The organism is Pseudomonas sp. BB438 (genome assembly GCF_057180225.1).
In genome coordinates this window covers 4,431,167-4,486,665 of record NZ_CM170001.1, presented here as the reverse complement: position 1 = coordinate 4,486,665, position 55,499 = coordinate 4,431,167, and the positions used below count along the sequence as shown (strand labels likewise).

The following is a 55,499-nucleotide window of genomic DNA, read 5'->3' as shown; positions in this document are numbered from 1 at the left end:
CGCATCATCGGCTGCGACAACGCGGTCGAGTGGATTGCCTCGGGCAAGGAAAACAAGGCTGAAGACGCACTGAAGGTCGGTGCCGTCGATGCGGTCGTGGCTCCGGAGAAACTCCAGGACGCCGCTCTGGACCTGGTCAAGCGCGCCATCGCCGGCGAGCTGGATCACAAGGCCCGCCGTCAGCCGAAGCTGGAAAAGCTCAAGCTGAACGCCATCGAGCAGATGATGGCCTTCGAAACCGCCAAGGGCTTCGTTGCTGGCCAGGCAGGTCCGAACTACCCGGCTCCGGTCGAAGCCATCAAGTCGATCCAGAAAGCCGCCAACTTCGGCCGTGACAAGGCGCTGGAAATCGAAGCCCAGGGCTTCGTGAAACTGGCCAAGACCTCGGTTGCGCAGAGCCTGATCGGCCTGTTCCTGAACGATCAGGACCTGAAGAAGAAGGCCAAGCAGTACGACGAGATCGCCAAGGACGTGAAGCTGGCCGCTGTACTGGGCGCCGGCATCATGGGTGGCGGCATCGCCTACCAGTCCGCTTCCAAGGGCACTCCGATCCTGATGAAGGATATCCGTGAAGAGGGTATCCAGATGGGGCTGAACGAAGCCTCTAAGCTGCTGGGCAAGCGCGTCGAAAAAGGCCGCATGACCCCGGCCAAGATGGCCGAGGCCCTGAACGCCATTCGCCCGACCATGTCCTACGGCGACTTCGGCAACGTCGACATCGTCGTCGAAGCCGTGGTCGAGAATCCGAAGGTCAAGCAGATCGTGCTGGCTGAGGTTGAAGGCGTAGTGAAGGAAGATGCGGTCCTCGCGTCGAACACCTCCACCATCTCCATCAACCTGCTGGCCAAGGCGCTCAAGCGTCCGGAAAACTTCGTCGGCATGCACTTCTTCAACCCGGTGCACATGATGCCGCTGGTCGAAGTCATCCGTGGCGAGAAGTCCAGCGACGTCGCCGTTGCCACCACCGTGGCCTACGCCAAGAAGATGGGCAAGAACCCCATCGTGGTGAATGACTGCCCCGGCTTCCTGGTCAACCGCGTGCTGTTCCCATACTTCGGCGGCTTCTCCAAGCTGCTGGGCTTCGGCGTGGACTTCGTGCGCATCGACAAGATCATGGAGAAGTTCGGCTGGCCCATGGGCCCGGCCTACCTGTCCGACGTGGTCGGCATCGATACCGGCCACCACGGCCGCGATGTGATGGCCGAAGGCTTCCCGGACCGCATGGCCGTGGAAGGCAAGACCGCCGTCGACGTAATGTACGACGCCAATCGCCTGGGTCAGAAGAACGGCAAGGGCTTCTACGCCTACGAGACCGACAAGCGCGGCAAGCCGAAGAAGGTCACCGATCCGCAGGCTTATGAGCTGCTGAAGTCCATCGTTACCGAGCAGCGCGAGCTGACCGACGAGGACATCATCAACTACATGATGATCCCGCTGTGCCTGGAAACCGTGCGCTGCCTGGAAGACGGCATCGTCGAGACCGCTGCCGAGGCCGACATGGGCCTGATCTACGGCATCGGCTTCCCTCCCTTCCGTGGCGGTGCCCTGCGTTACATCGACTCCATCGGTGTGGCCGAATTCGTCGCACTGGCCGACCAGTACGCCGACCTGGGTGCGCTGTACCACCCGACCGCGAAGCTGCGTGAAATGGCCAAGAACGGCCAGAAGTTCTTCGGTTGAGTGCGCAACGAATAGAGCGAGAGTGAATTTATGAGCCTGAATCCGAGAGACGCCGTCATTGTCGACTTCGGCCGCACCCCGATGGGCCGTTCGAAGGGTGGCATGCACCGCAACACCCGCGCGGAGAACATGTCCGCGCACCTGATCAGCAAGCTGCTGGAGCGCAACCCGAAGATCGACCCGGCGGAAGTCGAGGACGTGATCTGGGGCTGCGTGAACCAGACCCTGGAGCAGGGCTGGAACATCGCGCGCATGGCGTCGCTGATGACCCAGATCCCGCACACCAGCGCCGGCCAGACCGTCAGCCGCCTGTGCGGCTCGTCCATGAGCGCCCTGCACACTGCCGTGCAGGCGATCCAGACCGGCAACGGTGACGTCTTCGTCATCGGCGGTGTGGAGCACATGGGCCACGTCGGCATGATGCATGGCGTCGATCCGAACCCGCACATGTCCCTGTACGCTGCCAAGGCGTCGGGCATGATGGGCCTGACCGCCGAAATGCTGGGCAAGATGCACGGCATCACCCGCGAGGCGCAGGACAAGTTCGGCGTGCGTTCGCACCAGCTGGCCTGGAAAGCGACCCAGGAAGGCAAGTTCAAAGACGAAATCATCCCGATGGAAGGCTACGACGAGAACGGCTTCCTGAAAGTCTTCGACTTCGACGAAACCATCCGGCCGGAAACCACCCTGGAAAGCCTGGCGGCCCTGAAGCCGGCCTTCAACCCGAAAGGTGGCACCGTGACTGCGGGTACTTCCTCGCAGATCACCGACGGCGCTTCCTGCATGATCGTCATGAGCGCACAACGCGCCCAGGATCTGGGTGTGCAGCCGATGGCCGTGGTTCGCGCCATGGCCGTGGCGGGTGTTGATCCGGCGATCATGGGCTACGGCCCGGTTCCGTCGACCAACAAGGCACTCAAACGCGCTGGCCTGACCATCAACGACATCGACTTCTTCGAGCTCAACGAAGCCTTCGCCGCGCAGGCCCTGCCGGTGCTGAAGGACCTCAAGCTGCTCGACAAGATGGAAGAGAAGGTCAACCTGCACGGCGGCGCCATCGCCCTGGGTCACCCGTTCGGCTGCTCCGGTGCGCGTATCTCCGGCACTCTGCTGAACGTGATGAAGCAGAACAGTGGCACCCTGGGCGTGTCCACCATGTGCGTGGGCCTCGGCCAGGGCATCACCACCGTCTTCGAACGCGTCTAAGCTTTCGTCGATGGGAGAGCCGGGGCCTTGTGCCCCGGCTTTCGTTTTTGTCGGGCGGGGATTGCCCGACGGCCGCGCAATGAGCACAATCGCCGCCTTTTGGCCGGCCGAGGGAGAACCGACATGCACTTGCAGCCCGGACTGTATCGACATTACAAGGGACAGCAGTACCGTGTGCTTGGCGTCGCCCGCCATTCGGAGACCGAGGAAGAGCTGGTGATCTACCAGGCGCTGTACGGCGAATTCGGCCTCTGGGTGCGCCCATTGAGCATGTTCACCGAGGCGGTGGAAGTGAACGGCGAGAACGTTCCGCGCTTCGCTCTGGTGAGCGCCGAAAACGATCCGCTGGGTCTTCAGACCGGCCCGTCCGGCGAAACCCGAGCTTGACCTTGGCGCGACCGCCACTATATATAGCGGTGCCGCTCCTAGCTCCTCCCTCCTTATAAATTCATCTTTTCGACGCAGGAATCTTCCGATCCATGGGTAAATCGCTGGTCATCGTGGAATCACCGGCCAAGGCCAAGACCATCAACAAGTACCTGGGCAACCAGTACGTGGTGAAGTCGAGCATCGGCCACATCCGCGACCTGCCCACCAGCGGCTCGTCTGCGTCGAAGGAGCCTGCGGCAAAAACGCGCAAGACCGCCGCCGAAGCGCCGGCCCTGTCGCCGAAGGAGAAGGCCAAGCGCCAGCTCGTCACCCGCATGGGCGTCGACCCGGAGCACGGCTGGAAGGCCAAGTACGAGATCCTGCCCGGCAAGGAAAAGGTGATCGAGGAACTGCGTCGTCTGGCCAAGGATGCCGATACCATCTATCTCGCAACCGACTTGGACCGCGAAGGGGAGGCCATTGCCTGGCACCTGCGCGAGGCCATCGGTGGCGACGACTCGCGCTACAAGCGCGTGGTCTTCAACGAAATCACCAAGAAGGCCATCCAGGAGGCCTTCTCCCAGCCCGGCGAGCTGGATATCAACCGCGTGAATGCCCAGCAGGCGCGCCGTTTCCTCGATCGCGTGGTGGGCTACATGGTCTCGCCGCTGCTGTGGGCCAAGATTGCCCGCGGCCTGTCCGCCGGCCGCGTACAGTCGGTCGCGGTGAAGCTGGTCGTCGAGCGTGAGCGCGAGATCCGTGCCTTCGTCCCGGAAGAGTACTGGGAAGTGCACGCCGACCTCGGCACGCCCAAGAACGACAAAGTCCGCTTCGAAGTGGTGCGCGAGAAGGGCGAAGCCTTCAAGCCGCTGAACGAAGCCCAGGCCACCGCTGCCCTGGAGAAGCTCAAGGCTTCCAGCTACCGCATCGCCAAGCGCGAAGACAAGCCGACTTCCAGCAAGCCCTCGGCGCCGTTCATTACCTCCACCCTGCAGCAGGCCGCGAGCAACCGCCTGGGCTTCGGGGTGAAGAAGACCATGATGATGGCCCAGCGACTCTACGAAGCCGGCTACATCACCTATATGCGTACCGACTCGACCAACCTGTCGGCCGACGCCATCGATATGGTGCGCGGCTTCATCGACAGCGAGTTCGGCAAGAAATACCTGCCGGCCAAGCCAAACTTCTACTCCAGCAAGGAAGGCGCCCAGGAAGCGCACGAAGCGATTCGTCCTTCCGACGTCAACCTTCGCCCGACCCAGCTGTCGGGCATGGAGCGCGACGCCGAGCGGCTGTACGACCTGATCTGGCGCCAGTTCGTGGCCTGCCAGATGCCCCCGGCCGAGTACCTGTCCACCACTGTCAGTGCAACTGCAGGTGACTTCGAACTGCGCGCCAAAGGCCGCATCCTCAAGTTCGACGGTTACACCAAGGTGCTGCCGCAGCAGAGCAAGCCGGGCGAGGACGACGTCCTGCCGGAAATGAACCAGGGCGATGCGATGAAGCTGCTCAAGCTCGATCCGAGCCAGCACTTCACCAAGCCGCCGGCGCGCTTCTCCGAAGCCAGTCTGGTCAAGGAGCTGGAAAAGCGCGGCATCGGCCGTCCGTCCACCTACGCGGCGATCATCTCCACCATCCAGGAGCGCGGCTACGTCACCACCCACAACCGCCGCTTCTACGCGGAGAAGATGGGCGACATCGTCACCGACCGCCTGAACGAGAGCTTCTCCAACCTGATGGACTACGGCTTCACCGCCGGCATGGAAGAGAACCTCGATGACGTGGCCCAGGGCGAGCGCGACTGGAAGAACGTGCTGGACGAGTTCTACGGCGACTTCCGCAAGAAGCTCGACCTTGCCGAAGCCTCCAACGACGGCATGCGCGCCAACCAGCCGACCCTGACCGATATCCCCTGTCGCGAGTGCGGCCGGCCGATGATGATTCGTACCGCCTCCACTGGCGTGTTCCTTGGCTGCTCGGGCTACAGCCTGCCGCCGAAAGAGCGCTGCAAGGCGACTGTGAACCTGATTCCGGGCGACGAGATCGCCGCGGATGACGAGGGCGAGTCCGAGTCCCGCGTACTGCGTGGCAAGCACCGCTGCCCGATCTGCAGCACTGCCATGGACGCCTACCTGGTCGACGAGAAGCGCAAGCTGCACATCTGTGGCAACAACCCGGATTGCGCCGGCTACGAGATCGAGGAAGGCCAGTACCGCATCAAGGGCTACGAAGGCCCGAGCCTGGAATGCGACAAGTGTGGCAGCGAGATGCAGCTCAAGACCGGCCGCTTCGGCAAGTTCTTCGGCTGCACCAACCCGACCTGCAAGAACACCCGCAAGCTGCTGAAGAACGGCGAGCCTGCGCCGCCGAAGATGGACGCCATCCGCATGCCGGAGCTCAAGTGCGAGAAGGTGGACGACATCTACGTACTGCGTGACGGCGCTTCCGGCCTGTTCCTGGCCGCCAGCCAGTTCCCGAAGAACCGCGAAACCCGTGCTCCGCTGGTGGCCGAACTGCTGCCGCACAAGGACGAGTTGGATCCGAAGTACCACTTCCTGCTCGCCGCGCCCGCGAGAGACCCGGATGGCCGTCCAGCGGTGATTCGCTTCAGCCGCAAGACCAAGGAGCAGTACGTGCAGTCCGAGGTCGACGGCAAGCCTACCGGTTGGCGTGCATTCTTCGACGGCGGAAAGTGGAAGGTCGAAGACAAGCGCTGATGGAAGGTGCGCCCCGCGGAGGCGGGGCGTGCTTATACTGCCGACGTCGACTGCAGAGGTCCCGGTCATGGCGAACGAACTCTATACCCGCACCAACCAGAAGCTGTTCTTCGCCGGCCTTGCCCTGGAGGCCTGGCGCAGCGCCGAAACGGCGCGCGCGATGAACGCCCAGGCGCGCATCCAGGCCGAGCGCGAAGCAGCGCTGTTCCATCTCTACGGAGCGGTGCTGGGTGTGGCCCACGAGATCGCCGGTTACTACCGCCTGCCGCAGGCGGGTGCGCCGCGGGTCGAAATGCTGCTGAATGCCGAGGTGCTGGCCGCAGCTCCAAGTCCGGAGCTGGCGGAAATGGTCGAGTTGGCGCAATCGCCGGAAGCCTGGCTGGCGCGCCTGCTCGCCGCCTACGCCGAGCTGTTCCAGCCGCCGAGCGAACCGAAGAAGGCCAAGATCGATCCGACCCAGCCGCTGATTCAGGCGGTGAATGTCGACGACGAGGCGCCGGTCGAGCTGGGTAATGGCGAGCTGGAGGCCTGGCGAAAATCCCTGAAGGACCTGGTGCTGCGCTTCCGCGCTTCGCTCACCGAGCTCTGATCTCTGCGTCACAAGGTGCCGGCCTTCTGGTCGGCCCATGCGAGCTTTGGCTAGGGTGTAGCGGATGTGGCTGTTACACTACGCGTTCTGCTGTGGAGAACGTCGTTATGCCAACCTCATTTCTGGAAATTGTCGAGCTGCCTGACGGGCGTATCGTGCTGCGTCGTGCAGACGAGGAGGAGGCGCTGGTGACCCTGGAGTTCTCCGCCGATGCCAAAGGCTTCCTTCAGGGACAGCACATCGAGATCGCCAAGGCGATGTTCAATGTCGGTGTGCAAATGGCCGGTCGTCTTGCTGAAGGCGGCGATATGAGCATGGACGACGACAGCCCGCGCGTACTGCACTGAGTTCTTACGCTTCGCTGTGCTCGCAGCGAAGCTTCCCCATCAGGTCAACCCAGACGGATATTCAGGCTCTGCGTCTGTCCGGCAACGGCGGCGCGGGATAGTTGTGCGCGCCCGTTGGCGCTGAGGTTCAGCCAACTCACCACGGTGTGGCTGTTGCCCAGGCGCAGCGCCTCACAGGCGAGGGTCTGGGCAGCAGCCTGGTCGCGGGCCGGCAACAGCAGGATGCCCTGACGGTTCAGGCCAGCCTTGCGCAGCCAGTCCGGAGTCAGGCTGGTGGGCGGGGCGATGAGGGTGAGCCAGCGTGAATCGCTTTCCTCGCTGAGTTCGCGAAGCATAGGCGCCAGCAGCATCAGGCACTGGCCAGGGAGGCCGCGCAGGGCAATTTCGCTGAAGGCGCGTTCGTCGACAGGCGGCTCATCCTCCATTAACTCCTTGAGCAGTGGAGCAGTACCGCTTGCCCAGAGTGCATCCTGAAACAGCGGGAGTTGCGGCAGGTTCTGCGGCTGCGGGTACTGCATGGATGTCTCCTGTTCAGCGACGGATCACGCCGACGCTCAAGCCTTCGATGACCAGTTCCTGTTCCTTGAGATCGACCTCGATAGGGGCGAACTCCGGGTTTTCGGCGAGCAGCCAGACCTTGCTGCCTTCGCGCTTGAAGCGCTTTACCGTTACCTCTTCACCCAGACGGGCGACCACGATCTGGCCATTGCGCGCTTCGCGAGTGACGTGCACGGCAAGCAGATCGCCGTCCATGATGCCGACGTCCTTCATGCTCTGGCCGCGCACGCGCAGCAGATAATCGGCGGGCGGATTGAAAAAGGTGGGGTTGATGCGGCAGGTGTCGTCGACGTTCTGCTCGGCAAGGATCGGTGCGCCAGCGGCAACGCGGCCGATGATCGGCAATTCGTCGTCATTGGCGGCAGCCTTGGGCTCGAAGCCAGGGATGCGGATGCCGCGGGAAGCGCCCGGAGTCATCTCGATGGCGCCTTTGCGGGCGAGGGCTTTTAAGTGCTCCTCGGCGGCGTTGGGCGACTTGAAGCCGAGTTCCTGGGCGATTTCCGCGCGGGTGGGCGGGTAGCCGTTGGCTTCCAGGCAGCGTTTGATGAAGGCGAGGATCTCGGCTTGGCGCGGCGTGAGCTTCAGCATGTCCATACTCTGGCTTTTTATACAGTGCCTGGAATTATATACAGTGATGGCGGGCTGGCAATGCTTTTATTGGTCGCAGCTGTCGGTGGAACGTTCGTGCATGTAACCTTTCGGGCTTGGCAAGCGTCTTGCTGTCTATTAGGTGTCTCGTCGCATTGCCATGATATTGGTAACAATCCATCGCCCTTTGCTTGACAATACAAGACGCTGAAACGTATGTTTCAAACAAGTGTTTGTCAGGCGGAGTAGCCATGGCCCAGTCGGAAACCGTCGAACGCATCCTGGATGCTGCGGAACAGCTGTTCGCGGAGAAAGGCTTCGCCGAAACTTCCCTGCGTCTGATCACCAGCAAGGCGGGGGTTAACCTCGCGGCTGTGAACTATCACTTCGGCTCGAAGAAGGCTCTGATCCAAGCGGTCTTCTCGCGCTTCCTCGGCCCGTTCTGCGCCAGCCTCGAAAAGGAGCTGGACCGCCGCCAGGCCAAGGCCGATGCGCCGCGTGCCACCCTGGAGGAGCTGCTTGAACTGCTCGTGGTTCAGGCTATGGCGGTGAAGCCGCGTAGCGGCAACGACCTGTCCATCTTCATGCGCCTGCTGGGCCTGGCCTTCAGCCAGAGCCAGGGGCACCTGCGCAAGTACCTCGAAGAGGTCTACGGCAAGGTGTTCCGCCGCTACATGCTGCTGGTGCACGAGTCCGCCCCGCGCCTGCCGCCGCTGGAGTTGTTCTGGCGCGTGCACTTCATGCTGGGTACTGCGGTGTTCAGCATGTCCGGCATCAAGGCCTTGCGTGCCATGGCCGAGAACGATTTCGGCGTGAACACGTCCATCGAGCAGGTGATGCGCCTGATGGTGCCGTTCCTCGCCGCCGGCATGCGTGCCGACAGTGGTGTCAGCGATCCCTCGCTGGCCGGAGCTCAGCTCAAGCCGCGCAGCAAATCGGGTGTCTCGCAAGCGCCTGCCAAGGTCTGATCCGGGCCCGGCTTCGCGCTGGGCTGCGTCGACATGATCGGCTACAGTAGCCGGCCATGGCCGATCTCGATCTTCTCCATATCTCCCTTGCTGACCAGATGCTCTACGGCTTTGCCGCGGGGCGTCTTGTCGTGCGTGTTCCGGTATCCAGCGCCGCCAACGGCCCGGGGGAACGCAACGGCTCCGGTTGCACGCCACGCGGGCTGCACCAGGTTCGTGCACGTATTGGCGACGGCCTGCCCCGGGGGGCGGTACTGAAGGGGCGACGCTGGACCGGCGAGACCTGGACGGCCGAGCTGCACGACGCGTTTCCCGGTCGTGACTGGATCCTCTCGCGCATCCTCTGGCTCAGTGGCTGCGAGCCGGGGCGCAACCGGATGGGCGAGGTGGATACATTCCGCCGCTACATCTACCTGCACGGCACGCCGGACTGCGAGCCCATGGGCGCGCCGCTGTCCCACGGCTGTATCCGCCTGCGCAATGACGACCTGCTGGAACTCTTTCCGCGAGTACCTCTCCATTGCCGGGTCCGAATTGACGAGACCGCCTGCCCTGACTGGCAGGCGGCGCAACTGAATTGAAAGGAATGCACATGCAAGGCTCCCTGATGCTCGATATCGGTGGTACCTGGCTTACCGCCGAGGACCGCCAGATCCTGCGCCACCCGGAAGTGGGCGGCCTGATCATTTTCGCCCGCAACATCCAATCACCGCGCCAGGTGCGGGAACTGATGGAGTCCATTCGCGCAGTCCGTCCCGATCTGCTGCTGGCGGTCGATCAGGAAGGTGGCCGCGTACAGCGCCTGCGCCAGGGGTTCCTGCGCTTGCCGGCGATGCGCGCCATTGCTGATAACGCCAATGCAGAGCGTTTGGCCGAGCAATGCGGCTGGTTGATGGCGACTGAGGTGCTGGCGGTCGGGCTCGACCTGAGCTTCGCTCCGGTACTGGACCTGGATCATCAGCGCAGCGCCGTGGTCGGCAGCCGCGCCTTCGAGGGTAATCCGGAGCGCGCCGTCGTGCTGGCCGGCGCATTCATCCGCGGCATGCGCGCTGCGGGCATGGCGTCCACCGGCAAGCATTTCCCCGGCCACGGCTGGGCCGAAGTCGATTCCCACGTCGGCATCCCCGAAGACGAGCGTACGCTGGAGCAGATCCGCGCCGTGGACCTGGTGCCGTTCCAGCGCCTCTCCGGCGAGCTGGATGCGCTGATGCCGGCCCATGTGATCTACCCGCAAGTGGATCCGAACCCCGCTGGTTTCTCCCGTCGCTGGCTTCAGGACATTCTGCGCGGCGAGTTGGGATTCGACGGGGTGATCTTCAGTGACGACCTGTCGATGGCTGGCGCCCACGTGGTCGGCGATGCCGCCAACCGTATCGAGGCCGCGCTGAGCGCTGGTTGCGACATGGGGCTGGTCTGCAATGACCGTGCATCCGCCGAACTGGCCCTGAGCGCCCTGCAGCGCCTGAAGGTGACTGCGCCGCAGCGCCTGCAACGCATGCGTGCCAAAGCCTGGCCGGGCACCGAGTACAAGCAACTGCCGCGCTGGCAACAAGCCGTCGGCGAGCTGCGTGCCGCACAACTGATCGATTAAGGATTCGCCATGACTGTCTACGCCATTATCGGCGGCACCGGCCTGACCCAGCTGGACGGGCTGACCCTGAAGGACGCCATCGAGCTGGATACGCCCTACGGCGCGCCTTCAGCGACCATCCAGCGCGGCGAGTTTGCCGGCCGCGAGGTCCTGTTCCTCGCGCGTCATGGCCACCCACACCGTTTTCCGCCGCACCAGGTGAACTACCGCGCCAACCTCTGGGCGCTGAAGCAGGCGGGCGCCGAGGCTGTCCTGGCGGTGAACGCCGTGGGGGGAATCCATGCGGCCATGGGCAGCGGCCATCTCTGTGTTCCGCACCAGATCATCGATTACACCTGGGGGCGCGAACACACCTATTTCGCCGGCGACATCGACCACGTCACCCACATCGACTTCAGCCATCCCTACGACGAGCCGTTGCGGCTGAAACTGATCGCTGCCTTGCAGGCCCTGGGCTATCCGTACAGCAGTCACGGCGTGTATGCCGCGACCCAGGGTCCGCGCCTGGAAACCGTGGCGGAAGTCGCCAAACTCGAGCGTGACGGTTGCGACATCATTGGCATGACCGGCATGCCCGAGGCTGCCCTCGCTCGTGAGCTGGATCTGCCTTACGCCTGCCTGTCGCTGGTGGTGAACCCGGCGGCCGGCAAGTCCAGCGGCATCATCACCATGGCCGAGATCGAGCAGGCACTGCACGAAGGCATCGGCAAGGTGCGCGAGGTGCTGGGGCGCGTGCTTGTAAGCTGACGTACCCTGAAGGAACGGGCCATGCCGGTGATCACGCGCATGGTGCGCTCCTGCATAAAGAGAAAGCCCGGCGAATGCCGGGCTTTTTCGTCATTGCGCCGGCTGAGCCGGCGGTGGGGCGTCGAAGCCGCCGTCTGCGGGCGCGGCCGGCGCTGGTTGCAGCTGCGGAGCGTCCGGTCCGGTCGGTGCCTCGTCTTCCATGCCGGGCGGTGGCGGGGAAGCGGGGCGGGCGTTGAGCGGGGTGACCTTGATCAGCATGCCCAGGCTGGGGTGGTCGAGGTAGGTCAGCACGCTGTTCTTCAGGCTCGCTTCCTGGACCATATGCTGGCTGGCGGCGAGCAGGCCGTCCTGGCCGAACTGGTTGATCCAGAAGTCGGTCCGGGTGTTGACGAAGCGCTGCTGGCTGAGGGTGACGGTGCCTTCCACCGGGAAGTGGCCGTCACGCTGGGCGCCTTCGCTCAGGGATATCTTCACCGGGTTGGCATCGATCTCCTGGCGCCAGGCCTTGTGCATCAGCACCTGGAAGCCCTCATTCTGTTTGAGCTTGGCCACCTGGGCGTCCATTGCGGTGGGGCGCGAGCTGTCCGGGCCCGGCGGTTGCGCGCCCTTCGCCCAGTCGTCAGGCGCAGGGCGGCTGGCAAACACGGCGTCGCCGGACTGCTGGAAGAGGATCAGCTCCACCTGGTAAGGCTCGGCGAAAGCGGCTGGCGAGAGAAGCGCCAGCGACAGCAGCAGGGGTTGGAACAGGCGCATGCACAGGGTCCTTAGTGAGTCTGTGGCGTGAGGCGCTCCAGCAGCGCCTCCAGCGTGTTGAACCGTTCTTCCGGGCGCTCCATGGGCACCTGGAACTTGAAGAGGGTGGCCCCTTCGAATTTGTACCGATTGGGCTGGCTCTGGATCATCTTGATCAGGACCAGCGGGTCGACGCAGGTATCGGCGGCGAATTCTACCCGTCCGCCCTGCGGACCGGCATCCACCTTCACGATCCCGAGTTTTTCCGCCTGCAGTTTCAGAAGTGTCAGGCGGATGAGGTTCTTCGCCGGCTCCGGCAGCAGGCCGAAGCGATCGATCATCTCCACCTGCAACTCGCGCAGGCCGTCTTCGTCGATGGCGTTGGCGATGCGCTTGTACAGGATCAGGCGAGCGTGGACATCCGGCAGGTAGTCCTCGGGGATCAGTGCGGGTACCCGCAAATTGATGTCCGGGCCGCCGCCCAGCGGCTGCTCCAAATTCGGCTGCTCGCCCTTGCGGATGGCTTTCACCGCGCGTTCGAGCATTTCCATGTAGAGGGTGAAGCCCACGGCCTGGATCTGCCCGCTCTGGCCGTCGCCGAGCAGTTCGCCGGCGCCGCGGATTTCCAGGTCATGGGTGGCCAGCACGAAGCCGGCGCCCAGGTCCTGGGCATTGGCAATGGCTTCCAGGCGCTTCTCGGCGTCCGGGGTCATCTGCTTGCGCGGCGGGGTGAGCAGGTAGGCGTAGGCCTGGTGGTGGCTGCGGCCGACGCGCCCGCGCAACTGGTGCAGCTGGGCCAGGCCGAATTTGTCGGCGCGCTCGATGAGGATGGTATTGGCGCTGGGCACGTCGATGCCGGTCTCGATGATGGTCGAGGCCACCAGCACGTTGAAGCGCTTGTGGTAGAAGTCGCTCATCACCCGTTCGAGTTCGCGCTCGTTCATCTGCCCGTGGCCGATGCCGATGCGCGCCTCGGGAACGAGCTCCGCCAGGTCGCGGGCGCACTTCTCGATGGTCTTCACCTCGTTGTGCAGGAAGTACACCTGGCCGCCACGCAGCAGTTCGCGGAGCAGGGCCTCCTTGATCACCGATTTCTGCTCTTCCATGACGAAGGTGCGCACGGAGAGGCGGCGCGCTGGCGGCGTGGCGATGATCGACAGATCACGCATGCCGGCGACCGCCATGTTGAGCGTGCGCGGAATCGGCGTGGCGGTGAGGGTGAGGATGTCCACTTCACTGCGCAGGGACTTGAGCTGTTCCTTCTGGCGCACACCGAAGCGGTGCTCTTCGTCGATGATGACCAGGCCGAGGTTCTTGAACTTCACATCGTCCTGCAACAGCTTGTGGGTGCCGATGACGATGTCGACCTTGCCCTCCGCCAACTGCGCCACGGCGCCTTCGACTTCTTTGGCGGACTTGAAGCGGCTCATCACCTCGACGTTCACCGGCCAGTCGGCGAAGCGATCGCGGAAGCTGTTGTAGTGCTGCTGGGCGAGGAGGGTGGTTGGTACCAGCACGGCGACCTGCTTGCCGCTATGCACCGCGACGAAGGCTGCGCGCATGGCCACTTCGGTCTTGCCGAAGCCAACGTCGCCGCAGACCAGGCGGTCCATCGGTTTGTCGGCAAGCATGTCGGCCAGCACGGCTTCGATGGCGGTCTGTTGGTCCGGGGTTTCCTCGAACGGGAAGCCGGCGGAGAAGGTGGCGTAGTCGGCCTTGGGATCCTTGAAGGCATAGCCCTTGCGCGCGGCTCGGCGGGCGTAGATGTCCAACAGTTCGGCGGCGACGTCGCGGACCTGCTCGGCGGCCTTGCGCTTGGCTTTCTGCCAGGTTTCCGAGCCCAGCTTGTGCAGTGGCGCCAGGGCGTCGTCGCTGCCGGTGTAGCGGGCAATCAGGTGCAGGTTGGCCACCGGCACGTAGAGCTTGGCTTCGTCGGCGTATTCCAGGGCGAGGAATTCGGCGTTCTGGCCGTCGATTTCCAGGGTGATCAGGCCCATGTAGCGGCCGACGCCGTGGTCGATATGCACCACCGGCGCGCCTTCGCGCAGCTCGGTGAGGTTCTTGATGACGTTCTCGCCGCCGTCGCGGGTTTTCTCGCGGCGGCGGCGCTGCATGACGCGCTGGCCGAACAGCGGGCTCTCGGCCACCAGGGCGATGCCGGGCTGGCCTTTGTCGGCGTCCAGCAGCAGGCCTTCGTCCATCGGCGCGATGGTGATCGCCAGGCGATCCTTATGCGCCAGGAAGCCCGGCCAGCCTTCGACTTCCACCGGACGCAGCTTCAGCCGCGCCAGTAGTTCCAGCAACACCTCGCGGCGACCGGCGGATTCGGCGGTGAAGAGGATGCGTCCGTCGAACTGCTCGATGAACTGGCGCAGGCGCGCCAGGGGCTCGGTCGCCTTGGCTTCGATGGCCAGCTCCGGCAGCGCCTCGGCGGGGAAGCGCTCGCGGCCGACACCGGTCTCGATGGGCTCGGGGCTGACGATCACGCGCGGCCAGCTCTTCAGGCGGGCGAAGCAGTCTTCCACCGGCAGGAAGACTTCGGCTGGCGGCAGCAGTGGGCGCTCGGGGTCGTAGCGACGGTCTTCGTAGCGGTTGCGCACGTCGGTCCAGAACTGCTCGGCGGCGGTCTCGATGCCGGGCAGGGAGAACACCTGGGTGTCCTGCGGCAGGTAGTCGAACAGCGTCGACGTCTCGCCCTCTTCGAAGAACAGCGGGATGTAGTACTCGATGCCGGCGGGTGTCAGACCGCTGGCCAGGTCCTGGTAGATCGGGCAGCGGCGGTAGTCGACATCGAAGCGCTCGCGGAAGCGGCCACGGAAGCCGGTCACGGCTTCCTTGCGCAGCGGGAACTCGCGGGCCGGCAGCAGGCGGATGCTCTCCACCTTGTCGATGGAGCGCTGGGTTTCCGGGTCGAAGGTGCGCAGCGTCTCGATTTCGTCGTCGAACAGGTCGATGCGGTAGGGTAGCTCGCTGCCCATCGGGAACAGGTCGATCAGCGCGCCGCGCACGGCAAACTCGCCGTGTTCGTAGACCGTGTCCACGCACCGGTAGCCGGCAGCTTCGAAGCGGCTGCGCATCTGCTCGACGTCGAGTTTCTGGCCGACGTCCAGCACCAGGCTGCTACCGAGCAGGAACTTGGCCGGCGCCAGGCGGTGCAGGGCGGTGGTGATGGGCACCACCAGCACGCCGCGGCGCAGTTCGGGCAGTTGGTAAAGGGCGGCGACGCGCTGGGAAATGATGTCCTGGTGCGGCGAGAACACGTCGTAGGGCAGGGTTTCCCAGTCCGGCAACTGCAGCACCGGCAGGTCCGGCGCGAAGAAGCGCAGTTCCTGCTCCAGGCGCTCGGCGCTCTGGCTGTCGGCGGTCAGCAACAGGGTGAAACGTTTCGCTGGCCCCGACGCTTCGGCGATGGCCAGGCTCAGGGCGGCCCCCGGGAGGTTGCCCCAGGATTGCTTGCCGGCCGCGGTCGGCAAAGTAGGAATACGCAATACGGACACGGGCAGTCTTGGCTCCGGTCGAGGAATTTGACCGGTCGGATTGTAACTATCCCGATTGACGGATGTCAGTCATACGACCGCTGCGGATTGCCGGCGATTGTTCACGCCGTCATAATGTAGCCCCTTTTTTCTTCTCCTACATGTGGAAGGTATTGCCCGTGACCCAGAAGCCCGACCAGTGTCTCGGTGAGTGGATCGATCGTGAAGCCCTCGCGGAAGCCATGATTCCGCTGATCGGCCAACTCTACCGTAACAACAACGTGGTGACCTCGATCTACGGCCGTGGCCTGATCAACCGTTCGGTGATCGCGATCCTCAAAGCGCACCGTTTCGCTCGTCACCGCCTGGCCGAAGAAGGCGGGCTGTCGGTTCACGACACTTTCCCGATCCTCAAGGCGATGAGCGAGCTCAAGCTGGGCGCCGCTTCGGTAGACCTGGGCAAGATGGTTGCCAAGTTCAAGACCGAAGGCAACGGCCGCAGCATCGAGCAGTTCACCAAGGACGAGCTGGCTGACGTGGTCGGCAAGCAGAACGGTGGCGCCCGCGAAGGCACCGACGTCGTCCTGTACGGCTTCGGTCGTATCGGTCGCCTCCTGGCCCGTATCCTCATCGAGAAGACCGGTGGCGGCGACGGCCTGCGCCTGCGCGCCATCGTCGTCCGCAAGGGTGCCGAGAACGACCTGGTCAAGCGCGCCAGCCTGCTGCGTCGTGACTCCGTGCATGGTCCGTTCGACGGCACCATCACCATCGACGAAGAAAACAACACCATCACCGCGAACGGCAACCTGATCCAGGTGATCTACTCCAACGATCCGGCGTCGATCGACTACACCCAGTACGGCATCAAGAACGCCCTGCTGGTCGACAACACCGGCAAGTGGCGTGATGCCGAAGGGCTGGGCCAGCACCTGAAGTGCCCGGGTATCGACCGTGTGATCCTGACCGCTCCGGGCAAGGGCGCACTGAAGAACGTCGTGCATGGCATCAACCATGGCGACATCACCGCTGACGACAAGATCGTCTCGGCCGCTTCCTGCACCACCAACGCCATCGTGCCGGTGCTGAAGGCTGTCAACGATCAGTACGGCATCGTCAACGGCCACGTCGAAACCGTTCACTCGTTCACCAACGACCAGAACCTGATCGACAACTTCCACAAGGGCAGCCGTCGCGGCCGCGCCGCGCCGCTGAACATGGTGATCACCGAGACTGGCGCCGCTACCGCTGCAGCCAAGGCTCTGCCGGTTCTGAAAGGCAAGCTGACCGGCAACGCCATCCGCGTTCCGACGCCGAACGTCTCCATGGCCATCCTGAACCTGAACCTGGAAAAGGCCACCAACCGCGAAGAAATCAACGAGTACCTGCGCCAGATGGCCATGCACTCGGACCTGCAGAAGCAGATCGACTTCGTGTCCTCGCAGGAAGTGGTTTCCACCGACTTCGTCGGCTCCCGCCATGCGGGCGTCGTCGATGCCGAGGCGACCATCGCCAACGACAACCGCGTCGTCCTGTACGTCTGGTACGACAACGAGTTCGGCTACAGCTGCCAGGTCGTCCGCGTGATGGAAGACATGGCTGGCGTGAACCCGCCGGCTTTCCCGCGCTGATTCAGGCGGTATAAGGGAAACGGGAGCTCTCGGGCTCCCGTTTTTCGTTAGTGGCACCCCCATAAGCATCAATAAAATCTGCCAATTCCCGAACCTGGAAAGACTTCAAATGGATGGACAACATCTGCATGAAGGCGAGCTGAAGCGCGGTCTCAAGAACCGACACATCCAGCTGATCGCCCTCGGCGGCGCCATTGGTACCGGCCTGTTCCTGGGCTCGGCCGGCGTCCTGCAATCCGCCGGCCCCTCGATGATTCTGGGCTATGCCATCGGCGGCTTCATTGCCTTCCTGATCATGCGCCAGCTGGGCGAGATGATCGTCGAGGAGCCTGTCGCCGGTTCCTTCAGTCATTTCGCGCACAAGTACTGGGGTGGTTTCGCCGGTTTCATGTCCGGCTGGAACTACTGGGTGCTGTACATCCTGGTGGGGATGTCGGAGCTGACCGCGGTCGGCAAGTACATCCAGTTCTGGTGGCCGGACTTCCCGACCTGGGCAACGGCGGCGGTGTTCTTCGTCCTGATCAATGCCGTCAATCTGTTCAACGTGAAGGCCTTCGGCGAGACCGAGTTCTGGTTCGCGATCATCAAGGTCGTCGCCATCATCGGCATGATCCTGCTCGGCGTCTGGCTGCTGGTCAGTGGCACCGGCGGTCCGCAGGCCTCGGTGAGCAACCTGTGGGCCCACGGCGGCTTCTTCCCCAATGGCTGGAAGGGGCTGATCATGGTCCTTGCGATCATCATGTTCTCCTTCGGCGGCCTGGAGCTGGTCGGCATCACCGCCGCCGAAGCCTCCGAGCCGAAGAAGGTGATCCCCAAGGCGATCAACCAGGTCATCTACCGGATCCTGATCTTCTACATCGGCGCGCTGGCCGTGCTGCTCTCGCTATACCCCTGGGATGCTCTGCTGCAGAGCATCAACAGCGCCGGCGACCCCTACAGCGGCAGCCCATTCGTGAAGGTCTTCTCGCTGCTGGGCAGTGAGTACGCGGCCAACATCCTCAACTTCGTGGTGCTCACCGCCGCGCTGTCGGTCTACAACAGCTGTGTGTACTGCAACAGTCGCATGCTCTACGGCCTGGCCGAGCAGGGTGATGCGCCGCGCGCCTTCGCCAAGGTCGACAGCCGTGGTGTGCCGCTGCTGGCCATCGGCGTTTCCGCCTTCATCACCCTGGCCTGCGTCGTGGTCAACTACGTGATCCCGCACCAGGCGCTGGAGCTGCTGATGTCGCTGGTGGTCGCCGCGCTGGTGATCAACTGGGCGATGATCAGCCTGGCCCACATGAAGTTCCGCAAGGCCATGGTCGCCAAGGGCGTGCAGCCGTTCTTCCGCGCGCTGTGGTACCCCTACGGTAACTGGCTGTGCCTGGCCTTCGTGGTGTTCATCCTCGGCATCATGCTGCAGATCCCGGGCATCGACGTGTCGGTGTACGCGATTCCGGTGTGGATCGTGCTGATGGGTGTGTGCTACCTGTTCAAGCGCAAGTCTCCGGCCAAGGCCAGCGCCTGAACCGGTTGAGAAACGGGAGCTTCGGCTCCCGTTTTCTTTTGGTAATGCACCTTTGCCGGAGCGGCAACAGTAGCGCCGGGTGCTTGCGGTAGAATGCCCTGCGCCGCGCGCCTGGCGGCTGATGGAGATGACCTTGTCCCGTACAAGCCTGTTGATCGTGCTGGTTCTGGCAGCCCTTAGTGGTTGCGGGCAGTCCGTCGAGCGCTTCGGCGGGCCGACCATGGGCAGCAGCTACGCGGTGCAGTTCGTGCCCACCGGCAAGTCACCGGATGCGGCGAAGCTCAAGGCCGAGGTCGACTCGATCCTGGCGAGCCTCGACGAGCAGTTCTCCACGTACCGCGACGACTCCGTAGTATCACGCTTCAACGCCTTGCCCGCCGGCGCCTGCTTGGCGGTGCCGGCGGACATGCAGACGCTCTGGCGCTACGGCGAACAGCTTTCGCAGCAGAGCGGCGGCGCCTTTGACCTGACCGTCGAGCCGCTGATGAATCTATGGGGTTTCGGCCCGCAGTCACGCAGCGAGCAGGTGCCCGAAGCCGCCGCGCTGGAGCGGGAACGCGCCCGCGTCGGCCATCAGCATCTGCATCTGAACGGTGGCCAACTGTGCAAGGACGTCGACGCGCAACTCGACTTCGACAGTATCGTCGCCGGTTATGCCGTGGACCAGGTGAGTGCCCGCCTTGCCGAAATGGGCCTGACGGATTACCTCGTGGAGATCACCGGCGAGCTCAAGGCCGTCGGTCACAAGCCCGATGGCACGTCCTGGCGGATCGCCCTGGAAGTACCCAGCGGAGAGCGCGAGCGGCAGGTGCAGCGCTCGGTGGCGCTGGACGGCATCGGTCTGTCCACCTCCGGCGACTACCGCAACTATTTCGAGGAAGGTGGGCAGCGCTATTCGCACACCTTCGACCCGCGCACCGGTGCGCCGGTCAGGCACGCCCTGGCAGCGGTCACGGTGGCGGAGGCCCAGGCCCTGCGCGCCGATGGCCTGTCGACCCTGCTGATGGTGCTGGGGCCGGAGGAGGGCTATACCTTTGCCGAGCGCAATGGGCTTGCAGCCTTCTTCATCGTGCGCCAGGGCGAGGGGTTCGTGACCCGTGCGACGACGCGCTTCGAGGCGCTGTTTCCGTCGCCTGAATGAACGCTTCGGCGGGCATGATGGCGGCCCGCAGGGTGGTCAAGGCATGTAGTGAAGGCAAAATTCGCCTACCTGCCGACCAACCGCTAATGTGCAGCCTTTTGCCGCAGGGCTAAGCTGCGCCAATGATTTCGATCCGCCTCGGCGCATGTGGTGCCGGGGCTTCGCCGGGAGCGCCACGCGGGCGTCCCGGCCTGTTCTGAAGGAGTACGCATGGCTGTCTACAACTACGACGTGGTGATTCTCGGCACGGGCCCGGCAGGCGAGGGGGCGGCGATGAACGCCTCCAAGTACGGGCGCAAGCTGGCGGTGGTGGACAGCCGTCGCGTGGTCGGCGGCAACTGCACGCACCTGGGCACCATCCCGTCCAAGGCACTGCGTCACTCGGTGAAGCAGATCATCGAGTTCAACACCAACCCGATGTTCCGCCAGATCGGCGAGCCGCGCTGGTTTTCCTTCCCGGACGTGCTGAAAAGCGCCGAGCGGGTGATCTCCAAGCAGGTCGCCTCGCGCACCGGCTACTACGCACGCAACCGCATCGACATGTTCAACGGCACCGCCAGTTTCGTCGACGAGCGCACCGTTGAAGTCGTGACCCCCAGCGGCGCCGTGGAGCGCCTGGTAGCCGACCAGTTCGTCATCGCCACCGGCTCGCGCCCGTATCGTCCGTCGGACATCAACTTCAACCACCCGCGCGTCTACGACAGCGACACCATCCTGTCCCTGAGCCACACTCCGCGCCGCCTGATCATCTACGGAGCCGGCGTGATCGGCTGCGAGTACGCCTCGATCTTCAGCGGCCTGGGCGTGCTGGTGGACCTGATCGACACCCGCGACCAACTGCTGAGCTTCCTCGACGACGAAATCTCCGATGCGCTGAGCTACCACCTGCGCAACAACAACGTGCTGATCCGTCACAACGAGGATTACGAGCGCGTGGAAGGCCTGGACAACGGGGTGATCCTGCACCTGAAGTCGGGCAAGAAGATCAAGGCCGATGCCCTGCTGTGGTGCAACGGCCGTACCGGCAATACCGACCGCCTGGGCCTCGAGAACATCGGTATCAAGGTCAACAGCCGCGGCCAGATCGAGACGGATGAGAACTACCGCACCTCGGTATCGAACATCTATGCCGCCGGTGACGTGATCGGCTGGCCGAGTCTGGCCAGCGCCGCCTACGACCAGGGTCGTTCGGCTGCCGGCAACATCGTCGAGCACGATGGCTGGCGCTTCGTGAACGACGTGCCGACCGGTATCTACACCATTCCGGAGATCAGCTCGATCGGCAAGAACGAGCAGGAGCTGACCGTGGCGAAGATTCCCTATGAGGTGGGCAAGGCCTTCTTCAAGGGCATGGCTCGCGCGCAGATCTCCAACGAGCCGGTGGGCATGCTGAAGATCCTGTTCCACCGCGACACCCTGGAAATCCTTGGCGTGCACTGCTTCGGCGACCAGGCCTCGGAGATCGTCCATATTGGCCAGGCGATCATGAACCAGCCGGGTGAACTGAATACCCTGAAGTACTTCGTCAACACCACCTTCAACTATCCGACCATGGCCGAAGCTTACCGCGTAGCGGCGTTCGACGGCCTGAACCGGATTTTTTGAAATACCCCGACCGGCGGCCTGAGCCGGTCGGGGGGAACCTGCTCAGCGATTCCCGATCGTGGCAGTGGCCAAACCGGGAAAGTCTGTGATCAGGCTATCCACGCCAAAATCGGCGAGCCGGCGCATCAGGGCCGGCTCGTTGACCGTCCAGACCGACACATGCAGCCCCTGCTTCTGCGCTTTCAGCAAGCGCTCCGGGGTGCAGAGCATCCAGTTCAGCGCCAGCAGATCGCACCCGTAGTGTGCGGCGACCTTCAGCGGGTCGAGCCAGGCGTATTCGGCGACCAGCCCGCGTGACAGATCCGGTGCCAGCTCTTCCAGCGCGCGCAGCACCGTGCGCGAGCTCGAGGTCACGGTGATCCGGTCGCGCAGACCGAAACGTCCCACCAGTTGGTGGATCGCCTGCACCGTGCGCCCGGCACGATCCTTCGATGCGCTCTTCACTTCCAACTGCCAGTGGTCGAACTCGCAGCGTTCGAACAGCTCCGCCAGGCGCGGAACAGGGCAGGGGCGCACCCAGCCCGGGCCGCCTTCGCGGGCGTCCATGGTCACCAGGTCCTCCGCCAGTTGCTCGGAAACCTTGCCGCGGCGGCCGGTGGTGCGCTTGAGCGTCGGGTCGTGGATCACCATCAGCTCACCGTCGCGGGATAGGTGCAGGTCCAGTTCGCAGCGCTTCACGCCATGTTCCAGGCAGCGCAGGAAGCTGTTCAGGGTGTTTTCCGGTGCTTCGCCTTTGGCGCCGCGATGGCCATAGATCAGAGTCACTGGGGCTCCTTGGGAGTCGGTGAAAGGTCCTTGAGGTACTGGGAGCGGTGCTGGCGGACGGCATCGACCACCACCCCGCTTTCGAAATAGACGCTGAATTCGCGGTAGTCCCAGCGCGAGATGGGCGGCTTGCCCACCGCCGGGTGCTCCTCGTCCGGCAGGCCGAAGCGTTCGAGCACGGCTTTCTGGCTCTCGCCGCGGACCGGCAGCACGGTGTGCGGGTCGCCCTGGGCGCCCACGGGTATCGAGAGGGTATCTGCCAGCAGTGGCAGCGGGGTGACAAGGCTCAACAGAAGCAGCAGATGGCGCATGGAATTCCCTGGGTTCATGCTTCGCGAGCCTTGGCCTGCCGGCGTTCCAATGCCTGGCGCTGGAGGATGTGGCGGGCCAGCAACTGGCGCGGGGCGTCGCCAAGCATCTCGAATTCGGTGCCGATCTCGTAGTCGCCCTCGGGTTGTTGCTGGCAATGGGTGACCTTGGCGCGCAGCAGCAGGCCCAGGCCATGGGGTAGCAGGATGATCTTCAGCGCCAGGTCCTGGCCCGTCGGCAGCGGCTGGGCGTCCCGGAAATTGATGCCGCCCTCGGACAGCGTCACCCGTCGCGCCGGTCCGATCTCGCTGAGCAGGCTCTGGGTCAGGGCCTGGGCGATCAGATCGATGCGCTTGTTCATGACCTTCAGGTAACTGGCCAGCGGGCGATCGCGCTCGTTGATATGGCGCAGCAGGTGCTGCGACTCGAAGTCGGTCAGGTGCAGGTCGCTGAGCAGATTGAACAGCGCGGAATCATCCTGAAGCACTTCTTGCGACTGGATTTCGTCCTCGCGCAGCGGGCGAAATTCCAATGCGAGTGTGTCTTCAATACGATAATATTCGCGGCGGTCATCCGCGTCTGGAGTGGACATGGCGAACCCACGGCGGCAGTGATGGTCTGAGTGTAAAGCCGCCTGCCGAGCCTCGCCACACGGAAGTCGCACGCCAGATGGAACTGACGCCCGACGCACTCTTCATCTTCTCAATCGGCCCCACATGTTCAGACCTCTTTCCGTCTATATCGGAACGCGCTACACACGCGCCAAACGCCGCAGCCACTTCGTTTCCTTCATTTCGCTCACCTCCATGATCGGCCTCGCGCTGGGCGTGGTGGTGATGATCGTGGTGCTCTCGGTGATGAACGGTTTCGATCACGAGATGCGCACCCGCGTGCTGGGCATGGTGCCCCACGCCACGGTCGAGTCCTACCAGCCCATTTCCGACTGGCAAGGCATTGCCGGGCAGATCAAGACCCAGCATCCCAACGTGCTGGAGGTCGCGCCCTTCATTCAGATGCAGGGCTTGCTCAGCGCCGGTGGCACGGTACAGAAGGTGCTGATCAACGCCGTGGACCCGAACGAGGAACGCAAGGTCTCGATCATCGACCAGTTCTTCCAGCAGGGTTCGCTGCAGAGCCTCAAGCCCGGCGAATTCGGCATCATCATCGGCGACAAGGCGGCGACCAACCTCGGCGTGAAGCTGGGCGACAAGGTCACCTTCATCGCCCCCGAAGTCTCGGTCACGCCGGCCGGCATGTTCCCGCGGATGAAGCGCTTTACCGTGGTCGGCACCTTCCATGTCGGCGCCGGTGAGCTGGACGGCTACGTCGCCATGGTCCACATCGACGACGCAGCGCGCATGCGCCGCCTCAAGGAAGGCCAGGTCGAAGGCCTGCGCCTGAAGCTTGACGACCTGTTCCAGGCGCCGCGCACGGCCTGGGAAATCGCCCGTACCCTGAAGGGCAACGACTACTTCGCCCGCGACTGGACCCGCAGCCACGGCAACCTGTACCAGGCGATCCGCATGGAGAAATCCATGATCGGCCTGTTGCTGCTGCTGATCGTCGCGGTCGCCGCGTTCAACATCATTTCCACCCTGGTCATGGTCGTCACCGACAAGAAGGCCGACATCGCCATTCTGCGCACCCTGGGCGCCACGCCGGGACAGATCATGGCGACCTTCATGGTCCAGGGCACGGTGATCGGTGTGATCGGTACCTTCATCGGCGGCGTGCTGGGCATCCTCGCGGCGCTCAACGTCAGCTCTGCCATCGCCCTGCTGGAGCGCCTGCTGGGCCACAAGTTCCTCAACGCGGACGTCTACTTCATCGATTACCTGCCCTCGCAACTGATGAGCGAGGACGTGATCCTGGTGTGCAGCGCCGCGCTGATCCTGAGTTTCTTCGCCACCCTGTATCCGGCCTGGCGTGCGGCCCGCACCCAGCCCGCGGAGGCCCTGCGTTATGAGTAAGCCGACCCCCAACGACCAGGCTGTCCTGAGCTGCCGCGACCTCGGCAAGCGCTACGAGGAAGGCCCGCAGTCGGTCGAGGTGCTTTCGGGCGTGCAGCTGGAGCTGCTGCCTGGCGAGCGCGTCGCCATCGTGGGCAGCTCCGGCTCGGGCAAGAGCACGCTGCTGAATATGCTCGGCGGCCTCGACACCCCCAGCACCGGCAGCGTCTGGCTGGCTGGCGAGCAACTGTCGGCGCTGAACGAGAAACAGCGCGGCCTGCTGCGCAACCGCGCGCTGGGCTTCGTCTACCAGTTCCACCACCTGCTGCCGGAGTTCACCGCTCTGGAGAACGTCTGCATGCCGCTGCTGATCGGCAAGACACCGATCCCCGAGGCGCGCCAGCGTGCCACTGCGCTGCTGGAACGTGTGGGTCTGGGTCATCGCCTGAGCCACAAGCCGTCCGAGCTGTCCGGTGGGGAGCGCCAGCGCGTGGCCATCGCCCGTGCGCTGGTCAACACGCCGAAACTGGTGCTGCTCGACGAGCCCACCGGCAACCTCGACCAGCACACCGCCCACGGCATCCAGGAGCTGATGCTGGAGCTGTCGCAGTCCCTGCGTACCGCTTTCCTGGTAGTGACGCACGACACTCACCTCGCCCAGCAGATGGACCGTGTGCTGCGCCTGGAGGAGGGTCGGCTGGTCGCCGCCTGAGGGATAACGGAATGTTCAGACCCCTGTCCGTCTTCATCGGCACCCGCTATACCCGGGCCAAGCGGCGCAACCACTACATCTCATTCATCTCCCTGACGTCGATGATCGGCCTCGCCCTGGGCGTGCTGGCCATGATCGTGGTGCTCTCGGTGATGAACGGCTTCCAGAAGGAAATGCGCTCGCGCATCCTCGGCATGGTTCCGCATGCCGTGCTGCAGCAGACCAGCGGCCCGCTGGACAACTGGCAGCACGTCGCCGACGTGGCCAAGCAGAACCCGAAGATCGTCGGCGCAGTGCCCTACACCGAAGTCGACGGGATGCTCTCCTACAAGGGCATGATGCAGCCCATCGAGGTGGACGGCGTCGATCCGGCGCTGGAAACCCAGGTGTCGATCATCGGCCAGCACATGGTCCGTGGCAGCCTCGACGACCTCAAGGCCACCGAGTTCGGCGTGGTCATCGGCGAGATCACCGCGCGACGCTTCCACGTCAACGTCGGTGACAGCCTGCTGCTGATCGTTCCCGAGCCGAGCACCGCGCCCGGCGGCATCACCCCGCGCATGCAGCGCCTGAACGTGGTCGGCATCTTCAAGGTCGGCGCCGAGCTGGACAGCACCCTCGCGCTGATTCACGTGGACGATGCGGCCAGCCTGATGCGCTGGCAACCCGGCCAGGTGCAGAGTGTGCGCATCGCCGTGAAGGACCTGTTCCAGGCGCCGGACGTCAGCGCGGCCATCGCCAGGCAACTGGGTGACGGCTACCGCTCGGTGGACTGGACCCACACCCAGGGCAGCCTGTTCAGTGCGATGAAGATGGAAAAGACCATGATCGGCCTGCTGCTGTTGCTGATCGTCGCGGTCGCTGCCTTCAACATCATCGCCACCCTGATCATGGTCGTGGCCGACAAGCGTGCGGATATCGCCATCCTGCGTACCCTGGGTGCCACGCCGAAGCAGATCATGGCGATCTTCATGGTGCAGGGTACCGTGATCGGCCTGATCGGCACCGTCATCGGTTGCGTACTGGGCGTGCTGGCGGCGTACAACGTCACCGCCATTGTCTCGACCCTGGAGCGCGTCGCCGGGACACACGTGTTCAACTCGGATATCTACTTCATCAACTACCTGCCGTCCGACCCACAGATCAGCGACATCGTGCTGATCTGCGTCGCGGCGCTGTCGATGAGCTTCCTCGCCACGCTCTACCCGGCCTGGCGTGCGGCTTCGACCCAGCCGGCGGAATCGCTGCGCTACGAGTGATCGCCGGCCCATGAAAAAGCCGCCCTTCGGGGCGGCTTTTTCATTTCCGGGGGCACCCTGCAATGGCGGCGTCTACAGCCCTTGCTGGATGTTGCGTAGAGCTCGGCGCCGCCGCCAGCTGCGGCCGATCCACCAGCGCCAGTAACCCTCTGTGGCCAGGTAACCGAGGATGCCCACCAGGATTCCGCAGATCACCGAGCCCAGCAGGAAGGGTTGCCAGAGCATCGCCAGTTCGCCGCTGATCCACTCCCAGGTGAGGTGATCGGGGAGCGCGCGCGCCGGGATGCCCATGACCCAGGCGCCCATTTTGTAGGTGCAATAGAACACCGGCGGCATGGTGATCGGGTTGGTCAGCCAGACCAGTCCGACCGAGATTGGCAGGTTGGCCCGCACCCAGATGGCCAGCGAAGCGGCCAGTAACATCTGCAGCGGAATCGGGATGAAGGCAGCGAACAGTCCCATGCCCATGGCGCGCGAAACGGAGCGGCGATTCAGGTGCCAGAGGTTGGGCGACTGGATCAGCGGTCCGAGAAAGCGCAGGCCCTTGTGGTTCCTGATGCTCTCCGGATCGGGCATGTAGCGCTTGAAGATTCGGCGCGGCATGGAGGAAATCTCTGGCAGACGGACGACGGTCCATTATGCCTAGCTAGGTGACAGTCATTCGTTGCCAACTATGTCCGTGTGTAACCGCCGCAAACCCAGCGTCTCGGCGGTTGTGCGGGCCTGGGGAGATCCTGTCATTGCCTCGTACAGGGATGTTCGCGCTGGCCTTCGGTCTGCTGGCGTTGCGCTGGATGGCGGCGCTGCCACCCGGCTGGGTGCTGCTGCTTCTGGCGCTGTTCGGCCTGCCCTTGCTGTTCACCCGCGGTTATTCCATCGGCTTGTTCCTGCTCGGCTTCGCCTGGGCCTGTCAGTCGGCGCAGTGGGCGATGGATGACCGTCTGGCGCCGGAGCTGGACGGTCGCACGCTGTGGCTGGAGGGTAGGGTAGAGGGCTTGCCGGATCGTTCCGGGTCGTCGGTGCGTTTCATGCTCTCCGATGTTTCCAGTCCTCGGGCGAAGGTGCCTGCCACGCTGCGTCTGTCCTGGTTTGGCGGGCCGCCAGTCGAGGGTGGTGAGCGTTGGCGGCTCGCGGTGAAGCTCAAGCGCCCCCATGGCATGGCCAATGGCGCCGGCTTCGATTACGAGGCCTGGCTCACGGCGCAGCGCATCGGCGCTACCGGCAGCGTCAAGGATGGGCAGCGCCTGGAGGTGTCCAGCGGTCCGCGTGCCTGGCGCGAAGCCTGGCGGCAGCGTCTGCTGGCGGTGGATGCCCATGGCCGCTCCGGTGCTCTGGCGGCCCTGGTGCTGGGGGATGCCTCCGGGCTGAGCACGGCCGACTGGCAAGTCCTGCAGGACACCGGGACCCTGCACCTGATGGTGATCTCCGGTTCGCATATCTCTCTGTTGGCGGGGCTGCTCTATGCCGTGATCGCTGGGTTGGCGCGCATTGGCTGCTGGCCGGCTCGAATCCCCTGGCTGCCCTGTGCCTGCGGGTTGGCCGCGGGCGGCGCCTGGATCTACAGCCTGATGGCAGGGTTCGAGGTGCCATTGCAACGCGCCTGCGTCATGGTCTCCATCGTCCTGCTGTGGCGTCTGCGCTATCGCCAGCGCGGCTTGTGGGCGCCGTTGCTGGGCGCCTTGCTGGTGGTGCTTCTGGCTGAGCCGCTGGTGGTGTTGCTGCCTGGGTTCTGGTTGTCCTACTCGGCGGTGGCGCTGCTTATCTTTGGCTTCTCGGGGCGGCTGGGGCGATGGACCGCCTGGCGCACCTGGTTGCGTGCGCAGTGGTTGATGGCGGTCGGTTTATTGCCGGCATCCATCGCCCTGGGCTTGCCGCTGAGCGTTTCTGGCGCGCTCGCCAACTTGGTCGCGGTGCCCTGGGTCGAGTTGGCGGTAGTTCCGCTGGCCCTGCTGGGCAGCTTGGCATTGGGGATTCCCTGGTTGGGCGATGCAGTGCTCTGGGTGTCGGGAGGCCTGCTGGAGCTGCTGTTCCGTCTGCTGGGCCGGATGGCGGAGCTGGCGCCCGCCTGGCAGCCGATTGCTGCGCCGATCGGGGCGGTGGCACTGGCGATGCTGGGGGCGCTCCTGCTGCTCGCGCCGGCTGGCGTGCCACTGCGTCCGCTGGGGCTGGCGCTGTTCCTGCCACTATTCTGGCCGGTCGTCCCGCTGCCGGCGCCGGGCATGGCCGAGGTCCGCGTGCTGGACGTGGGGCAGGGCCTGTCGGTGCTGATCCGCACACGCAGCCAGGCCTGGCTTTACGATACCGGTGCGCGCAACGGCGATTTCGATATCGGCCAGCGAGTTGTCGTGCCGACGCTGAGGAGTCTGGGAATCGCTCAACTGAACATGCTGATGCTCAGCCATGCCGATAATGATCATGCCGGTGGTGCGCTGGCGGTGAAGCGTTCATTGCGGCCAGTGCAGGTCATCAGTGGCGAGCCCGAGAGGCTGCCGTCCGAGTTGCGGGCCAGGCACTGCCGGATGGAGGAGTGGGGCGTCGATGGCGTTCGCTTCTCCAGTTGGACCTGGGCGGGCGCCAGGGAAAGCAATGACCGCTCCTGTGCACTGCTGATCGAAGCTGACGGCGAGCGCATCCTGCTCACCGGTGATATGCCGCAATCCGCCGAGCTGGCGTGGCTGGCGGCCCATCCCGGCGTTCGCGTCGACTGGTTGCTGGCCGGGCACCATGGCAGTCGCAGCTCCTCTGGCCCGATCTTCCTGCGGGCTGTCCGGCCATCCACTGCCATCATTTCCCGCGGCGCCGGCAACCCCTATGGTCATCCACATCCATTGGTCGTCGAGCGCTTCCGTGCACTGGGTATCCGGATTCAGGATACGGCCGAGCGGGGCGCGCTGACCCTGACGCTCGGGGCCCATGGTGAGCTTGGGGGAGTGCGGGAAGGTGCACATTTCTGGCAGGAAAATTGACCTTCGGGCGGTCGGTTAGGCGCGGCCCCTGTGCTAGAGTGGCGCCACTTTTTTTCAGGGGATTCACCACTGTGTGGGAACTGGTCAAAGCTGGCGGCTGGATGATGCTGCCGATCTTGCTGAGCTCCGTCGCTGCCATGGCGATCGTCGCCGAACGTCTCTGGACCCTGCGCTTGAGCCGTGTGGCCCCGCCGCAGCTGCTCGGTCAGGTGTGGAAGCAGATCAAGGACAAGAAGATGAACAGCCAGGCCCTGAAGGACCTGCGCGCATCTTCCCCGCTGGGTGAAATCCTTGCCGCCGGCCTGGCCAACTCCAAGCACGGTCGCGAGATCATGAAGGAGTGCATCGAGGAAGCCGCCTCCCGCGTCATCCACGAACTGGAGCGCTACCTCAACGCCCTGGGCACCATCGCCGCCATGGCGCCGCTGCTCGGCCTGCTGGGTACCGTGTTCGGCATGATCCAGATTTTCAGCGCCTTCATGGGCGACGGCATGGCCAATGCGCCGGTGCTGGCGGGCGGTATCTCCAAGGCGCTGATCACCACGGCGGCCGGCCTGATCGTGGCGATCCCGGCGGTGTTCTTCCACCGTTACCTGCTGCGCCGTGTCGATGAACTGGTTATCGCCATGGAGCAGGAAGCCATCAAGCTGGTGGAAGTGACCCAGGGCGACCGCGAAGTCGATTTCGTCGAGGAAGGCAAAGCGTGAAATTCCGCCGCAGAGCGGGCGGAGCGGCTCGCGAGGACGTCTTCATCAACCTGGCGTCGCTGATCGACGTGATCTTCGTGCTGCTGCTGTTCTTCGTGGTCGCCACCTCGTTCACCAAGCCGTCGCAGCTCAAGGTCGAATTGCCCGAGGCGGTCAGCGGCACGCCGCCCGAAGCCACCGAGATCAAGCAGCTGGAAATCTCCATCAGTATTGAGGGTCACTACGCGCTCAACGGGCAGAGCCTGGCGCGCGACGACCTGGAAAACCTGATGAACGCCATGCAGCGAGAATCGGCAGGCGACAACAGCCTGCCGGTGGTGATTACCGCCGACGGCAAGGTGGACTACCAGTCCGTGGTCACCGCGATGGATGCCGCCGGCAAGCTGGGCTTCACCCACCTGCGCATCACTACCATCGAGTCCCGGGCGGACAAGAAGAACCCCTGATGGCGTTCTCCGATCGCCTGCTCGACGCCTGGTACAAGGGCCATCCGGCCCTTGCCCTGCTCAGGCCGCTCGAACTGCTCTACCGGCGCGTCGCCCAAGGTCGCCGGCAAGACTTCCTCTCTGGTGCCAAGCCGGCCTACCGCGCTCCCGTGCCGATCATCGTCGTCGGCAACATCACCGTGGGCGGTACCGGCAAGACGCCGATGATCCTCTGGCTGATCGAACACTGTCGTGCCCGCGGGCTGAAGGTTGGTGTGGTCAGTCGTGGCTACGGCGCCAAGCCGCCGCAGATGCCCTGGCGCGTGCGCGCCGAGCAGTCGGCGGCGGAGGCGGGCGATGAGCCGCTGATGATCGTGCGCCGCAGCGGCGTGCCGCTGATCATCGACCCGGACCGCTCCAGTGCGGTGCGCGCGTTGCTGGCCGAAGAGCCGCTGGATCTGATCCTCTGCGACGACGGCCTGCAGCACTACCGCCTGGCTCGCGATCTGGAGCTGGTGCTGATCGATGCCGCGCGAGGCCTGGGCAACGGCCGCTGCCTGCCCGCCGGGCCGCTGCGCGAACCCGCCGAGCGACTGGCTGAAGTCGACGCCGTGCTGCACAACGGCGCGCCTTCCGATCCGGCGGGCGGCTTTTCCTTCGTCCTGCGGCCCTCCGCCCTGGTCAACCTGGCCAGTGGCGAGCGTTGTGGCGTCGAGCATTTCCCCAGCGGTCAGTTGCTGCATGCCCTGGCCGGGATCGGCAATCCGCAGCGTTTCTTCGCAACGCTCGAGGCGCTAAACTGGCGGCCGATTCCGCACCCCTTCCCGGACCATGCGGCCTATACCGCCGAGCAGTTGCGCTTCACGCCGTCACTGCCGCTGGTCATGACCGAGAAGGACGCGGTGAAATGCCGGTCCTTCGCCGTGCCCGACTGGTGGTACCTCGCCGTCGAAGCGCAGCCGTCGCCGGCCTTCGTCGCCTGGTTCGACGCCCAGCTCGAGCGCCTGGTCGCCCGCTGACCGTCGTCGCAGCTGCGCCGCCCGCATTCATATCTTCAAGCTCAAGGAACGCACCATGGACCCGAAACTCCTCGATATCCTCGCCTGTCCGCTGTGCAAGGGCCCGCTCAAGCTCACCGATGACAAGTCCGAGCTGATCTGCAAGGCCGACGGCCTGGCCTACCCGGTGCGCGACGGCATCCCGGTGATGCTCGAAGGCGAGGCGCGTACCCTGAACGTCGACGAGCGTCTGGACAAGTAACGCCATGACCCAGGCCTACACCGTCGTCATTCCCGCCCGCTACGCCTCCACCCGCCTGCCCGGCAAGCCGCTGCAGGACATCGCCGGCAAGCCGATGATCCAGCACGTCTGGGCGCAGGCCGGCAGAAGCTCGGCCGCCCAGGTGGTGGTCGCCACCGATGACCAGCGTATCTTCGATGCCTGCCAGGGCTTCGGCGCCCAGGTGGTGCTGACCCGTGCCGACCACAATTCCGGCACCGATCGCCTGGCGGAAGTGGCTGATGCGCTGGGCCTGGCCGACGATGCCATCGTGGTCAACGTGCAGGGCGACGAGCCGCTGGTGCCGCCGTCGATCATCGACCAGGTGGCCGCCAACCTCGCGGCGCACCCGGAAGCGGGCATCGCTACCCTGTGTGAGGAAATCCATGAGCCGGCGGCGCTGTTCAATCCGAACATCGTCAAGGTCGTCAGCGACAAGAACGGCCTGGCGCTGACCTTCAGCCGCGCCACGCTGCCCTGGGCGCGCGACGCCTTCGCGGTGGACCGCGGAAGCCTGCCGGCCAGCGTGCCATACCGTCGCCACATCGGTATCTACGCCTACCGTGCGCGCTTCCTGCGCGACTTCGTGGCCTGGGGGCCGTGCTGGCTGGAAGACACCGAGTGCCTGGAGCAGCTGCGTGCGCTCTGGCATGGCGTACGTATCCATGTGGCAGACGCGCTGGAGGCGCCGCAGGCCGGCGTCGATACACCGGAAGACCTGGAGCGCGTTCGGCGCATCCTGGGGGCTTGATGAAGGTCCTGTTCGTCTGCCTGGGTAATATCTGTCGCTCGCCGACCGCCGAAGGCGTGTTCCGCCAGAAGGTCCGTGAAGCGGGGCTGGAGGAGCGCATCGAGATCGACTCGGCTGGCACCGGCGACTGGCATGTCGGCAAGGCGCCGGACACTCGTACTCGAGCCGCCGCGCTGCGCCGCGGCTACGACCTGTCGGGCCTGCGGGCGCGGCAGGTCAGCGTGGCGGATTTCTCCCGCTACGACCTCATCCTGGCCATGGACACTGCCAACCTGCGCGACCTCACGCATCTGCGCGGCAGCAGCGGCAAGGCTGAGCTGGACCTGTTCCTGCGCCGCTACGAACTCGAAATCGACGAAGTCCCCGATCCGTACTATGGCGGCGAAGACGGGTTCGAGCAGGTGCTGGACCTGGTGGAAAGGGCCTGCGACGGCCTGCTGACGGAAGTGAAGGGACGCCTGTGACGCTGCAACTGCAAGAACGCATTTCCCTCAAGCCCTACAACACCTTCGGTGTCGAGGTCGCGGCGCGTTGGTTTGCCCAGGCCCGGGATGATGCTGAGGTGCGTGCAGCGATCGACGCGGCAACCGAAAAAGACCTGCCGCTGATGGTGATCGGAGGTGGCAGCAACCTGTTGTTGACGCGCGATGTCGAGGCGTTGGTGGTGCGCATGGCTTCCCGTGGTGTGCGCGTCGTCAGCGACGACGGTACACGCGTGGTGGTCGAGGCGGAAGCCGGCGAGGTCTGGGATGACTTTGTGCGCTGGACCCTGGCCCAGGGCTTGGGTGGTCTGGAAAACCTCAGCCTGATTCCCGGTACTGTGGGTGCGGCACCGATGCAGAACATCGGCGCGTATGGCGTCGAGATCAAGGACGTTTTCGCCGGCCTGACTGCGCTGGACCGCGAGAGTGGTGAGCTGCGTGAGTTCCACCTGGACGACTGCGCCTTTGCCTACCGCGAAAGTCGCTTCAAGCGCGAGCCTGGCCGCTGGCTGATCCTGCGGGTGCGTTTCGCCCTCGGGCGCGCGTCGACGCTGCACCTGGACTACGGTCCGGTACGCCAGCGCCTGGCGGAGGAGGGCGTGACCGAACCGACGCCAGCTGATGTCTCCCGGGTGATCTGTGCGATCCGCCGAGAAAAGCTCCCCGACCCGGCAGTGCTCGGCAATGCTGGCAGCTTCTTCAAGAATCCGGTGGTATCGGCCGCCCAGGCCGACGCGCTGCGCCAGCGTTACAGCGATCTGGTGGCCTACCCGCAGAGCGGCGGCCGGATGAAGCTGGCAGCCGGCTGGCTGATCGACAAGGCGGGCTGGAAGGGCTTCCGCGATGGCGCGGCTGGCGTACATACGCAGCAGGCGTTGGTATTGGTGAACTACGGCGGCGCCACTGGAGCGCAGCTCCATGCACTGGCTGAGCGTATTCGTGACGACATCCTCCAGCGCTTCGGTGTGGAGCTGGAGATGGAGCCGAATCTCTACTGAGTTCGCGTCCGACAAAAAGGGGATGCCAAGGCATCCCCTTTTTTGTGTCTGCTGTCCAGCCTGCCTTGCTTGCGAACAGCGTAGAGTGACGGGCGCTCTCGCGACGTGGTGGGCGCCGCAAAGGGAGGACAATAAAAAAGGGGATGCCGATGCATCCCCTTTTTCAGATCAGGAAGCTATCAGTTGTGGTGCTTTTCCACCACGGAGCCTGCTTCTTCCTCGGTCTTCTCGGCTTTTTCGCCTTCAGCCTGTTCGGTAGCGGGTTGCTCGGTAGCTTCGTTCACCACTTCGGCTTCGACGGCCTCGACAGTGACTTCAGCGGCCGGCTCGGCCACGACTTCGGCTTCCATGGCAGCGGTTTCTTCAACCGCAGCTTCGATAACCGGAGCCTGCTCCGCCTGCGGGGCAGCGGCGGCTGCAGCAGCGGCTTCGCGTGCGGCGCGCTCCTGGCGACGGCGCTCGCGCGGGTCGTTGGAGGCACGGCCGGTGGCATTGGCTGGAACAGCCGGGGTGGTTTCTTCGACAGGAGCCGGAGCGGCGGCAGCCGGGGCTTCCTCTGCAACGACTGGGGCTTCAGCCTTGGGTTCTTCGGTCCGTTGGGCGATGGCTTCGATCACGGTTTCAGCAGCCGGGGCCGGTGCCTCTTCCGCGATAACCGGCTCGACGGTAGCCACTTCAACGGTCTCGCTGATGGCTTCTACCGACTCGGCAGCCTGTTCGGTGGGCTTGGCCAGGAACTCGATGGTCTGTTCCAGGGCGCTTTCGGTGCGTACGGCTTCAACCACGCCGGACTCCAGCGGCTGAGCGTCGGTCTGAGCCTGGGCAGTAGGCTGCTCCTGCTCGGCGGCGGCTTCAGCAACGGCTACGGCGGTAGCGGCTACAGCGACCATGGCGGCGGGCGACGGAGTATCGGAAGCAGCCTGTCCGGCAGCGCCTTCGGCACTCACTTCACCTTCTGCGCCTTCGACCCCATCCACACCGGCTTCACGCTGGCGCTCGCGGCGGTTGCTGCGGCGGCGCTGGCCACGGGAGCGGCGACGCGGACGCTCGTCGTCCGAGCCTTCGTCGTCCTGTTGATCCAGCAGCTCCTCGTTCGGCAGCTCTTCGGCTTCCAGCGCGGCGGCGTCGCGAGCCTGGCGGTCTTCGCGCGGCTGGCGCTCTTCACGGGGCTGACGCTCGGCGCGCTCGCCACGCTCACCACGAGGCTGGCGCTCTTCGCGCGGCTGGCGTTCTTCACGCGGTTGACGCTCACCACGCTCTTCGCGGGGCTGACGCTCCTCGCGCGGCGGGCGTTCGGCGCGTTCTTCACGTGGCTGGCGCTCTTCACGCGGTTGACGTTCGGCACGCTCTTCGCGCGGCTGGCGTTCCTCGCGCGGTTGACGCTCGGCACGCTCTTCGCGCGGCTGGCGCTCCTCGCGGGGCTGCCGCTCGGCGCGTTCTTCACGCGGCTGACGCTCTTCGCGCGCCGGACGCTCAGTGCGTTCACCGCGCTCGTCGCGGCGACCACGCTCTTTGCGCTCGTCATCGCGGCGGCCGCCGTCGCGACCGTCACGGCGACGGTTCTGCTGACGGCCGTTGCGACGCTCGCCCTGGCCTTCGCTGCGCTCCGTGGCAGGCTTCTGGGTGGCGACCGGGGTCGGTTCCGGCTTGCTGCCGGCGAACAGGCCTACCAGCGACTTCACCAGGCCCTGGAACAGGCTCGGCTCAGGCATCGGCTTGGTGGCTTCGACGGCGACGGGTGCGTCGGCCGCAGCCTGCTGCGGGGCAGGGGTCTGCGGGGAAACGGTCTTCACGGCGGCTTCCTGGCGAACCAGGGTGCGGGTGGCGCTGACCGGCTGGACTTCCTCGTGCTCTTCCGGGGCCATCTCGTAGCTGGCGTGGCCGGACAGCAGTTCGGGGTTGTCGTCGCGCAGGCGCTGAACTTCGAAGTGCGGAGTTTCCAGGTGGTCGTCCGGCAGGATGAAGATCCGCGCGCGGGTGCGCAGTTCGATCTTGGTGATGGCGTTGCGCTTCTCGTTGAGCAGGAAGGCAGCCACCTGGAACGGAACGCGCGCACGAACTTCGGCGGTGCGGTCCTTCAGGGCTTCTTCCTCGATCAGGCGCAGGATGGCCAGCGACAGGGACTCCACGTCACGGATGATGCCTTGGCCATTGCAGCGCGGGCAGACGATGCCGCTGGTCTCGCCCAGGGACGGACGCAGGCGCTGACGGGACATTTCCAGCAGGCCGAAGCGCGAGATGCGGCCAACCTGGACGCGGGCGCGGTCGGCTTCCAGAGCTTCGCGGACGCGTTCTTCCACGGCGCGCTGGTTCTTCGCCGGGGTCATGTCGATGAAGTCGATGACGATCAGGCCGCCGATGTCGCGCAGACGCAGTTGGCGGGCGATTTCCTCGGCCGCTTCCAGGTTGGTCTGCAGGGCGGTTTCCTCGATGTCACCGCCTTTGGTGGCGCGCGCCGAGTTGATATCGATGGAGACCAGGGCTTCGGTCGGATCGATGACGATGGAGCCGCCCGACGGCAGTTTCACTTCGCGCTGGAAGGCGGTTTCGATCTGGCTCTCGATCTGGAAGCGGTTGAACAGCGGAACGCTGTCCTGGTAAAGCTTCACCTTGCTCGCGTACTGCGGCATGACCTGCTGGATGAAGTTCAGGGCTTCTTCCTGGGCCTCGATGCTGTCGATCAGTACTTCGCCGATATCTTGGCGCAGGTAGTCGCGGATGGCGCGGATGATGACGTTGCTTTCCTGGTAGATCAGGAACGGACCGCTGCGCTCGCCGGAGGCTTCCTTGATGGCCCCCCACAGTTGCAGCAGGTAGTCCAGGTCCCACTGCAGCTCTTCGGAGCTGCGGCCCAGGCCTGCGGTGCGGACGATCAGGCCCATGTCGCCAGGAACGGTCAGGCCGTTCAGGGCTTCACGCAGTTCGTTGCGCTCTTCACCCTCGATGCGGCGGGAGATGCCACCGGCGCGCGGGTTGTTGGGCATGAGCACCAGGTAACGGCCGGCGAGGCTGATGAAGGTGGTCAGGGCGGCGCCCTTGTTGCCACGTTCTTCTTTCTCGACCTGAACGATGACTTCCTGGCCTTCGCTCAGGACGTCCTTGATGTTGATGCGGCCTTCGGGGTTCTTCTTGAAGTATTCGCGGGAGATTTCTTTGAGGGGGAGAAAGCCGTGGCGTTCGGCGCCGAAGTCGACGAATGCGGCTTCGAGGCTTGGCTCGATGCGGGTGATGCGGCCTTTGTAGATGTTGGCCTTCTTCTGTTCGCGCGCACCGGACTCGATGTCCAGGTCGAACAGGCGTTGGCCGTCTACCAGCGCTACACGCAACTCTTCGGGTTGAGTCGCGTTGATCAGCATTCTTTTCATGTAGTACCAATGGTTTCCGGGGCCACCGGAAACGGCGATCGGCACACACGACTCTTACGGTCGGTGCTAAGGCACGTACTCAGGAACGGCGGACCGTTCCCGTGTCCAGCGGCAGCAGGACAAATCTGCTGTGCCGCGACTACGTTTCCTGCTTGTCGAGTAAGAACAAGCACTCATCAGGAGGAGGAATTAGCTGTCAGATGCGGACGATAAGTGCGTCTACGTTCAAGGCATGCGTTCAGGCATGAACGCAACGCAATCCGACAGTTGTGCATCTCCGCCCTGCACATTTCCCTTAAGAGCCGGGTGCCACTCGCTGAATCCGGGAGCGGGGTTGGCTTTTATCACGGCGACCTTGGCTGCCGTGGTCATGTCTGAAGGCCTGGGTTCCGAGGCGCTGTCGGCGCGAGAATCGCTCGGGCCGTTGCAACGCTTCCGGGGACTGCCTCGTGTCCATTCAATGTGTTTGCAGGCGGTTGGGGATGGCGATTGCGCGAACATCCGCAGACCTGGCCACTTTTGGCGGCCTCCCGAATATAGCAGCAATGATTAAGTGCTTCAATTGAATGAAAAATTGTTATTATATCCGGATGACGAATCCCGCCCCTCCGACTTCCGGCGTTCAGCTGCTTGAAGTCGCGCCGGAGTATGCCGGCCAACGAATCGACAATTTCCTCCGCACCCAGCTCAAGGGCGTGCCCAAGACCCTGATCTACCGCATCCTGCGTAAGGGTGAGGTGCGGGTGAACAAAGGACGCATCAAGCCCGAGTACAAGCTGCAGGCGGGCGATGTGGTGCGCGTGCCGCCGCTGCGCCTGGCCGAGCGTGACGAGCCGGTGCCACTGGCCCAGGGGCTGCTCGAGCGCCTCGAAGCCGCCATCGTCTTCGAGGACAAGGCGCTGATCGTCGTGAACAAGCCCACGGGTATCGCTGTGCATGGTGGTAGCGGCCTGAACTATGGTGTCATCGAGGCTTTCCGTCAGCTGCGCCCGGAATGCAAGGATCTGGAGCTGGTGCATCGCCTGGATCGGGATACCTCGGGCCTGCTGATGATCGCCAAGAAGCGCAGTATGCTGCGTCATCTGCACGACGCCCTGCGTGGTGAGCGCATTGTCGACAAGCGCTACCATGCTCTGGTGCGCGGCAACTGGCCGGCGGCGAAGAAACAGATTGCCGTTCCGCTGCTGAAGAACAACCTGCGTTCCGGCGAGCGGGTGGTGGAAGTGAATCCCGAAGGCAAGGAAGCGCTGACCGAGTTCAAGGTGCTGCGTCGCTTCGGCGATTTCGCCACTCTGGTGGAGGCGCGCCCGATCACCGGTCGCACCCATCAGATCCGCGTGCACGCCAAGCACGCCGGCCACTCCATCGCCGGCGATCCCAAGTACGGCGACGAAGACTTCTCTCGCGAAATTCGCGAACTGGGCGGCAAGCGGCTGTTCCTGCACTCGGCCTACCTGCGGGTGCCGCTGCCTGATGGCGCGGTGCTGGAGCTGGAGGCGCCGGTGGACGAGGTCTGGCAGCGCACCGTGGAGCGTCTGGATGCGTGACTATTCCCTGCTGATCTTCGATTGGGATGGCACGCTGGTGGATTCCATTGGTCGTATCGTCGAGGCGATGCGCGTGGCTGCGGTCGGCTCCGGTCTGCCGAGGCGCAGCGATGCCGCGATCAAGGGCATCATCGGCCTGGGGTTGCCGGAGGCAATCCAGACGCTTTACCCGGAGGTGATGGACGGCGAGCCGTTGGACCGCTTCAGGCGGGATTACGGCGATCACTACCTGAGTCTGGAAGTGCAGCCTTCCCCGCTGTTCCCGGGAGTGGCTGAGGCGATGGCCGAGTTTCGCAGTGCGGGCTACCAATTGGCCGTGGCCACCGGCAAGAACCGTCGTGGACTGGATCGCGTGCTGGCGGGGCAGGGTTGGACTGACTTCTTCGACATCACCCGCGCCGCCGATGAGTCGGCAAGCAAGCCGGACCCGCGCATGCTGCACGAGATTCTCGAGCATTGCCGGGTTGATGCTCGCGATGCGCTGATGGTGGGCGATTCGCCATTCGACCTGGAGATGGCGCGCCGCGCCGGCATGGATTCGGTGGCGGTGGGCTATGGTGCGCAGTCGCTGGAGATACTGCGGGAGTATGCTCCTGCGCTGGAAGTGAACCATTTCAATGAATTGCGCGCCTGGTTGGCCGGGCGTTCGGTAAAACCAGTGCTCGAGGTAGGCAACTGATGTCGGATGAATGGAAGGCGGACGATAGCAAGGCTGCACAAGCCGCGGCAGGTGACGACAAGAGCTGGAAGCTGCTGGAGAAGGCAGTGCTGGCGGGTGTCCAGGAGCAGCGCCGGTCGCGTCGCTGGGGCATCTTCTTCAAGTTGCTGACCTTCGTTTACCTGTTCGGTGCGTTGGTGTTGTTCACTCCTTTCAGCGGCTTGTCCAAGTCTGCATCGCGCAGCGCCAGCCACACGGCGCTGATCGAAGTGAAGGGCATGATCGCCGACAATGAGCCGGCCAGTGCCGACAATATCGTCGGTGCGCTGCGCTCCGCGTTCGAGGATGCTGGCACCAAGGGTGTCGTTCTGCGTATCAATAGCCCGGGCGGCAGTCCGGTGCAGTCCGGCTATATCTACGATGAAATCAAGCGCCTGCGCGGTGAGCATCCGGATATCAAGGTTTACGCGGTCATCAGTGATCTGGGTGCTTCCGGTGCCTACTACATCGCCAGTGCTGCCGATGAGATCTATGCGGACAAGGCCAGTCTTGTCGGCTCCATTGGTGTGACGGCGGCGACTTTCGGCTTCGTCGGCACCATGGAGAAGCTGGGAGTGGATCGTCGTGTCTACACCTCTGGCGAGCACAAGGCTTTTCTTGATCCATTCCAGCCGCCGAAAGCGGATGAGACCGCCTTCTGGCAGCAGGTGCTGGATGTCACGCACAAGCAGTTCATTGATAGCGTGAAGAAGGGGCGTGGCGATCGTCTCAAGGACAAGGAACATCCGGAGCTCTTCTCCGGTTTGATCTGGTCGGGCGAGCAGGCGCTGCCGCTGGGGTTGATCGATGGTCTGGGTAGCACCAGCTACGTGGCGCGCGACATCATCAAGGAGAAGGAAATCGTGGACTACACCGTCCAGGAGACCGCCTTCGACCGCTTCACCAAGAAGCTCGGTGCCAGCGTTGCCGAGCGCATGGCGATGTGGATGGGCTGGCAGGGGCCAATCCTGCGCTAGGTTGTCTCTTCGTGTACGCTTCCTTATATAGAAGGAAGAAAAGGGCCCGGCGATTGCCGGGCCTTCTCGTTTTGGGCTGTTCGGGTCGGGCTTTCTATTTCAGGCTGTTCTTTCAGGGTACGGACACCTGCTCGGCGAGCAGCATATCTACCAGGCGAATCAGTGGCAGGCCGATCAGGCTGGTGGCGTCTTCGCCTTCGGTGGCGCGGAACAGGCTGACGCCCAGGCCCTCGGCCTTGAAGCTGCCGGCGCAGTCGAAGGGTTGTTCGGTCTCGAGGTAGCGGCGAATGCGTGCGTCATCGAGTACTCGGAAGTGCACGGTAAACGGTACGCAGTCGACCTGCGTCCGGCCACTCTGGCTGTTCAGCAGGCAGAGGCCGGTGAGGAAGCTCACGCTCTTGCCGCTGGCATCCTTCAATTGTCCAGTGGCGCGCTCAAGGTCGTGGGGCTTGCCGAGAATCCGATTGCCGTTCACTGCTGCCTGGTCCGAGCCGATGATCAGGTGGGCGGGGTAGCGCTGGGCCAGGGCGCGCGCTTTGCTCTCTGCCAGTCGGCGCACCAGTTGCTCGGCGGCCTCGCCGGGCCGGGGCGTTTCGTCGATGTCAGGGCTGGCGCATGCGAACGGCAGGCGCAGGCGCTGCAGCAATTCGCGGCGGTAGGGCGAGCTCGAAGCAAGGATCAGGGGTAACATGGAGAGTTCCTTCGGGGTATCGCCGCGATTCTAGCGAAAAGGGCTGTCCATACAGCGGTTTATGGCTAATTTCCTTTGACAGCTTCGGGTGCATCCCTATAATGGCGCGCTTATGTTGAATGGACCGATACCACCTCACGTTGATCCGCGCAAATTGGTAGAGCGCGCCGCCACCCTCGAGGGTGTGCTGCCGATCGCCAAGATGGCACGTCTCAGCGAGCAACTGACCAGCAGTGATGGCGATGTTCACGCGAAGTTTTCCTTCTTCCGTGATCAGCAGAAGCTGGCGGTCATGCACGTCGAGCTCAATGGCGAGGTGAGCATGGTATGCCAGCGCTGTCTCGAACCGGCCAAATTCCATGTGGGTGGTGAATACGATTACGTCATCATCCCGGAAGGTAAGTCGATCGATGATCTGCCGAGTGGCTACGATGCGCTGGAGGTGGGGGATGATCCCATCGACCTGACCTCGCTGGCTGAGGATGAGTTGCTGCTCGCCTTGCCCATCGTGCCGGTCCATGACCCTGAGGATTGCCAGCAGCCGGTGGGATACGCTACAGCGCCCGAACCGAGCGAGAACGTCGAAGAGCGGCCCAATCCGTTCAGCGTACTGGCGCAGTTGAAGCGTGACCCAAACGTTTAGGAGTTAATCAATCATGGCTGTTCAGCAGAACAAAAAATCCCGTTCCGCTCGTGACATGCGTCGTTCGCACGATGCCCTGGACGCGAACGCTCTGTCCGTGGAAAAGAGCACCGGTGAAGTTCACCTGCGCCACCACGTCTCCCCGGACGGTTTCTATCGCGGCCGCAAGGTCGTAGACAAAGGCTCTGACGAGTAATCTTTGTCCGCACCAATCATCGCGATTGATGCAATGGGTGGGGACTACGGTCCCCACTGCATTGTTCCGGCCTGCATTTCCTTTCTGGCCGAGCAAGCTTCCCTCCAGCTGGTCCTTGTTGGCCAAGCTCCTCTGATAGAAGAACACCTGCGCGGCCTTTCTCTGGCTGAGCGTCAGCGTCTTCACCTTCACCATGCCAGCGAAGTTGTCGCGATGGACGAGCGTCCGTCTCAGGCGCTGCGCGGCAAGCCCGACTCCTCGATGCGCGTTGCTCTCGAACTGGTTCGTGATGGCAAGGCTCATGCCTGCGTGAGTGCCGGCAATACCGGCGCGCTGATGGCGCTGTCCCGTTACCTGCTCAAGACCTTGCCCGGCATCGACCGTCCGGCGATGGTGACTGCTGTTCCGACGCAGGCGGGGCATTGTCATCTGCTGGACCTGGGCGCCAACGTTGACTGCAGTGCCGAGCATCTCTACCAGTTTGCTGTCATGGGGGCTGTCGCGGCAGAAACGCTGGGCAAGCGCAATCCCAGGGTTGCGTTGCTGAATGTCGGCACCGAAGACATCAAGGGCAATCAGCAGGTGAAGCTGGCGGCCAGTCTTCTGCAGCAGGCGCATGGCGTGAACTACATCGGCTACATCGAAGGCGATGGCCTGTATCGCGGTTTGGCCGATGTGGTGGTGTGCGACGGTTTCGTCGGCAACATCCTGCTCAAGTCCAGCGAAGGGTTGGCAGCGATGGTCGCGGCGCGTCTGGAGGAATTGTTCAACTCCAGCCTGCCGGCCAAGGCGGTTGGCCTGATGGCGATGCCGTTCCTGCGTCGGCTGCGTGGCGATCTCACGCCGTCGCAGCACAATGGTGCGAGTTTCCTGGGGTTGCAGGGCATTGTGGTGAAGAGCCATGGCAGCGCGAAAGAGGAGGGCATTCAGAGCGCCCTGCGTCGCGCGTTGCTGGAAGTTCGCGAGAATCTGCCCCAGCGGCTGCATGGCCGTCTGGAACATCTGCTCTAATGTGTGACCGCGGTCGCCAGACCGTCATCCAACTGTCAGTTCAATGCGCCAGGCTCTCGCCGGCGTTATCCATTTGACGACACAGACAAAAGGGACCTGTTGCAATGTCCGCATCCCTCGCCTTCGTATTTCCTGGCCAAGGTTCGCAGTCGCTCGGCATGCTCGCCGAACTGGGTGGCCAGTACGCCATCGTGCGCGAAACCTTCGCCGAAGCCTCTGCCGCCCTGGGATATGACCTCTGGGCCCTGGTGCAGGATGGTCCGGAAGAGCGCCTGAACCAGACCGATAAGACCCAGCCTGCCATCCTCACGGCTTCCATCGCGTTGTGGCGCCTGTGGCAGTCCGAAGGCGGCGTGCAGCCGGCTTACGTCGCCGGTCATAGCCTGGGTGAATACTCCGCGCTGGTTGCCGCCGGCAGCCTGGCCTTCACCGATGCGGTGAAGCTGGTGGAGCGCCGTGGCCAGCTGATGCAGGAAGCTGTACCGGCGGGCACGGGTGGCATGGCCGCCATCCTCGGGCTGGAAGATGCTGACGTCCTCGCTGCCTGCGCCGAAGCGGCCCAGGGCGACGTGGTCAGTGCCGTGAACTTCAATGCGCCTGGTCAGGTTGTGATCGCGGGTGCTGTCCCAGCCGTTGAGCGCGCCATCGAGGCGTGCAAGGCGCGTGGTGCCAAGCGTGCCGTGGCGCTGCCGGTCAGCGTGCCGTCGCATTGCGAACTGATGCGCCCTGCTGCCGAGCGTTTCGCCGACGCTGTTGAGGCCGTTCAGTGGCAGATGCCGCAGATCGCCCTGGTGCAGAACGTTTCCGCCCAGGTGCCGGCTGACCTAGCCGTGCTCAAGCGCGACCTGTTGGCGCAGCTCTACAGTCCGGTCCGCTGGGTCGAGAGCGTGCAGCTGCTCGCCGAGAAGGGCGTCACCGACCTGGTCGAGTGCGGCCCGGGCAAGGTGCTGGCTGGTTTGAACAAGCGTTGCGCCAAGGGCGTGACCACCCACAACCTGGACTCCGCGGACGCCTTCGGCGCAGCCCGCGCGGCTCTGGCTTGAACAGGAGATAAGGCATGAGTCTGCAAGGTAAGGTTGCCCTGGTTACCGGCGCGAGCCGCGGTATTGGCCAGGCCATCGCACTGGAACTGGGTCGCATGGGCGCCACCGTGGTTGGTACTGCGACCAGTGAGTCCGGCGCGCAGAAAATTTCCGAGTACCTCAAGGAAAACGGCATCCAGGGTTCGGGTATGGTCCTGGACGTCTCCAACGACGAGTCCGTGACCGCCGTTGTCGAAGCCATCCAGAAAGAATCCGGCGCGCCGGCTATCGTCGTCAATAACGCAGGTATCACCCGCGATAACCTGCTGATGCGCATGAAAGACGACGAGTGGTTCGATGTGGTCAATACCAACCTCAACAGCCTCTACCGTTTGTCGAAAGCTGTTCTGCGCGGTATGACCAAGGCACGCTGGGGTCGCATCATCAATATTGGCTCCGTCGTCGGTGCCATGGGCAATGCCGGGCAGACCAACTACGCGGCTGCCAAGGCCGGCCTGGAAGGCTTCACCCGCGCTCTGGCGCGTGAGGTCGGTTCCCGTGCGATCACCGTCAACGCGGTTGCTCCGGGCTTCATCGACACCGACATGACCCGCGAACTCCCCGAGGCGCAGCGTGAAGCACTGCTGGGTCAGATTCCGCTGGGTCGACTGGGACAAGCCGAAGAGATCGCCAAAGTGGTAGCATTCCTCGCTTCCGAGGGCGCAGCTTATGTAACGGGTGCCACGGTACCGGTGAATGGCGGAATGTACATGAGCTGATGTGACGAGTTCCTTCGTGGCGATGTCATATGCGCTGTCTAAAATTATCCGAGCGTTGTAACGCTGGAATAGACAGAGCATCTGGGTTGCCGCGAAAGGGCGTCAGCGTTCAGCTTGAAATGCAGAAAACCCTTTCTATACACTTACCCGCAGCCCAGCTGTACGGATTGTCCATAGGAGTGAAAACAAGGTATGAGCACCATCGAAGAACGCGTCAAGAAGATCGTTGCTGAGCAACTCGGCGTTAAGGAAGAAGAAGTTACCAACAGCGCTTCCTTCGTCGAAGACCTGGGCGCCGACTCCCTTGACACCGTTGAGCTGGTGATGGCTCTGGAAGAGGAATTCGAGACCGAAATCCCCGACGAGCAAGCCGAAAAGATCACCACCGTTCAGGAAGCCATCGACTACATCGTTGCCCACCAGGCATAAGACGTAGTCGTCGGTTTCCCGACGAAAGAAGCCGCACGGCCTGCAAAGGCGTGCGGCTTTTCTTTAACGCCGGCATCAGCCGGCGTTATTGCCGTGAAACGTATGAGAGGAAGTCACAGTGTCGCGTAGACGCGTAGTCATCACCGGCATGGGTATGTTGTCGCCCCTGGGTGTGGATGTGCCGAGCAGTTGGGAAGGCATTCTCGCCGGGCGCAGCGGTATCGCCCCGATCGAACACATGGACCTGTCCGCCTTTGCGACCCGTTTCGGCGGCTCGGTGAAAGGGTTCGACGTCGAGCAATACATGTCCGCCAAGGAAGCTCGCAAACTCGACCTGTTCATCCAGTACGGCCTGGCTGCCAGCTACCAGGCGGTGCGCGATTCCGGCCTGGAAGTCACCGACGCCAACCGGGAGCGCATCGGCGTTGCCATCGGTTCGGGTATCGGGGGGCTGACCAACATCGAAAACACCTGTCGTTCGCTGTTCGAGCAGGGGCCGCGGCGCATCTCGCCATTCTTTGTCCCTGGCTCGGTCATCAACATGGTTTCCGGGTTCCTGTCGATCAACCTCGGTCTGCAGGGGCCCAACTACGCCATCACCACCGCTTGCACCACCGGCACCCACAACATCGGCATGGCCGCGCGCAACATCGCCTACGGCGACGCTGACGTGATGGTAGCCGGTGGGTCCGAGATGGCGGCTTGTGGTCTTGGCCTGGGCGGCTTCGGCGCCGCTCGCGCACTGTCCACCCGTAACGACGAGCCGACCAAGGCCAGCCGTCCGTGGGACCAGGACCGCGACGGCTTCGTACTTTCCGACGGCGCAGGCGCGCTGGTACTGGAAGAACTGGAGCACGCCAAGGCTCGTGGTGCGCGCATCTATGCTGAAGTCGTCGGCTTCGGCATGAGCGGTGACGCTTTCCACATGACCGCTCCGCCGGAAGATGGCGCCGGTGCTGCCCGCTGCATGAAAGCCGCGCTGCGCGATGCCGGGCTGAACCCTGAGCAGGTCGACTACATCAATGCCCACGGCACCTCGACGCCGGCCGGCGACATCGCGGAAATCGCCGCGGTGAAGTCGATTTTCGGCGACCACGCCTACCAGCTGTCGATGAGCTCCACCAAGTCCATGACAGGCCACCTGCTGGGTGCTGCCGGTGCGGTCGAGGCGATCTTCTGCGTGCTCGCATTGCGTGATCAGGTTGCCCCGCCGACCATCAACCTGGATAACCCCAGCGAAGGCTGCGACCTCGACCTGGTCGCCCATCAGGCCAAGGAGCGTCCAATTGACGTCGCTTTGTCCAACTCCTTCGGCTTCGGTGGTACCAACGGCTCCCTGGTGTTCCGCCGGTTCCACGGCTGATGCTGAGCTGGATCGACGGCCAGAGTGCCGAGGCCCTGTCCGCGCGAGATCGCGGACTGGCCTACGGTGACGGGTTGTTCGAGACCATCCGCGTGTCCGCAGGCCGTCCGCGCCTGCTGGCACGCCATCGGGCGAGGCTGGAGGAGGGCGTTCGACGCCTGTCCCTGCCAGTCTCTCTCGATCTCGTCGAAGACGAACTCCTGCGTTTCTCCGCCTTGCTCGGTGATGGCGTTGCCAAGCTGATGCTGACCCGTGGCGAGGGCGCGCGCGGCTATGCACCGCAGGCCGATGCCCAAGTGCGCCGCCTGCTGCTGGCCTCGCCGGCGCCGGCTTATCCGGCGAAGCACTGGCAGGAGGGCGTGAGGCTTTTCCCTTGCACCACGCGCTTGGCTGAGCAGCCATTGCTGGCTGGTCTCAAACACCTCAATCGCCTTGAACAGGTGCTGGCCCGTGCCGAATGGACGGACGTCGCTTTCGCCGAAGGTTTGATGCGTGATGTTTCCGGACGTATCGTCGAAGGCGTGTTCAGCAACCTGTTCCTGGTGAGGGAGGGCGAACTGATCACGGCCGAGCTCAGCCGCTGTGGCGTTGCCGGCGTGATGCGTGCGGAAGTCATGGAGCGCGCCCGCGCGCTGGGTGTGCCGGTCATCGTGCGTGACATCGAGCACGGCGAACTGGCACAGGCCGACGAGGTCTTTCTCTGCAACAGCCTCTACGGTATCTGGCCGGTGCGCGGCGCTGCCGAGCACGCTTGGCCGGTCGGGCCGCTGACCCGTAAACTGCAGGGCCAACTTCGCGAACTTCTGGATTTCTGATACGTGATGCGCAAATTGCTGGTGCTGCTGGAAGGCGGCCTGTTGCTGGCCGGGCTGTTGCTGGGCCTGGCTGCCTGGGAGCAGCACCGTGCGCTGCAGCAACCGCTCCAACTCACCGAAGAGCGTCTACTTGACGCTCCTGTCGGCGCCACCCCCGGCCGTCTGCTGACCCGCCTGGAGGACGAAGACGTCCTGCACGGTGGCTTCTGGCTGCGCCTGTACTGGCGTTTCAACTTGGCCGGTGAGGCGCTCCACACGGGCGAATATCGCCTGACGCCCGGCATGACCGCTGCCCAGTTGCTCGACCTGTGGCGTGAGGGCGATGTGGTGCAGTACGGCCTTACTCTCGTGGAAGGCTGGAACTTCCATCAGGTGCGCGAGCTGCTCGCCCGTCAGCCCAAGCTGGACCAGACCCTGAACGGCCTCAGCGATGCCGAGGTGATGGCGAAGCTGGGCAAGCCCGGGGTCTTCCCGGAAGGCCGCTTCTTCCCTGACACTTACCGCTTCGTCCGCGGCACCAAGGACGTCGACATCCTGAAGCACGCGTTCCAGCGCATGGACACGATCCTGGCCGAGGAGTGGGACAAGCGCAGTGACGACCTGCCCTACAAGGACTCCTACCAGGCGCTGATCATGGCGTCGCTGGTGGAGAAGGAAACCGGCGTTCCCCAGGAACGCGGGCAGATCGCCGGCGTCTTCGTGCGCCGCCTGCAGAAGAACATGCTGTTGCAGACCGACCCGACCGTCATCTACGGCATGGGCGAACGCTACGCCGGCAAGATCACCCGCGCCGACCTGCGCACGCCAACGCCGTACAACACCTATGTGGTTGCCGGCCTGCCGCCGACACCCATTGCGCTGCCCGGCCGCGAAGCGATCCATGCCGCGCTCAATCCGGCGCAAGGGCAAAGCCTGTACTTCGTTGCGCGCGGCGATGGCAGCCATACCTTCTCCGACAACCTCGACGACCACAACAAGGCCGTCCAGGAATTCCAGATCAAGCGCCGCGCCGACTACCGTTCCAGTCCGGCGCCCGTTCCGCTGTCGACGCCGACGCCTGCAGCGGATGCGCCAGCCGGCGATGTCCCGGCGGCGAAATAGCCCGACAATACAAGGAGTGAGCCGAGTGACCGGCCTGTTCATCACCCTGGAAGGCCCCGAAGGCGCGGGCAAGAGCACCAACCGCGAATACCTGGCCGAGCGCCTGCGCGAGCGCGGTATTGAGGTCCAGCTGACCCGCGAGCCCGGCGGCACGCCGTTGGCAGAGCGTATCCGCGAATTGCTGCTCGACCCGAGTGACGAGAAGATGGCAGTGGACACCGAGCTGCTGCTGGTCTTCGCCGCTCGTGCCCAGCATATCGCCGAGGTGATCCGTCCCGCTCTCGAACGTGGCGCCGTGGTGCTGTGCGATCGATTTACCGACGCAACCTATGCCTATCAGGGCGGCGGTCGTGGCCTACCGGTCGAGCGCATCGCGCAACTGGAGCGTTTCGTCCAGGGCGGCCTGCGTCCGGACCTGACCCTGGTGTTCGATCTGCCGGTGGAAATCGGCCTGTCCCGTGCGGCTGCGCGTGGCCGGCTGGATCGTTTCGAGCGGGAAGGCCGCACGTTCTTCGAAGCAGTGCGAAATACCTACCTGGATCGTGCTCGTGCCGAACCGGCTCGATATCACGTCCTTGATGCCGCGCAGACGCTGGTCGAGGTGCAGCGTGACCTGGATAGCCTGTTGCCGACCTTGCTGGAGCGCCTGCATGGCTGACATCTATCCCTGGCAGCAGGGCCTCTGGCAGCAGCTCAGTAGCCGCCCACGCCACGCCCATGCCTATCTGCTGCACGGGCCGGCAGGCATCGGCAAGCGTGTGCTGGCAGAGCATCTCGTGCATCTGCTGCTCTGCCAACGGCCCGACGCCGGCAAGGCGTGCGGGCAGTGCAAGGCCTGCCAACTGCTCGCGGCTGGCACGCACCCGGATTACTTCCTGCTGGAGCCGGAAGAGCCGGAGAAGCCCATCCGCGTCGACCAGGTCCGCGAGTTGGTGCAGTTCGTGGTGCAGACCGCCCAGTTGGGCGGGCGCAAGGTCGTGCTCCTGGAGCCGGCCGAGGCCATGAACCTCAACGCGGCCAACGCGCTGCTGAAAAGCCTGGAAGAGCCGTCCGGCGACACGGTACTGTTGTTGATCAGCCATCAGCCCAGCCGACTGCTGCCGACCATCAAGAGCCGCTGCGTGCAGCAGGCCTGTCCACAGCCGACCACCGAGCAGGCGCGAGCCTGGCTGGCAGGCTCGCTGCCCGGGGAATCGACGGAGGCGCTGGACGAGTTGCTGGTGCTGGCCGGTGGATCGCCGCTCACCGCATTGCGCCTGCAGGGGCAGGGCGTGCGCGAGCAGCGCGTGCAGGTGGTGGAGGGGGTCAAGAAGCTGCTCAAGCAGCAGGTTGCGCCAGGTCAGCTGGCAGAAAGCTGGAACGGCGTACCTTTGCAGCTGCTGTTCGACTGGTTTTGCGACTGGTCGCTGTTGGTCCTGCGCTATCAGTTGGCCCGCGACGAAGAGGGGCTGGGTCTGACCGACATGCGCAAGGTCGTGCAGTATCTCGCTGACAAATCGACGCAGCCCAAGGTGCTGGCGATGCAGGACTGGCTGCTGCTGCAACGGCAGAAAGTCCTCAATAAAGCCAACCTGAACCGTGCCTTGCTTCTCGAAGCCTTGCTCGTACAGTGGGCAAGTCTCCCCGGGCCGGGCTAGAATCCGGCCATCGGAAAATTCTGCCAGGACAGCTGAATGAGCTTGCCACCAAATCTGGGTCCGCGTAACGGAATCCTGTCCCTGACCATCAAGGACAAATCCGTGCTGTATGCCGCCTACATGCCGTTCATCCGCAATGGCGGGCTGTTCATTCCGACCAACAAGACCTACAAGCTGGGCGATGAGGTCTTCATGCTGCTCAACCTGATGGATGAGCCGGAGAAAATCCCAGTCGCCGGCAAGGTGGTCTGGATTACCCCGAAAGGCGCCCAGGGCAACCGCGCGGCCGGCATCGGTGTGCAGTTCAACGATGGCGACAACACGGCGCGCAACAAGATCGAGACCTACCTCGCTGGCGCGCTGAAGTCGGACCGCCCGACCCATACCATGTAGCTCATACCCTGTAGAATGCGCAGCCTATACAGGCTGCAAGCACGAAGCGCCCTCAGGGGCGCTTCGTCATTTTCCGGAGAGTGTTTTCATGTTGGTCGATTCCCACTGCCACCTCGATCGTCTCGATCTCGCCGCCCACGACGGGTCGCTGGATGCGGCGCTGGACGCTGCCCGTGCGCGCGGCGTCAGCCAGTTCCTGTGCATCGGCGTCAGCGCGGACAACGCCAAGGCAGTGAAGGACCTGGCTGATCGTTACGCTGATGTGCATTGCTCGGTGGGCGTCCACCCGCTGGATCTGGAGCCGGGCGCTGCGCCTGCGCTGGACTGGCTGCTGGGCGAGCTGAACCACCCGCGTGTAGTGGCCATCGGCGAGACCGGCCTGGACTATCACTACGAGCCCGAAGCCGCCGAGCTGCAGCAGGAAGCCTTCCGCCTGCACCTGGAGGCCGCCAGGGTGACCGGCAAGCCGGTCATCGTGCATACCCGCGAAGCGCGCGCCGATACCCTGGCGCTGCTGCGCGAGGCGGCACTGCCGCAGGCTGGCGTGCTGCATTGTTTCACCGAGGACTGGGAGATGGCCAAGGCGGCGCTGGATATCGGCTTCTACATCTCGCTCTCGGGCATCGTCACCTTCCGCAATGCCGAGCAGTTGCGCGAAGTGGCACGCCAGGTGCCGGTGGATCGCCTGCTGGTGGAAACCGATTCGCCCTATCTAGCGCCTGTGCCTCACCGTGGCAAGCCGAACCTGCCAGAGTACGTGCGCGACGTCGCCGAGTACCTCGCCGTGCTGCGCGGGGTGAGCTTCGAGACCTTGGCCGAGCAGACCACCGCCAACTTCCACCGGCTGTTCCCGCTCGCGACCTGATTGCATCGGCGCGGATACATTTCCTGCGCGCAAAAAAAACCCGGGTTCTGGGGGATGAATCCGGGTCAAGACCATTAGGAGTGTAACAATAAGGTACGCGATCCTCGGTACCTTCACCGGCGGGGCACTTGGGGGGAGATGCCGCGCACCGGTATCTACAAGTATTGGTCAAGATGCGGCGGCTGCCACAGGGTGCCCGGGGTTTTTTAAACGGATTTGGAATACATCACACCGGGCTGAGCAGCTTTCTCGGTCGCGCCTGCGTTATTGCCCTGCCAGAGCCCCGATCAGCTCCAGGGTTTCCTCGATTACCGCCTCGCTGGTGTAGAAGTGCGGCGAGAAGCGGATACCGGCGCCACGCTGGATGCATACCACCTGCTCGGCGCGCAGGCGCTCCAGCAGCCGGGTATTGTCCCAGCTGGCGAGGCTGAAGGTCAGGATGCCAGCGCGACGCGCCGGGTCCTGCGGACTATGCAATGACGCGCCGCCGATTCGCTCGAGTCCGTCGTGCAGTTGCTGGACGCGCGCCTGCACCCGTTCGCCCACGGTCGGCATGCCCACCTCTTCCAGCAGGCTGAGGCTGGCTTCCAGGGCCACCGCGCCGAGCATGTTCGGGCTGCCGCACTCGAAGCGGCGAGCGCTGCGCGCCGGCTGCCAGGCGGCCAGGTCGTAGTTGCCGGCGTTTTCCAGCATGTGCCAGCCATACTCCTGCAGCGCCAGTTGCTCGCGCTCGGCGGCGCGGCAATAGAACACCCCCAGACCTTCCGGGCCGAGCATCCATTTGTGCCCGTCGGCCATGGCGAAGGCGCAGTCGTAGGCCTGGACATCGAAGGGCAAAGCGCCCAGTTGCTGGATGGCATCGATGCAGTACAGCACCCCGCGCTGTCGGCAGCCGGCGCCGAGGCGCTCCAGGTCCATGCGCAGACCGCTGGCGTACTGAACGGCGCTGATCGACAGCAGGCGAGTCCGTGGTGTGCAGGCGGCCAGCAGATCGCCTTCCGGGTCGTTTCCGTCCAGGCTCACCTGAATGACCTCTACGCCGCGTGGCTTCAGCGCTTCCCAGACGACGCGGTTGGAGGGGAACTCCTGGTCGCTGATCACCACCTGGTCGCCGGCGCGCCAGTCCAGTCCGAAGGCGACGAACGACAGCGCCTCGGAGGTGTTTTTCACCAGCGCGATATCGCCGGTGGTCCGGGCGCCGACAAGGCGCATCAGGCGCTCACGCAGACGCTTTTCGATGGTCAGCCACTGCGGGTAATCGCGGGCGCCCTGCAGGATGTTTTCCTGGGCGAAGGCGGAGACGGCATCTGCGGCGCGCTTGGGCCAGGGAGCGACCGCCGCGTGGTTCAGGTAGCGCAGGCCGGAATGCTGGGGAAACTCGGAAGAAAAGCTAATCATGTCGGATGATCCGTGCAATTTGGCGCTGAATAGGCATAATACGCGGCTTCGAATTTTGACTATTTTTGACCGAACAGTCTTTTTATGCAGAAAGAGCCGCGCAAGGTTCGCGAATTCCGTCGTCGCGAACAGGAAATCCTCGACACCGCCCTCAAGCTGTTCCTTGAACAGGGCGAAGACAGTGTCACGGTCGAAATGATCGCCGATGCCGTGGGTATCGGCAAAGGCACCATCTACAAGCACTTCAAGTCCAAGGCGGAGATCTACCTGCGCCTGATGCTGGATTACGAGCGCGATCTGGCCGACCTGTTCCACTCCGAAGACGTCGCCCGCGACAAGGAGCGCCTGTCGCGCGCCTACTTCGAGTTCCGCATGCGTGACCCGCAGCGCTACCGGCTGTTCGACCGCCTGGAAGAGAAGGTGGTGAAGACCAGCCAGGTCCCGGAGATGGTCGAGGAGTTGCACAAGATCCGCGAGTCCAACTTCGAGCGGCTGAGCCAATTGATCAAGGAACGCATCGCGGCGGGGAAGCTGGAAGACGTGCCGGCCTACTTCCACTACTGCGCTGCCTGGGCGCTGGTGCATGGCGCCGTGGCGCTGTATCACTCGCCGTTCTGGCGTGATGTACTGGAGGACCAGGAAGGCTTCTTCCAGTTCCTGATGGACATCGGCGTGCGCATGGGCAACAAGCGCAAGCGCGATGGCGATACGCCGGCCGCCTGAGTCGCCATTCAGCTTGCCCATCGTCGCGGTTGCGACAGGGCTTGTGGTGAGGGTGGGGATATACTTGCATGAGTGATTCCCACCGGAGCCGAGCATGATCGTCGACCGCCAGGGCAGGCGTTTCCGCAATCTGCGGGTCAGCCTGACCGCCGCGTGCAACTACGCCTGCACCTATTGCGTGCCGGACGGCAAGCGTCTGGTCGCCGCACAGGACGAGCTGTCCGCCGAATCGCTGGTGCGTGGGGTCGCGTATCTGATCGAAGCCGCTGGTATCGAGCGCTTGCGGGTCACCGGCGGTGAGCCACTGGTCAGTCCGAAGCTGGATGCCTTCCTGCATGGTGTCAGTCGCCTTGGCCTGCAGGACATCGCGATCACCACCAACGGCCAACTCCTGTCGAAAAAGCTGCCGCTGTTGCGGGACTGCGGCATCCGCCGCCTCAATGTTTCCCTCGATACGCTGGACGCCGATGCCTTTCGCCGCATCGCCCGTGGCGGTGACCTGGCAACCGTGCTCAAGGGCCTCGACGAAGCACGCACCGCAGGGTTGAGGATCAAGCTCAACATGGTGCCGCTGCGCGGGCAGAACCTCGACCAGGTTGTTCCGCTGCTGGACTACTGCCTGGAGCACGGCTTCGAGCTGCGCTTCATCGAGTTGATGCGGATGGGACACCTGGCCCGCGACCCGAACGCTTTCAACCAGCAGTTCATCGGCATGCAGGAATTGCTGGAGCTGATCGGCGAAGATCACCCTTATATCCAGGCCAACGCACCGGTGGATGCTACTGCGCTGCGCTATGAAGTGCCGGGGCGGGGCTTCTTTGGCGTGATCGCCAACGAGAGCGTGCCGTTCTGCCGTACCTGCTCGCGCCTACGCCTGTCGTCCACCGGCTGGCTGCACGGCTGCCTGTCGTCGAGCAATCGCCACTACGTCGGTGATTTGCTGGACAAGCCGCGCCACCAGGCCCTGCCGGCCCTGCAGCGTCTGCTGGTACACGCTCTGGCGGACAAGCAGGAAGTCGCCTTCTCCGGTGGCGTCACCATCATGAAGATCATCGGCGGTTGATACTGCTTCTCGCCGCGCTGTCGTCCGTCGGCAGTGGGCCGCTGTCTTCTCTCATCTCTTGTTTCCGCACGCTCTGCCGTGTCCCGTGTGCATGTCCGGGAAATTTTCTTCTGCTGCAAGCGTATCCACTTAACTTGGGCTAGAAGGAGAGATAGTCATTCCGAGAGAGGCGCCATGAGCAAGATTCTGATTGTCGACGAGCAACCCTTAACGCGCGAAGCGTTGCGCCTTTTACTGGAGAATGATCGGCATGAAGTCGTTGCCGAAGCCGACAATGGTTTCGCGGCACTCCAGCAAGTGCGGGACTTCCAGCCGGAAATCATGATCCTTGAACTATCCATCCCGCGCCTGGGTGGGCTGGAGGTCATACAGCGTCTTGCAGCGCAGCGGGTTCCGATAAAAACCTTGGTACTGACGTCTCAGGATTCTGAATACTTCGCCGGCCGTTGCCTCGCCGCAGGGGCGACTGGCTTCGTCAGCAAGCAGGCGGACTCCGAGGAAGTTCTGCAGGCTGTCCGCGCGCTCATCAAGGGAGCCAGCTACTTCCCTTCCAGCAGGCTCGGGACAGTCAATACGGCGGAACAGGTCCGGCTGGATAAGTTGTCGGTGCGGGAGTTGAGCGTCCTGCAGTTCCTGGCCAAGGGGATGAGCAATATCGCCATCGCTGATCAACTGGCGATCAGCGACAAGACCGTTAGCACTTACAAGACCCGGCTGATGGAGAAGATGCAGGC

54 protein-coding genes and 1 pseudogene (2 of these 55 running past the window's edge) are annotated in these 55,499 nt (G+C 64.0%); 44 read left to right on the top strand and 11 right to left on the bottom strand.

The window, feature by feature from the left end; genetic code table 11:
- The 6 genes from fadB to AC1ZV1_RS20485 form a co-directional block, all read left to right on the top strand.
- A protein-coding gene (gene fadB / locus AC1ZV1_RS20510) for a fatty acid oxidation complex subunit alpha FadB (RefSeq protein WP_484293362.1) crosses the window boundary here: on the top strand, positions 1-1,680 show its 3' portion. 468 nt of this gene lie to the left of the window's left edge; 1,680 of the gene's 2,148 nt are visible here — the last part of the coding sequence; its start codon lies beyond the left edge, outside the window; its stop codon occupies positions 1,678-1,680.
- A 30-nt stretch (positions 1,681-1,710) separates the two neighbouring features.
- Positions 1,711-2,886 (top strand): acetyl-CoA C-acyltransferase FadA, encoded by a 1,176-nt coding sequence (gene fadA, locus AC1ZV1_RS20505; protein WP_413350784.1) that lies wholly within the window; start codon positions 1,711-1,713, stop codon positions 2,884-2,886.
- A 123-nt stretch (positions 2,887-3,009) separates the two neighbouring features.
- Positions 3,010-3,273 carry a DUF1653 domain-containing protein gene (locus AC1ZV1_RS20500; RefSeq protein WP_484293361.1) on the top strand — a complete coding sequence of 88 codons (264 nt, stop codon included), beginning with the start codon at positions 3,010-3,012 and terminating at the stop codon, positions 3,271-3,273.
- A gap of 92 nt (positions 3,274-3,365) precedes the next feature.
- Positions 3,366-5,972 carry a type I DNA topoisomerase gene (topA, locus tag AC1ZV1_RS20495; protein ID WP_484293360.1) on the top strand — a complete coding sequence of 869 codons (2,607 nt, stop codon included), beginning with the start codon at positions 3,366-3,368 and terminating at the stop codon, positions 5,970-5,972.
- A 67-nt stretch (positions 5,973-6,039) separates the two neighbouring features.
- Positions 6,040-6,561 carry a DUF6586 family protein gene (locus AC1ZV1_RS20490; RefSeq protein ID WP_484293359.1) on the top strand — a complete coding sequence of 174 codons (522 nt, stop codon included), beginning with the start codon at positions 6,040-6,042 and terminating at the stop codon, positions 6,559-6,561.
- Between the two features lie 107 nt (positions 6,562-6,668).
- Positions 6,669-6,908: a hypothetical protein gene (locus AC1ZV1_RS20485; RefSeq protein WP_484293358.1), complete on the top strand. Its 240-nt coding sequence runs from the start codon at positions 6,669-6,671 to the stop codon at positions 6,906-6,908.
- A 44-nt stretch (positions 6,909-6,952) separates the two neighbouring features.
- On the opposite strand, the gene sulA is transcribed toward AC1ZV1_RS20485, so the two are convergent.
- Positions 6,953-7,426, bottom strand: a complete 474-nt coding sequence (gene sulA / locus AC1ZV1_RS20480) for an SOS-induced cell division inhibitor SulA (RefSeq protein WP_484293357.1) — start codon at positions 7,424-7,426, stop codon at positions 6,953-6,955.
- 13 nt (positions 7,427-7,439) lie between these two features.
- On the bottom strand, positions 7,440-8,054 hold the full coding sequence (gene lexA / locus AC1ZV1_RS20475; protein WP_026079098.1) for a transcriptional repressor LexA: 615 nt from the start codon (positions 8,052-8,054) through the stop codon (positions 7,440-7,442).
- Between the two features lie 251 nt (positions 8,055-8,305).
- On the opposite strand from lexA, the gene AC1ZV1_RS20470 reads away from it, so the two are divergent.
- The 4 genes from AC1ZV1_RS20470 to AC1ZV1_RS20455 are packed head-to-tail and all read left to right on the top strand — an operon-like array spanning position 8,306 to position 11,360.
- Positions 8,306-9,022, top strand: coding sequence for a TetR/AcrR family transcriptional regulator (locus tag AC1ZV1_RS20470; RefSeq protein ID WP_484293356.1), 717 nt, complete (start codon positions 8,306-8,308; stop codon positions 9,020-9,022).
- A 56-nt stretch (positions 9,023-9,078) separates the two neighbouring features.
- Positions 9,079-9,603 carry a L,D-transpeptidase family protein gene (locus AC1ZV1_RS20465; RefSeq protein WP_484293355.1) on the top strand — a complete coding sequence of 175 codons (525 nt, stop codon included), beginning with the start codon at positions 9,079-9,081 and terminating at the stop codon, positions 9,601-9,603.
- Between the two features lie 11 nt (positions 9,604-9,614).
- Positions 9,615-10,613: a beta-N-acetylhexosaminidase gene (gene nagZ / locus AC1ZV1_RS20460; RefSeq protein ID WP_484293354.1), complete on the top strand. Its 999-nt coding sequence runs from the start codon at positions 9,615-9,617 to the stop codon at positions 10,611-10,613.
- Positions 10,614-10,622: 9 nt separating this feature from the next.
- Positions 10,623-11,360 carry an S-methyl-5'-thioinosine phosphorylase gene (locus AC1ZV1_RS20455; RefSeq protein ID WP_484293353.1) on the top strand — a complete coding sequence of 246 codons (738 nt, stop codon included), beginning with the start codon at positions 10,623-10,625 and terminating at the stop codon, positions 11,358-11,360.
- Between the two features lie 90 nt (positions 11,361-11,450).
- On the opposite strand, the gene AC1ZV1_RS20450 is transcribed toward AC1ZV1_RS20455, so the two are convergent.
- Positions 11,451-12,113 (bottom strand): CsiV family protein, encoded by a 663-nt coding sequence (locus AC1ZV1_RS20450; protein WP_484293352.1) that lies wholly within the window; start codon positions 12,111-12,113, stop codon positions 11,451-11,453.
- An 11-nt stretch (positions 12,114-12,124) separates the two neighbouring features.
- Complete coding sequence (gene mfd / locus AC1ZV1_RS20445) at positions 12,125-15,589, bottom strand: transcription-repair coupling factor (protein ID WP_484293351.1); 3,465 nt, start codon at positions 15,587-15,589, stop codon at positions 12,125-12,127.
- Between the two features lie 140 nt (positions 15,590-15,729).
- Between mfd and AC1ZV1_RS20440 the strand changes: the two genes are divergently transcribed.
- The 4 genes from AC1ZV1_RS20440 (at position 15,730) to sthA (ending at position 21,449) form a co-directional block, all read left to right on the top strand.
- Positions 15,730-17,196 (top strand): glyceraldehyde-3-phosphate dehydrogenase, encoded by a 1,467-nt coding sequence (locus AC1ZV1_RS20440; protein ID WP_484293350.1) that lies wholly within the window; start codon positions 15,730-15,732, stop codon positions 17,194-17,196.
- A 109-nt stretch (positions 17,197-17,305) separates the two neighbouring features.
- Positions 17,306-18,703 (top strand): amino acid permease, encoded by a 1,398-nt coding sequence (locus AC1ZV1_RS20435; protein WP_484293349.1) that lies wholly within the window; start codon positions 17,306-17,308, stop codon positions 18,701-18,703.
- A 127-nt stretch (positions 18,704-18,830) separates the two neighbouring features.
- Positions 18,831-19,844: an FAD:protein FMN transferase gene (locus AC1ZV1_RS20430; RefSeq protein ID WP_484293348.1), complete on the top strand. Its 1,014-nt coding sequence runs from the start codon at positions 18,831-18,833 to the stop codon at positions 19,842-19,844.
- 210 nt (positions 19,845-20,054) lie between these two features.
- Entirely contained in the window at positions 20,055-21,449 is a 1,395-nt protein-coding gene (sthA, locus tag AC1ZV1_RS20425) for a Si-specific NAD(P)(+) transhydrogenase (RefSeq protein ID WP_484293347.1), read from the top strand.
- A gap of 42 nt (positions 21,450-21,491) precedes the next feature.
- Here sthA and AC1ZV1_RS20420 read toward each other — a convergent pair whose 3' ends face one another.
- Genes AC1ZV1_RS20420 through AC1ZV1_RS20410 form a run of 3 tightly spaced genes read right to left on the bottom strand, consistent with a single transcriptional unit; the run spans position 21,492 to position 23,115 of the window.
- Positions 21,492-22,214 (bottom strand): glycerophosphodiester phosphodiesterase, encoded by a 723-nt coding sequence (locus AC1ZV1_RS20420; RefSeq protein WP_484293346.1) that lies wholly within the window; start codon positions 22,212-22,214, stop codon positions 21,492-21,494.
- Positions 22,211-22,525, bottom strand: a complete 315-nt coding sequence (locus AC1ZV1_RS20415) for a phosphodiesterase (RefSeq protein ID WP_484293345.1) — start codon at positions 22,523-22,525, stop codon at positions 22,211-22,213. Before AC1ZV1_RS20415 ends, AC1ZV1_RS20420 begins: the two co-directional genes overlap by 4 nt.
- Before the next feature lie 14 nt (positions 22,526-22,539).
- On the bottom strand, positions 22,540-23,115 hold the full coding sequence (locus AC1ZV1_RS20410) for a PilZ domain-containing protein (RefSeq protein ID WP_484293344.1): 576 nt from the start codon (positions 23,113-23,115) through the stop codon (positions 22,540-22,542).
- Between the two features lie 124 nt (positions 23,116-23,239).
- Here AC1ZV1_RS20410 and AC1ZV1_RS20405 point away from each other — a divergent pair, with 124 nt between their 5' ends.
- From AC1ZV1_RS20405 to AC1ZV1_RS20395, 3 genes are read left to right on the top strand one after another with little or no spacing between them, the layout of a single operon-like run.
- Positions 23,240-24,493 carry a lipoprotein-releasing ABC transporter permease subunit gene (locus AC1ZV1_RS20405; protein ID WP_484293343.1) on the top strand — a complete coding sequence of 418 codons (1,254 nt, stop codon included), beginning with the start codon at positions 23,240-23,242 and terminating at the stop codon, positions 24,491-24,493.
- Positions 24,486-25,184, top strand: a complete 699-nt coding sequence (gene lolD, locus AC1ZV1_RS20400; protein WP_017519266.1) for a lipoprotein-releasing ABC transporter ATP-binding protein LolD — start codon at positions 24,486-24,488, stop codon at positions 25,182-25,184. Before AC1ZV1_RS20405 ends, lolD begins: the two co-directional genes overlap by 8 nt.
- Positions 25,185-25,195: 11 nt before the next feature.
- On the top strand, positions 25,196-26,443 hold the full coding sequence (locus AC1ZV1_RS20395) for a lipoprotein-releasing ABC transporter permease subunit (RefSeq protein WP_484293342.1): 1,248 nt from the start codon (positions 25,196-25,198) through the stop codon (positions 26,441-26,443).
- 72 nt (positions 26,444-26,515) lie between these two features.
- On the opposite strand, the gene AC1ZV1_RS20390 is transcribed toward AC1ZV1_RS20395, so the two are convergent.
- Positions 26,516-27,046, bottom strand: a complete 531-nt coding sequence (locus AC1ZV1_RS20390) for a DUF2062 domain-containing protein (protein ID WP_484293341.1) — start codon at positions 27,044-27,046, stop codon at positions 26,516-26,518.
- A gap of 152 nt (positions 27,047-27,198) precedes the next feature.
- Between AC1ZV1_RS20390 and AC1ZV1_RS20385 the strand changes: the two genes are divergently transcribed.
- The 8 genes from AC1ZV1_RS20385 (at position 27,199) to murB (ending at position 34,050) form a co-directional block, all read left to right on the top strand.
- Positions 27,199-29,409 (top strand): DNA internalization-related competence protein ComEC/Rec2, encoded by a 2,211-nt coding sequence (locus AC1ZV1_RS20385; RefSeq protein ID WP_484297594.1) that lies wholly within the window; start codon positions 27,199-27,201, stop codon positions 29,407-29,409.
- 71 nt (positions 29,410-29,480) lie between these two features.
- A complete protein-coding gene (locus tag AC1ZV1_RS20380; RefSeq protein WP_484293340.1) occupies positions 29,481-30,116 on the top strand; it encodes a MotA/TolQ/ExbB proton channel family protein in 636 nt (211 codons plus the stop codon).
- A complete protein-coding gene (locus tag AC1ZV1_RS20375) occupies positions 30,113-30,562 on the top strand; it encodes an ExbD/TolR family protein (protein WP_484293339.1) in 450 nt (149 codons plus the stop codon). The genes AC1ZV1_RS20380 and AC1ZV1_RS20375 overlap by 4 nt, the downstream gene beginning before the upstream one ends.
- Entirely contained in the window at positions 30,562-31,560 is a 999-nt protein-coding gene (lpxK, locus tag AC1ZV1_RS20370) for a tetraacyldisaccharide 4'-kinase (protein WP_484293338.1), read from the top strand. The genes AC1ZV1_RS20375 and lpxK overlap by 1 nt, the downstream gene beginning before the upstream one ends.
- A 55-nt stretch (positions 31,561-31,615) precedes the next feature.
- Positions 31,616-31,801, top strand: coding sequence for a Trm112 family protein (locus tag AC1ZV1_RS20365; protein ID WP_009621404.1), 186 nt, complete (start codon positions 31,616-31,618; stop codon positions 31,799-31,801).
- A gap of 4 nt (positions 31,802-31,805) precedes the next feature.
- Entirely contained in the window at positions 31,806-32,570 is a 765-nt protein-coding gene (gene kdsB / locus AC1ZV1_RS20360) for a 3-deoxy-manno-octulosonate cytidylyltransferase (RefSeq protein WP_484293337.1), read from the top strand.
- On the top strand, positions 32,570-33,034 hold the full coding sequence (locus AC1ZV1_RS20355; protein WP_484293336.1) for a low molecular weight protein-tyrosine-phosphatase: 465 nt from the start codon (positions 32,570-32,572) through the stop codon (positions 33,032-33,034). Before kdsB ends, AC1ZV1_RS20355 begins: the two co-directional genes overlap by 1 nt.
- Positions 33,031-34,050: a UDP-N-acetylmuramate dehydrogenase gene (murB, locus tag AC1ZV1_RS20350; RefSeq protein ID WP_484293335.1), complete on the top strand. Its 1,020-nt coding sequence runs from the start codon at positions 33,031-33,033 to the stop codon at positions 34,048-34,050. Before AC1ZV1_RS20355 ends, murB begins: the two co-directional genes overlap by 4 nt.
- A 179-nt stretch (positions 34,051-34,229) precedes the next feature.
- Here the strand turns inward: murB and rne are convergent, their stop codons facing one another.
- Entirely contained in the window at positions 34,230-37,415 is a 3,186-nt protein-coding gene (gene rne, locus AC1ZV1_RS20345) for a ribonuclease E (protein WP_484293334.1), read from the bottom strand.
- Positions 37,416-38,005: 590 nt separating this feature from the next.
- On the opposite strand from rne, the gene rluC reads away from it, so the two are divergent.
- From rluC to AC1ZV1_RS20330, 3 genes are read left to right on the top strand one after another with little or no spacing between them, the layout of a single operon-like run.
- Positions 38,006-38,962 carry a 23S rRNA pseudouridine(955/2504/2580) synthase RluC gene (gene rluC, locus AC1ZV1_RS20340; RefSeq protein ID WP_259756121.1) on the top strand — a complete coding sequence of 319 codons (957 nt, stop codon included), beginning with the start codon at positions 38,006-38,008 and terminating at the stop codon, positions 38,960-38,962.
- Entirely contained in the window at positions 38,955-39,641 is a 687-nt protein-coding gene (locus AC1ZV1_RS20335; RefSeq protein WP_484293333.1) for an HAD-IIIA family hydrolase, read from the top strand. Before rluC ends, AC1ZV1_RS20335 begins: the two co-directional genes overlap by 8 nt.
- On the top strand, positions 39,641-40,636 hold the full coding sequence (locus AC1ZV1_RS20330; protein WP_484293332.1) for a S49 family peptidase: 996 nt from the start codon (positions 39,641-39,643) through the stop codon (positions 40,634-40,636). Before AC1ZV1_RS20335 ends, AC1ZV1_RS20330 begins: the two co-directional genes overlap by 1 nt.
- 112 nt (positions 40,637-40,748) lie before the next feature.
- Here AC1ZV1_RS20330 and AC1ZV1_RS20325 read toward each other — a convergent pair whose 3' ends face one another.
- Positions 40,749-41,327, bottom strand: a complete 579-nt coding sequence (locus tag AC1ZV1_RS20325) for a Maf family protein (RefSeq protein WP_484293331.1) — start codon at positions 41,325-41,327, stop codon at positions 40,749-40,751.
- A gap of 112 nt (positions 41,328-41,439) precedes the next feature.
- On the opposite strand from AC1ZV1_RS20325, the gene AC1ZV1_RS20320 reads away from it, so the two are divergent.
- From AC1ZV1_RS20320 to AC1ZV1_RS20260, 13 genes are all read left to right on the top strand, one after another.
- Positions 41,440-41,970: a YceD family protein gene (locus AC1ZV1_RS20320; RefSeq protein WP_045211618.1), complete on the top strand. Its 531-nt coding sequence runs from the start codon at positions 41,440-41,442 to the stop codon at positions 41,968-41,970.
- A 13-nt stretch (positions 41,971-41,983) separates the two neighbouring features.
- Positions 41,984-42,166 (top strand): 50S ribosomal protein L32, encoded by a 183-nt coding sequence (rpmF, locus tag AC1ZV1_RS20315; RefSeq protein WP_009621425.1) that lies wholly within the window; start codon positions 41,984-41,986, stop codon positions 42,164-42,166.
- A gap of 3 nt (positions 42,167-42,169) precedes the next feature.
- Complete coding sequence (gene plsX / locus AC1ZV1_RS20310) at positions 42,170-43,177, top strand: phosphate acyltransferase PlsX (RefSeq protein WP_484293330.1); 1,008 nt, start codon at positions 42,170-42,172, stop codon at positions 43,175-43,177.
- 104 nt (positions 43,178-43,281) lie between these two features.
- Entirely contained in the window at positions 43,282-44,220 is a 939-nt protein-coding gene (gene fabD, locus AC1ZV1_RS20305; RefSeq protein ID WP_484293329.1) for an ACP S-malonyltransferase, read from the top strand.
- Between the two features lie 14 nt (positions 44,221-44,234).
- Positions 44,235-44,978 (top strand): 3-oxoacyl-ACP reductase FabG, encoded by a 744-nt coding sequence (gene fabG / locus AC1ZV1_RS20300; protein WP_037014455.1) that lies wholly within the window; start codon positions 44,235-44,237, stop codon positions 44,976-44,978.
- 192 nt (positions 44,979-45,170) lie between these two features.
- Positions 45,171-45,407 (top strand): acyl carrier protein, encoded by a 237-nt coding sequence (acpP, locus tag AC1ZV1_RS20295; protein ID WP_015477931.1) that lies wholly within the window; start codon positions 45,171-45,173, stop codon positions 45,405-45,407.
- Between the two features lie 118 nt (positions 45,408-45,525).
- On the top strand, positions 45,526-46,770 hold the full coding sequence (gene fabF / locus AC1ZV1_RS20290) for a beta-ketoacyl-ACP synthase II (RefSeq protein WP_484293328.1): 1,245 nt from the start codon (positions 45,526-45,528) through the stop codon (positions 46,768-46,770).
- Complete coding sequence (gene pabC, locus AC1ZV1_RS20285; protein WP_484293327.1) at positions 46,770-47,585, top strand: aminodeoxychorismate lyase; 816 nt, start codon at positions 46,770-46,772, stop codon at positions 47,583-47,585. Before fabF ends, pabC begins: the two co-directional genes overlap by 1 nt.
- A gap of 6 nt (positions 47,586-47,591) precedes the next feature.
- Positions 47,592-48,686: an endolytic transglycosylase MltG gene (gene mltG, locus AC1ZV1_RS20280; RefSeq protein WP_484297593.1), complete on the top strand. Its 1,095-nt coding sequence runs from the start codon at positions 47,592-47,594 to the stop codon at positions 48,684-48,686.
- A 25-nt stretch (positions 48,687-48,711) separates the two neighbouring features.
- Positions 48,712-49,344, top strand: a complete 633-nt coding sequence (gene tmk, locus AC1ZV1_RS20275; protein ID WP_484293326.1) for a dTMP kinase — start codon at positions 48,712-48,714, stop codon at positions 49,342-49,344.
- Positions 49,337-50,323, top strand: coding sequence for a DNA polymerase III subunit delta' (locus AC1ZV1_RS20270; protein WP_484293325.1), 987 nt, complete (start codon positions 49,337-49,339; stop codon positions 50,321-50,323). Before tmk ends, AC1ZV1_RS20270 begins: the two co-directional genes overlap by 8 nt.
- Before the next feature lie 36 nt (positions 50,324-50,359).
- On the top strand, positions 50,360-50,716 hold the full coding sequence (locus AC1ZV1_RS20265) for a PilZ domain-containing protein (RefSeq protein WP_009621447.1): 357 nt from the start codon (positions 50,360-50,362) through the stop codon (positions 50,714-50,716).
- Between the two features lie 88 nt (positions 50,717-50,804).
- On the top strand, positions 50,805-51,581 hold the full coding sequence (locus AC1ZV1_RS20260) for a TatD family hydrolase (protein ID WP_484293324.1): 777 nt from the start codon (positions 50,805-50,807) through the stop codon (positions 51,579-51,581).
- A gap of 264 nt (positions 51,582-51,845) precedes the next feature.
- Here the strand turns inward: AC1ZV1_RS20260 and AC1ZV1_RS20255 are convergent, their stop codons facing one another.
- Complete coding sequence (locus AC1ZV1_RS20255) at positions 51,846-52,979, bottom strand: aminotransferase class V-fold PLP-dependent enzyme (protein ID WP_484293323.1); 1,134 nt, start codon at positions 52,977-52,979, stop codon at positions 51,846-51,848.
- 84 nt (positions 52,980-53,063) lie between these two features.
- Between AC1ZV1_RS20255 and AC1ZV1_RS20250 the strand changes: the two genes are divergently transcribed.
- The 3 genes and pseudogenes from AC1ZV1_RS20250 to AC1ZV1_RS20240 all read left to right on the top strand — a co-directional run.
- Positions 53,064-53,702, top strand: coding sequence for a TetR/AcrR family transcriptional regulator (locus AC1ZV1_RS20250; protein ID WP_017517621.1), 639 nt, complete (start codon positions 53,064-53,066; stop codon positions 53,700-53,702).
- Positions 53,703-53,796: 94 nt separating this feature from the next.
- Positions 53,797-54,765: a GTP 3',8-cyclase MoaA gene (locus AC1ZV1_RS20245; RefSeq protein WP_484293322.1), complete on the top strand. Its 969-nt coding sequence runs from the start codon at positions 53,797-53,799 to the stop codon at positions 54,763-54,765.
- 174 nt (positions 54,766-54,939) lie between these two features.
- Positions 54,940-55,499: pseudogene (locus AC1ZV1_RS20240) on the top strand (response regulator) (its annotated part continues 49 nt past the right edge of the window); the annotation flags it as partial.

Bases quoted from the DNA above. Each gene is read 5' to 3' on its own strand.
- pabC (WP_484293327.1), top strand. From the start codon at position 46,770: ATGCTGAGCTGGATCGACGGCCAGAGTGCCGAGGCCCTGTCCGCGCGA.
- lexA (WP_026079098.1), bottom strand. From the start codon at position 8,054: ATGCTGAAGCTCACGCCGCGCCAAGCCGAGATCCTCGCCTTCATCAAA.
- AC1ZV1_RS20270 (WP_484293325.1), top strand. From the start codon at position 49,337: ATGGCTGACATCTATCCCTGGCAGCAGGGCCTCTGGCAGCAGCTCAGT.
- mltG (WP_484297593.1), top strand. From the start codon at position 47,592: ATGCGCAAATTGCTGGTGCTGCTGGAAGGCGGCCTGTTGCTGGCCGGG.
- AC1ZV1_RS20255 (WP_484293323.1), bottom strand. From the start codon at position 52,979: ATGATTAGCTTTTCTTCCGAGTTTCCCCAGCATTCCGGCCTGCGCTAC.
- AC1ZV1_RS20335 (WP_484293333.1), top strand. From the start codon at position 38,955: ATGCGTGACTATTCCCTGCTGATCTTCGATTGGGATGGCACGCTGGTG.
- AC1ZV1_RS20390 (WP_484293341.1), bottom strand. From the start codon at position 27,046: ATGCCGCGCCGAATCTTCAAGCGCTACATGCCCGATCCGGAGAGCATC.
- rne (WP_484293334.1), bottom strand. From the start codon at position 37,415: ATGAAAAGAATGCTGATCAACGCGACTCAACCCGAAGAGTTGCGTGTA.
- AC1ZV1_RS20465 (WP_484293355.1), top strand. From the start codon at position 9,079: ATGGCCGATCTCGATCTTCTCCATATCTCCCTTGCTGACCAGATGCTC.
- AC1ZV1_RS20440 (WP_484293350.1), top strand. From the start codon at position 15,730: ATGTGGAAGGTATTGCCCGTGACCCAGAAGCCCGACCAGTGTCTCGGT.
- lolD (WP_017519266.1), top strand. From the start codon at position 24,486: ATGAGTAAGCCGACCCCCAACGACCAGGCTGTCCTGAGCTGCCGCGAC.
- AC1ZV1_RS20260 (WP_484293324.1), top strand. From the start codon at position 50,805: ATGTTGGTCGATTCCCACTGCCACCTCGATCGTCTCGATCTCGCCGCC.
- AC1ZV1_RS20410 (WP_484293344.1), bottom strand. From the start codon at position 23,115: ATGTCCACTCCAGACGCGGATGACCGCCGCGAATATTATCGTATTGAA.
- acpP (WP_015477931.1), top strand. From the start codon at position 45,171: ATGAGCACCATCGAAGAACGCGTCAAGAAGATCGTTGCTGAGCAACTC.
- AC1ZV1_RS20435 (WP_484293349.1), top strand. From the start codon at position 17,306: ATGGATGGACAACATCTGCATGAAGGCGAGCTGAAGCGCGGTCTCAAG.
- AC1ZV1_RS20330 (WP_484293332.1), top strand. From the start codon at position 39,641: ATGTCGGATGAATGGAAGGCGGACGATAGCAAGGCTGCACAAGCCGCG.
- nagZ (WP_484293354.1), top strand. From the start codon at position 9,615: ATGCAAGGCTCCCTGATGCTCGATATCGGTGGTACCTGGCTTACCGCC.
- sthA (WP_484293347.1), top strand. From the start codon at position 20,055: ATGGCTGTCTACAACTACGACGTGGTGATTCTCGGCACGGGCCCGGCA.
- AC1ZV1_RS20320 (WP_045211618.1), top strand. From the start codon at position 41,440: ATGTTGAATGGACCGATACCACCTCACGTTGATCCGCGCAAATTGGTA.
- AC1ZV1_RS20470 (WP_484293356.1), top strand. From the start codon at position 8,306: ATGGCCCAGTCGGAAACCGTCGAACGCATCCTGGATGCTGCGGAACAG.
- AC1ZV1_RS20430 (WP_484293348.1), top strand. From the start codon at position 18,831: ATGACCTTGTCCCGTACAAGCCTGTTGATCGTGCTGGTTCTGGCAGCC.
- AC1ZV1_RS20405 (WP_484293343.1), top strand. From the start codon at position 23,240: ATGTTCAGACCTCTTTCCGTCTATATCGGAACGCGCTACACACGCGCC.
- topA (WP_484293360.1), top strand. From the start codon at position 3,366: ATGGGTAAATCGCTGGTCATCGTGGAATCACCGGCCAAGGCCAAGACC.
- AC1ZV1_RS20395 (WP_484293342.1), top strand. From the start codon at position 25,196: ATGTTCAGACCCCTGTCCGTCTTCATCGGCACCCGCTATACCCGGGCC.
- AC1ZV1_RS20450 (WP_484293352.1), bottom strand. From the start codon at position 12,113: ATGCGCCTGTTCCAACCCCTGCTGCTGTCGCTGGCGCTTCTCTCGCCA.
- AC1ZV1_RS20455 (WP_484293353.1), top strand. From the start codon at position 10,623: ATGACTGTCTACGCCATTATCGGCGGCACCGGCCTGACCCAGCTGGAC.
- AC1ZV1_RS20245 (WP_484293322.1), top strand. From the start codon at position 53,797: ATGATCGTCGACCGCCAGGGCAGGCGTTTCCGCAATCTGCGGGTCAGC.
- rpmF (WP_009621425.1), top strand. From the start codon at position 41,984: ATGGCTGTTCAGCAGAACAAAAAATCCCGTTCCGCTCGTGACATGCGT.
- AC1ZV1_RS20490 (WP_484293359.1), top strand. From the start codon at position 6,040: ATGGCGAACGAACTCTATACCCGCACCAACCAGAAGCTGTTCTTCGCC.
- AC1ZV1_RS20265 (WP_009621447.1), top strand. From the start codon at position 50,360: ATGAGCTTGCCACCAAATCTGGGTCCGCGTAACGGAATCCTGTCCCTG.
- sulA (WP_484293357.1), bottom strand. From the start codon at position 7,426: ATGCAGTACCCGCAGCCGCAGAACCTGCCGCAACTCCCGCTGTTTCAG.
- rluC (WP_259756121.1), top strand. From the start codon at position 38,006: ATGACGAATCCCGCCCCTCCGACTTCCGGCGTTCAGCTGCTTGAAGTC.
- AC1ZV1_RS20485 (WP_484293358.1), top strand. From the start codon at position 6,669: ATGCCAACCTCATTTCTGGAAATTGTCGAGCTGCCTGACGGGCGTATC.
- AC1ZV1_RS20415 (WP_484293345.1), bottom strand. From the start codon at position 22,525: ATGCGCCATCTGCTGCTTCTGTTGAGCCTTGTCACCCCGCTGCCACTG.
- lpxK (WP_484293338.1), top strand. From the start codon at position 30,562: ATGGCGTTCTCCGATCGCCTGCTCGACGCCTGGTACAAGGGCCATCCG.
- AC1ZV1_RS20250 (WP_017517621.1), top strand. From the start codon at position 53,064: ATGCAGAAAGAGCCGCGCAAGGTTCGCGAATTCCGTCGTCGCGAACAG.
- fabD (WP_484293329.1), top strand. From the start codon at position 43,282: ATGTCCGCATCCCTCGCCTTCGTATTTCCTGGCCAAGGTTCGCAGTCG.
- AC1ZV1_RS20355 (WP_484293336.1), top strand. From the start codon at position 32,570: ATGAAGGTCCTGTTCGTCTGCCTGGGTAATATCTGTCGCTCGCCGACC.
- AC1ZV1_RS20365 (WP_009621404.1), top strand. From the start codon at position 31,616: ATGGACCCGAAACTCCTCGATATCCTCGCCTGTCCGCTGTGCAAGGGC.
- kdsB (WP_484293337.1), top strand. From the start codon at position 31,806: ATGACCCAGGCCTACACCGTCGTCATTCCCGCCCGCTACGCCTCCACC.
- fabG (WP_037014455.1), top strand. From the start codon at position 44,235: ATGAGTCTGCAAGGTAAGGTTGCCCTGGTTACCGGCGCGAGCCGCGGT.
- AC1ZV1_RS20500 (WP_484293361.1), top strand. From the start codon at position 3,010: ATGCACTTGCAGCCCGGACTGTATCGACATTACAAGGGACAGCAGTAC.
- AC1ZV1_RS20325 (WP_484293331.1), bottom strand. From the start codon at position 41,327: ATGTTACCCCTGATCCTTGCTTCGAGCTCGCCCTACCGCCGCGAATTG.
- fadA (WP_413350784.1), top strand. From the start codon at position 1,711: ATGAGCCTGAATCCGAGAGACGCCGTCATTGTCGACTTCGGCCGCACC.
- AC1ZV1_RS20385 (WP_484297594.1), top strand. From the start codon at position 27,199: ATGTTCGCGCTGGCCTTCGGTCTGCTGGCGTTGCGCTGGATGGCGGCG.